Source organism: Campylobacter parajejuni, assembly GCF_046764905.1.
In the GTDB taxonomy this organism is placed as follows: domain Bacteria; phylum Campylobacterota; class Campylobacteria; order Campylobacterales; family Campylobacteraceae; genus Campylobacter_D.
The window spans coordinates 56407-112504 of record NZ_JBKORB010000003.1; the positions used below are offsets into that span (position 1 = coordinate 56407).

Annotated in this window: 60 protein-coding genes and 1 tRNA gene (2 of these 61 running past the window's edge); 39 read left to right on the forward strand and 22 right to left on the reverse strand. The window is 32.9% G+C overall.

Annotation, left to right across the window (positions count from 1 at the left end; translation table 11 throughout):
- From ACLL8X_RS03555 to ACLL8X_RS03575, 6 genes are all read left to right on the forward strand, one after another.
- Nucleotides 1-583, forward strand: partial view of a hypothetical protein gene (locus tag ACLL8X_RS03555; RefSeq protein WP_411989566.1) — the 3' portion only. 188 nt of this gene lie to the left of the window's left edge; only the last 583 of its 771 coding nucleotides appear in the window; its start codon lies beyond the left edge, outside the window; the stop codon is at nucleotides 581-583.
- 1 nt (nucleotide 584) lies between these two features.
- Entirely contained in the window at nucleotides 585-827 is a 243-nt protein-coding gene (locus ACLL8X_RS03560) for an XRE family transcriptional regulator (RefSeq protein ID WP_411989567.1), read from the forward strand.
- A gap of 197 nt (nucleotides 828-1024) precedes the next feature.
- A complete protein-coding gene (locus ACLL8X_RS09345) occupies nucleotides 1025-1201 on the forward strand; it encodes a DUF6722 family protein (RefSeq protein ID WP_489671747.1) in 177 nt (58 codons plus the stop codon).
- 161 nt (nucleotides 1202-1362) lie between these two features.
- The gene (locus ACLL8X_RS03565; RefSeq protein WP_411989568.1) at nucleotides 1363-2004 is read left to right on the forward strand and encodes a hypothetical protein; all 642 of its coding nucleotides are present in this window, start codon (nucleotides 1363-1365) and stop codon (nucleotides 2002-2004) included.
- A 1-nt stretch (nucleotide 2005) separates the two neighbouring features.
- Nucleotides 2006-2548, forward strand: coding sequence for a pentapeptide repeat-containing protein (locus ACLL8X_RS03570; RefSeq protein WP_411989569.1), 543 nt, complete (start codon nucleotides 2006-2008; stop codon nucleotides 2546-2548).
- The gene (locus tag ACLL8X_RS03575; protein WP_411989570.1) at nucleotides 2541-2756 is read left to right on the forward strand and encodes a helix-turn-helix domain-containing protein; all 216 of its coding nucleotides are present in this window, start codon (nucleotides 2541-2543) and stop codon (nucleotides 2754-2756) included. The genes ACLL8X_RS03570 and ACLL8X_RS03575 overlap by 8 nt, the downstream gene beginning before the upstream one ends.
- On the opposite strand, the gene ACLL8X_RS03580 is transcribed toward ACLL8X_RS03575, so the two are convergent.
- From ACLL8X_RS03580 to ACLL8X_RS03590, 3 genes are all read right to left on the reverse strand, one after another.
- Nucleotides 2707-3618, reverse strand: coding sequence for a tyrosine-type recombinase/integrase (locus ACLL8X_RS03580; RefSeq protein WP_411989571.1), 912 nt, complete (start codon nucleotides 3616-3618; stop codon nucleotides 2707-2709). The two genes, ACLL8X_RS03575 and ACLL8X_RS03580, sit on opposite strands and share 50 nt — an antisense overlap.
- A gap of 344 nt (nucleotides 3619-3962) precedes the next feature.
- Nucleotides 3963-4048 (reverse strand) — tRNA-Leu (locus ACLL8X_RS03585).
- Between the two features lie 40 nt (nucleotides 4049-4088).
- Nucleotides 4089-4427 carry a F0F1 ATP synthase subunit C gene (locus ACLL8X_RS03590; protein ID WP_411989572.1) on the reverse strand — a complete coding sequence of 113 codons (339 nt, stop codon included), beginning with the start codon at nucleotides 4425-4427 and terminating at the stop codon, nucleotides 4089-4091.
- 218 nt (nucleotides 4428-4645) lie between these two features.
- Between ACLL8X_RS03590 and ACLL8X_RS03595 the strand changes: the two genes are divergently transcribed.
- From ACLL8X_RS03595 to argH, 5 genes are read left to right on the forward strand one after another with little or no spacing between them, the layout of a single operon-like run.
- Nucleotides 4646-5980, forward strand: coding sequence for a sodium-dependent transporter (locus tag ACLL8X_RS03595; protein ID WP_411989573.1), 1335 nt, complete (start codon nucleotides 4646-4648; stop codon nucleotides 5978-5980).
- Nucleotides 5981-5992: 12 nt separating this feature from the next.
- Entirely contained in the window at nucleotides 5993-7333 is a 1341-nt protein-coding gene (locus ACLL8X_RS03600) for a sodium-dependent transporter (protein ID WP_411989574.1), read from the forward strand.
- A 31-nt stretch (nucleotides 7334-7364) separates the two neighbouring features.
- On the forward strand, nucleotides 7365-9149 hold the full coding sequence (locus tag ACLL8X_RS03605; RefSeq protein ID WP_411989575.1) for a biotin/lipoyl-containing protein: 1785 nt from the start codon (nucleotides 7365-7367) through the stop codon (nucleotides 9147-9149).
- 7 nt (nucleotides 9150-9156) lie between these two features.
- The gene (pckA, locus tag ACLL8X_RS03610) at nucleotides 9157-10731 is read left to right on the forward strand and encodes a phosphoenolpyruvate carboxykinase (ATP) (RefSeq protein ID WP_411989576.1); all 1575 of its coding nucleotides are present in this window, start codon (nucleotides 9157-9159) and stop codon (nucleotides 10729-10731) included.
- Between the two features lie 9 nt (nucleotides 10732-10740).
- Nucleotides 10741-12126, forward strand: a complete 1386-nt coding sequence (gene argH, locus ACLL8X_RS03615) for an argininosuccinate lyase (protein ID WP_411989577.1) — start codon at nucleotides 10741-10743, stop codon at nucleotides 12124-12126.
- Between the two features lie 11 nt (nucleotides 12127-12137).
- Here the strand turns inward: argH and ychF are convergent, their stop codons facing one another.
- The 6 genes from ychF to rpiB are packed head-to-tail and all read right to left on the reverse strand — an operon-like array spanning nucleotide 12138 to nucleotide 16613.
- Complete coding sequence (gene ychF / locus ACLL8X_RS03620; RefSeq protein WP_411989578.1) at nucleotides 12138-13241, reverse strand: redox-regulated ATPase YchF; 1104 nt, start codon at nucleotides 13239-13241, stop codon at nucleotides 12138-12140.
- Nucleotides 13238-14689: a leucyl aminopeptidase gene (locus ACLL8X_RS03625; protein ID WP_411989579.1), complete on the reverse strand. Its 1452-nt coding sequence runs from the start codon at nucleotides 14687-14689 to the stop codon at nucleotides 13238-13240. The genes ychF and ACLL8X_RS03625 overlap by 4 nt, the downstream gene beginning before the upstream one ends.
- A complete protein-coding gene (locus ACLL8X_RS03630; RefSeq protein ID WP_411989580.1) occupies nucleotides 14686-15282 on the reverse strand; it encodes a DedA family protein in 597 nt (198 codons plus the stop codon). The genes ACLL8X_RS03625 and ACLL8X_RS03630 overlap by 4 nt, the downstream gene beginning before the upstream one ends.
- 16 nt (nucleotides 15283-15298) lie before the next feature.
- Nucleotides 15299-15847, reverse strand: a complete 549-nt coding sequence (apt, locus tag ACLL8X_RS03635) for an adenine phosphoribosyltransferase (RefSeq protein WP_411989581.1) — start codon at nucleotides 15845-15847, stop codon at nucleotides 15299-15301.
- Nucleotides 15844-16176: an NADH dehydrogenase subunit 3 gene (locus ACLL8X_RS03640; protein ID WP_411989582.1), complete on the reverse strand. Its 333-nt coding sequence runs from the start codon at nucleotides 16174-16176 to the stop codon at nucleotides 15844-15846. The genes apt and ACLL8X_RS03640 overlap by 4 nt, the downstream gene beginning before the upstream one ends.
- Nucleotides 16176-16613 (reverse strand): ribose 5-phosphate isomerase B, encoded by a 438-nt coding sequence (gene rpiB, locus ACLL8X_RS03645; protein WP_411989583.1) that lies wholly within the window; start codon nucleotides 16611-16613, stop codon nucleotides 16176-16178. Before rpiB ends, ACLL8X_RS03640 begins: the two co-directional genes overlap by 1 nt.
- A 159-nt stretch (nucleotides 16614-16772) precedes the next feature.
- Here rpiB and ACLL8X_RS03650 point away from each other — a divergent pair, with 159 nt between their 5' ends.
- The 12 genes from ACLL8X_RS03650 to kcuS all read left to right on the forward strand — a co-directional run bounded on the left by ACLL8X_RS03650 (nucleotide 16773) and on the right by kcuS (nucleotide 28522).
- On the forward strand, nucleotides 16773-17327 hold the full coding sequence (locus ACLL8X_RS03650; protein ID WP_411989584.1) for a CheB methylesterase domain-containing protein: 555 nt from the start codon (nucleotides 16773-16775) through the stop codon (nucleotides 17325-17327).
- A 4-nt stretch (nucleotides 17328-17331) separates the two neighbouring features.
- On the forward strand, nucleotides 17332-18120 hold the full coding sequence (locus ACLL8X_RS03655; protein WP_411989585.1) for a CheR family methyltransferase: 789 nt from the start codon (nucleotides 17332-17334) through the stop codon (nucleotides 18118-18120).
- Nucleotides 18121-18253: 133 nt separating this feature from the next.
- Nucleotides 18254-18982: an amino acid ABC transporter ATP-binding protein gene (locus ACLL8X_RS03660; RefSeq protein ID WP_411989586.1), complete on the forward strand. Its 729-nt coding sequence runs from the start codon at nucleotides 18254-18256 to the stop codon at nucleotides 18980-18982.
- 21 nt (nucleotides 18983-19003) lie between these two features.
- Nucleotides 19004-19777, forward strand: a complete 774-nt coding sequence (locus ACLL8X_RS03665; RefSeq protein WP_411989587.1) for a transporter substrate-binding domain-containing protein — start codon at nucleotides 19004-19006, stop codon at nucleotides 19775-19777.
- 1 nt (nucleotide 19778) lies between these two features.
- Nucleotides 19779-20531 carry an amino acid ABC transporter permease gene (locus tag ACLL8X_RS03670; RefSeq protein WP_411989588.1) on the forward strand — a complete coding sequence of 251 codons (753 nt, stop codon included), beginning with the start codon at nucleotides 19779-19781 and terminating at the stop codon, nucleotides 20529-20531.
- A 9-nt stretch (nucleotides 20532-20540) separates the two neighbouring features.
- Nucleotides 20541-21197, forward strand: coding sequence for an amino acid ABC transporter permease (locus ACLL8X_RS03675; RefSeq protein WP_411989589.1), 657 nt, complete (start codon nucleotides 20541-20543; stop codon nucleotides 21195-21197).
- Nucleotides 21198-21228: 31 nt separating this feature from the next.
- Nucleotides 21229-22797, forward strand: a complete 1569-nt coding sequence (locus ACLL8X_RS03680) for a glycerol-3-phosphate dehydrogenase/oxidase (protein ID WP_411989590.1) — start codon at nucleotides 21229-21231, stop codon at nucleotides 22795-22797.
- A 12-nt stretch (nucleotides 22798-22809) separates the two neighbouring features.
- Complete coding sequence (glpK, locus tag ACLL8X_RS03685; RefSeq protein ID WP_411989591.1) at nucleotides 22810-24297, forward strand: glycerol kinase GlpK; 1488 nt, start codon at nucleotides 22810-22812, stop codon at nucleotides 24295-24297.
- Nucleotides 24298-24315: 18 nt separating this feature from the next.
- Entirely contained in the window at nucleotides 24316-25050 is a 735-nt protein-coding gene (locus ACLL8X_RS03690) for an MIP/aquaporin family protein (protein ID WP_411989592.1), read from the forward strand.
- A gap of 99 nt (nucleotides 25051-25149) precedes the next feature.
- Nucleotides 25150-26079, forward strand: coding sequence for a ribose-phosphate pyrophosphokinase (locus tag ACLL8X_RS03695; protein WP_411989593.1), 930 nt, complete (start codon nucleotides 25150-25152; stop codon nucleotides 26077-26079).
- Between the two features lie 144 nt (nucleotides 26080-26223).
- Nucleotides 26224-28335 (forward strand): carbon starvation CstA family protein, encoded by a 2112-nt coding sequence (locus ACLL8X_RS03700; RefSeq protein ID WP_411989594.1) that lies wholly within the window; start codon nucleotides 26224-26226, stop codon nucleotides 28333-28335.
- The gene (gene kcuS, locus ACLL8X_RS03705) at nucleotides 28313-28522 is read left to right on the forward strand and encodes a KCU-star family selenoprotein (RefSeq protein WP_411989595.1); all 210 of its coding nucleotides are present in this window, start codon (nucleotides 28313-28315) and stop codon (nucleotides 28520-28522) included. The genes ACLL8X_RS03700 and kcuS overlap by 23 nt, the downstream gene beginning before the upstream one ends.
- A 50-nt stretch (nucleotides 28523-28572) precedes the next feature.
- Here the strand turns inward: kcuS and ACLL8X_RS03710 are convergent, their stop codons facing one another.
- A complete protein-coding gene (locus ACLL8X_RS03710) occupies nucleotides 28573-28977 on the reverse strand; it encodes an acyl-CoA thioesterase (RefSeq protein WP_411989596.1) in 405 nt (134 codons plus the stop codon).
- Nucleotides 28978-29040: 63 nt separating this feature from the next.
- On the opposite strand from ACLL8X_RS03710, the gene ciaB reads away from it, so the two are divergent.
- Entirely contained in the window at nucleotides 29041-30894 is a 1854-nt protein-coding gene (ciaB, locus tag ACLL8X_RS03715) for an invasion protein CiaB (protein ID WP_411989597.1), read from the forward strand.
- A 76-nt stretch (nucleotides 30895-30970) separates the two neighbouring features.
- Nucleotides 30971-31267: an HU family DNA-binding protein gene (locus ACLL8X_RS03720; protein ID WP_411989598.1), complete on the forward strand. Its 297-nt coding sequence runs from the start codon at nucleotides 30971-30973 to the stop codon at nucleotides 31265-31267.
- A 138-nt stretch (nucleotides 31268-31405) separates the two neighbouring features.
- Here ACLL8X_RS03720 and ACLL8X_RS03725 read toward each other — a convergent pair whose 3' ends face one another.
- The 4 genes from ACLL8X_RS03725 to ACLL8X_RS03740 all read right to left on the reverse strand — a co-directional run bounded on the left by ACLL8X_RS03725 (nucleotide 31406) and on the right by ACLL8X_RS03740 (nucleotide 33395).
- Nucleotides 31406-31969, reverse strand: coding sequence for an SCO family protein (locus ACLL8X_RS03725; RefSeq protein ID WP_411989599.1), 564 nt, complete (start codon nucleotides 31967-31969; stop codon nucleotides 31406-31408).
- Complete coding sequence (locus tag ACLL8X_RS03730) at nucleotides 31966-32418, reverse strand: hypothetical protein (protein WP_411989600.1); 453 nt, start codon at nucleotides 32416-32418, stop codon at nucleotides 31966-31968. The genes ACLL8X_RS03725 and ACLL8X_RS03730 overlap by 4 nt, the downstream gene beginning before the upstream one ends.
- 3 nt (nucleotides 32419-32421) lie before the next feature.
- The gene (locus ACLL8X_RS03735; protein ID WP_411989601.1) at nucleotides 32422-32838 is read right to left on the reverse strand and encodes a copper chaperone PCu(A)C; all 417 of its coding nucleotides are present in this window, start codon (nucleotides 32836-32838) and stop codon (nucleotides 32422-32424) included.
- Nucleotides 32839-32924: 86 nt separating this feature from the next.
- The gene (locus tag ACLL8X_RS03740) at nucleotides 32925-33395 is read right to left on the reverse strand and encodes a hypothetical protein (RefSeq protein ID WP_411989602.1); all 471 of its coding nucleotides are present in this window, start codon (nucleotides 33393-33395) and stop codon (nucleotides 32925-32927) included.
- 146 nt (nucleotides 33396-33541) lie between these two features.
- Between ACLL8X_RS03740 and pgp2 the strand changes: the two genes are divergently transcribed.
- From pgp2 to ACLL8X_RS03760, 4 genes are all read left to right on the forward strand, one after another.
- Nucleotides 33542-34519, forward strand: coding sequence for a cell shape-determining L,D-carboxypeptidase Pgp2 (gene pgp2, locus ACLL8X_RS03745; protein WP_411989603.1), 978 nt, complete (start codon nucleotides 33542-33544; stop codon nucleotides 34517-34519).
- Nucleotides 34519-35505 (forward strand): alanine racemase, encoded by a 987-nt coding sequence (locus tag ACLL8X_RS03750; RefSeq protein WP_411989604.1) that lies wholly within the window; start codon nucleotides 34519-34521, stop codon nucleotides 35503-35505. Before pgp2 ends, ACLL8X_RS03750 begins: the two co-directional genes overlap by 1 nt.
- Nucleotides 35506-35518: 13 nt before the next feature.
- A complete protein-coding gene (locus ACLL8X_RS03755; RefSeq protein WP_411989605.1) occupies nucleotides 35519-35986 on the forward strand; it encodes a tRNA (cytidine(34)-2'-O)-methyltransferase in 468 nt (155 codons plus the stop codon).
- Between the two features lie 105 nt (nucleotides 35987-36091).
- On the forward strand, nucleotides 36092-37558 hold the full coding sequence (locus tag ACLL8X_RS03760; RefSeq protein ID WP_411989606.1) for an alanine/glycine:cation symporter family protein: 1467 nt from the start codon (nucleotides 36092-36094) through the stop codon (nucleotides 37556-37558).
- A 28-nt stretch (nucleotides 37559-37586) separates the two neighbouring features.
- Here ACLL8X_RS03760 and ACLL8X_RS03765 read toward each other — a convergent pair whose 3' ends face one another.
- Together ACLL8X_RS03765 and ACLL8X_RS03770 are read right to left on the reverse strand one after the other, a co-directional pair.
- Nucleotides 37587-38315 carry an amino acid ABC transporter ATP-binding protein gene (locus tag ACLL8X_RS03765; RefSeq protein ID WP_411989607.1) on the reverse strand — a complete coding sequence of 243 codons (729 nt, stop codon included), beginning with the start codon at nucleotides 38313-38315 and terminating at the stop codon, nucleotides 37587-37589.
- On the reverse strand, nucleotides 38308-39051 hold the full coding sequence (locus tag ACLL8X_RS03770) for an amino acid ABC transporter permease (protein ID WP_411989608.1): 744 nt from the start codon (nucleotides 39049-39051) through the stop codon (nucleotides 38308-38310). The genes ACLL8X_RS03765 and ACLL8X_RS03770 overlap by 8 nt, the downstream gene beginning before the upstream one ends.
- A gap of 82 nt (nucleotides 39052-39133) precedes the next feature.
- On the opposite strand from ACLL8X_RS03770, the gene ACLL8X_RS03775 reads away from it, so the two are divergent.
- The 3 genes from ACLL8X_RS03775 (at nucleotide 39134) to ACLL8X_RS03785 (ending at nucleotide 41494) form a co-directional block, all read left to right on the forward strand.
- The gene (locus ACLL8X_RS03775) at nucleotides 39134-39310 is read left to right on the forward strand and encodes a hypothetical protein (RefSeq protein ID WP_411989609.1); all 177 of its coding nucleotides are present in this window, start codon (nucleotides 39134-39136) and stop codon (nucleotides 39308-39310) included.
- Nucleotides 39303-39872, forward strand: coding sequence for a DJ-1 family glyoxalase III (locus tag ACLL8X_RS03780; protein WP_411989610.1), 570 nt, complete (start codon nucleotides 39303-39305; stop codon nucleotides 39870-39872). Before ACLL8X_RS03775 ends, ACLL8X_RS03780 begins: the two co-directional genes overlap by 8 nt.
- Nucleotides 39873-40165: 293 nt before the next feature.
- Nucleotides 40166-41494 carry a Cj0814 family flagellar-dependent secreted protein gene (locus ACLL8X_RS03785; RefSeq protein ID WP_411989611.1) on the forward strand — a complete coding sequence of 443 codons (1329 nt, stop codon included), beginning with the start codon at nucleotides 40166-40168 and terminating at the stop codon, nucleotides 41492-41494.
- Nucleotides 41495-41749: 255 nt separating this feature from the next.
- Here the strand turns inward: ACLL8X_RS03785 and ACLL8X_RS03790 are convergent, their stop codons facing one another.
- From ACLL8X_RS03790 to ACLL8X_RS03815, 6 genes are read right to left on the reverse strand one after another with little or no spacing between them, the layout of a single operon-like run.
- On the reverse strand, nucleotides 41750-43177 hold the full coding sequence (locus ACLL8X_RS03790) for a Mur ligase family protein (protein WP_411989612.1): 1428 nt from the start codon (nucleotides 43175-43177) through the stop codon (nucleotides 41750-41752).
- On the reverse strand, nucleotides 43178-43897 hold the full coding sequence (estV, locus tag ACLL8X_RS03795; protein WP_411989613.1) for an EstV family lipase: 720 nt from the start codon (nucleotides 43895-43897) through the stop codon (nucleotides 43178-43180).
- 1 nt (nucleotide 43898) lies between these two features.
- Nucleotides 43899-44114: a type II toxin-antitoxin system Phd/YefM family antitoxin gene (locus ACLL8X_RS03800; protein ID WP_002934936.1), complete on the reverse strand. Its 216-nt coding sequence runs from the start codon at nucleotides 44112-44114 to the stop codon at nucleotides 43899-43901.
- 60 nt (nucleotides 44115-44174) lie between these two features.
- Entirely contained in the window at nucleotides 44175-45215 is a 1041-nt protein-coding gene (locus tag ACLL8X_RS03805; protein WP_411989614.1) for a D-alanine--D-alanine ligase, read from the reverse strand.
- A gap of 9 nt (nucleotides 45216-45224) precedes the next feature.
- Nucleotides 45225-45776, reverse strand: coding sequence for a Holliday junction branch migration protein RuvA (ruvA, locus tag ACLL8X_RS03810; protein ID WP_411989615.1), 552 nt, complete (start codon nucleotides 45774-45776; stop codon nucleotides 45225-45227).
- A complete protein-coding gene (locus ACLL8X_RS03815; protein WP_411989616.1) occupies nucleotides 45752-47611 on the reverse strand; it encodes a flagellar assembly protein A in 1860 nt (619 codons plus the stop codon). Before ACLL8X_RS03815 ends, ruvA begins: the two co-directional genes overlap by 25 nt.
- 101 nt (nucleotides 47612-47712) lie before the next feature.
- On the opposite strand from ACLL8X_RS03815, the gene murJ reads away from it, so the two are divergent.
- The 7 genes in view from murJ to ACLL8X_RS03850 are tightly spaced (at most 30 nt apart) and all read left to right on the forward strand, a layout consistent with a single transcriptional unit that may run on beyond the window.
- A complete protein-coding gene (gene murJ / locus ACLL8X_RS03820) occupies nucleotides 47713-49164 on the forward strand; it encodes a murein biosynthesis integral membrane protein MurJ (RefSeq protein WP_411989617.1) in 1452 nt (483 codons plus the stop codon).
- The gene (gene cysS, locus ACLL8X_RS03825; protein ID WP_411989618.1) at nucleotides 49164-50552 is read left to right on the forward strand and encodes a cysteine--tRNA ligase; all 1389 of its coding nucleotides are present in this window, start codon (nucleotides 49164-49166) and stop codon (nucleotides 50550-50552) included. Before murJ ends, cysS begins: the two co-directional genes overlap by 1 nt.
- Nucleotides 50545-52287 (forward strand): ABC transporter ATP-binding protein, encoded by a 1743-nt coding sequence (locus ACLL8X_RS03830; RefSeq protein WP_411989619.1) that lies wholly within the window; start codon nucleotides 50545-50547, stop codon nucleotides 52285-52287. The genes cysS and ACLL8X_RS03830 overlap by 8 nt, the downstream gene beginning before the upstream one ends.
- 30 nt (nucleotides 52288-52317) lie before the next feature.
- The gene (locus ACLL8X_RS03835; RefSeq protein ID WP_411989620.1) at nucleotides 52318-53376 is read left to right on the forward strand and encodes a quinone-dependent dihydroorotate dehydrogenase; all 1059 of its coding nucleotides are present in this window, start codon (nucleotides 52318-52320) and stop codon (nucleotides 53374-53376) included.
- Nucleotides 53373-54623, forward strand: coding sequence for a M16 family metallopeptidase (locus ACLL8X_RS03840; protein WP_411989621.1), 1251 nt, complete (start codon nucleotides 53373-53375; stop codon nucleotides 54621-54623). The genes ACLL8X_RS03835 and ACLL8X_RS03840 overlap by 4 nt, the downstream gene beginning before the upstream one ends.
- Complete coding sequence (gene dapA / locus ACLL8X_RS03845) at nucleotides 54616-55512, forward strand: 4-hydroxy-tetrahydrodipicolinate synthase (RefSeq protein WP_411989622.1); 897 nt, start codon at nucleotides 54616-54618, stop codon at nucleotides 55510-55512. Before ACLL8X_RS03840 ends, dapA begins: the two co-directional genes overlap by 8 nt.
- Nucleotides 55512-56098, forward strand: the 5' portion of a protein-coding gene (locus ACLL8X_RS03850) for an enoyl-ACP reductase (RefSeq protein ID WP_411989623.1). Its footprint extends 193 nt past the window's final position; only the first 587 of its 780 coding nucleotides appear in the window; its start codon is at nucleotides 55512-55514; its stop codon lies beyond the right edge, outside the window. The genes dapA and ACLL8X_RS03850 overlap by 1 nt, the downstream gene beginning before the upstream one ends.

Here is a 56098-nt window from a genome sequence, read left to right on the forward strand (position 1 = left end):
TAATCTTGTTATATGTGGTGCTCTTATGTTTGGAGAATTATTGCCAAATATAAATGCTTATTTTGAATTTTTTAACAATATTAAAAATATAGGCAAAAAAAGTGTAGATGAGATTAAAGAAGATAAAACATTAACTAAGAGTAATCTTGACAACTTAGAAAGCATTTTAGCCTTAGCAGAGCAAAAAGATTTAAATCTTAGTATTACTTATAATGATTATAAAGATTGTGTTATTGTTAATCAGGAGAACAAAGACGCTTATAAACAAGGTATAGCCACAGCAAAACAAATTAAAAATTATGAAGATAAGGAGCAAAAACACTTCCAAAATGTTTTAATAAGAATGAAAGAAGTTAAAGATAGCGAACGCATAGTAAAAGATAAGGCTATATGCGATGATATTATTCCCAATAAAGCAATAAGCACGGAAATAGTAGATAAAGAAGCAAAAGAGCTTATCAATAAAAATCCATTTGATAATTACTACTTAGTAGATTTATCAGTACATAAAATAGACGGCTTAGTTAAGCTTTATCGTATTAGTGCATTACATAGCATTATACCAAAAGATATAAAGGAGTAATATGGCAGAAGAGAAAGAAAACATCGTTAAAGAAGTTTGCAAAGAATTAAACATAACGCAAAAGGAGTTAAGTAGTGTTTTAGGGGTTGCACCAAACACGGCTACCCAATGGGCGACCCAAATTGAGCCACCGCAAATAGCAGTTAATTTTATGAAGCTTTTGATTGAGAATAAAAAGCAAAAAGAGCAATTGGAAAAATTTAAAAAAGCTTTTGATTTGATAGATGAAGCAAGAAAAGATTAGAAAGGAAAAATATTCCTTTCTATAAAACAAATTTATTTCAAGTATATTTTTTATAAAAATAATTTATTTTATAAATAAAATCACTTGACAAACATTTATAAAATGTATATAATTACTTCATAAAAATTCATAAAAAGAATTTTTTGTTCTTTAAAAGATGATTGTTGAATTAGTTTATTTATGCTATACTTCTAACTATGAAAGATTTGTTAAAAGAATTAGGCAAACTTTCCTTTGATTTCGCAAAAATTGTTTTTGCGTTGGGGATTATAACTCCTTTATTCAAAGATGGAAGTTACAATATTTTAAGTTTGGTATCAACGATAGCTCTTGTTGTGTTTGGTGCATACTTAACTTACAAAGGAGGCAAATAATGGAAAGCTTAGATTTAATGTATAAAATCATTATCGGTATTTGCGTTATAGGTTGTATAGCTTTGTATTTTTACAACCCAAAAAACACGAAAGAAAAACATAGTTAAATAAACTTATAATCAATCATCTTTTAAAATTTTTGAATTTTAGGAGATGATTATATGTTACAAAGTTTAAAAACTGCAGAAGTTGCAGTGTCTTACAAAGTTACGAGTGATACAATACGAAAGCACTTTGAAAATCACAAAGATGAGCTTATAGAAAACACTCATTTTTATTATGAAATCAATCCACAATTTAATACAAGAGTAATCAAATGGACTTTAGAAGGTGTTTATATGCTTGGCTTTTTTATCAAAAGCCCTAAAGCTAAAGAATACCGCAAAAAAGTAGCTAAGCTTTTAAGAGAACAAACACAAGCTAGATTTAAAACCCTAAGCGATGAAAATCTAAGGCTTAATTCTTTAAATCATCATCAAAAGATAGGTTACAAATCTCAACTTATTCAACAAAAGGAGCATTATGAGAACAAAATCAAAGCACTTAAATACGACTTAGAGCATAAAAAGGAATTAAGTTTTAAAAGAAAACTTAGCGAAAAAGAACTTTTAGAGCTTAGAAAATTTCTAGCAAAAGATTATCAAATTCTTTGCATAAAGGAATGGGAAATGAGTTTATTTGCTGAAAAAGTAGGAAAAGAAGCAGTCTTTGAAGCTGTTTTAAATAAGCTAGAAAAAAATCTACATTATTGGCAAAATTACGAAAAAAACGAAGAAAAATGGAAAAAGACATTAAGGAGATGAAATGGGAATTTTAAAAAGACTTGATGAAACTATCATTATCGAAGATGATAGAAAAAGCAAAAAAGAATTAGTCGAACACTGCATTTTAGAAGGTATTTCTTTAAATAATGCGAACCTAGAAAATCTAAATTTAAGCGGTTTGGATTTTGATAATGTGTTTATAAATGGTGCGAGTTTTAAAAATGCAAAGCTAGATGACATTTCAAGCAAGAATGCGTCTTTTATAGCTTGTGATTTTAGCGGAGCAAGTTTTAGTTTTTGCAATTTTTTAAGAACGGAATTTGAAGATTGTATTTTTGAAGGAGCAAATCTCAGGGACTGCATAGGGGATATGAAAAATATTTTTAGCGTAGCCATAGATAGCTACGTTATGAGCTTTACAAAGTCTATGATGAATTTTGGCTGTGAGAGTAAAACAATCAAAGAATGGCGTAATGTAAGCATTGATGATATAGAAGATGAAGAGCAAAAATGGCTTTGGGATTATTACAAGGATACTATTTTTGAAATTATAGATAAAAGATTAGGAGTTGAAAATGATTAGATTGGATATTGGAGATTATTACACAAGAAAAGAAGTTGCAAATCTTTTAAAGGTAAAAGAGCCTATAGTTCATAAATATGCTAAACAAGGTAAGTTTAAAGAGTTTAAGCAACATAGAAATTGCTCGGGATTGTATCCTAGACAAGATGTTGAAAATTTTATAAAAAAATATTTCGGACTTGTTGATTTAAATCAGCAATCTCATTAAGATAATCTCCCCACCACTGCATAAGGATAGCTTTTTCCTTTAAATTTAAAGCATGATTATATGCGGATTTAATCTTATTTTTTTCTACATGTGCTAAACACAATTCTATAATATCGCTACTCATTTGGTGTTTGTTTCTATTTTCATGGGCTAAGGTGCTAAACATAGCACGAAAACCATGCGGAGTAAAATCATCATTAGAGTAGCCCATTCTTCTAAACATAGATCTAATTGTGTTGTCGCTTATGATTTCACTTTTACTTCTTAAGCTGTAAAATAAATAACCAGTATTAATACCTATCTCTTTATATTTTTTAAGCATATATACACATTGAGAATTTAAAGGTATGGTGTGTGCTCTTTTCATCTTCATATCTTCTTGTGGTATATACCAAATACCATTATCTAAATCAATATCTTCCCATTTTGCACTTCTTATATTAAAGCTTCTTTGTGCGGTCAATAAAGAAAACATTGCTGCAATTTTTACACCAATATATCCCTTATAATCAATTATATTATCTACCAATGCTTTAATTTCTTTAGTTTCCAACAAAGTGGCATGATTTTTACTTGCTTTGTTTATAAGCAAGTCTTTTCTATTTAGATTTGACATGGGGTTGTTTTTAATATATTCTTTAATAACACCATGTCTAAAAATCTCATTTAAAAGAGTAAAGAACTTATCGGCACCTTCTCTTATGTTTTCTTTTCTAAATTTTTCAAAACTTTTTAAAATATCTTTGATTTGCAATTTATCTAATATAATTTCTCCATAAATTCCAAAGGCAAATCTTTGCAAATAACTCATATAGCTTTTATAGGTTTTATAGCTTAATTTAAGTTTTTTAAGTTTTTTCATATCAGCTTTTTAATATTGTTTCAAACATTATCATTTTCTGTTGAGTTGATTTTTAAGTTGTCTCTTTTTTCTTAGCATTAGCAAGGTCGAGAATGGGATGCACTCTTAAGTTATTGTTTTATATTTCGAGGTTTTGGGACATTTATATATTTATTGCTTGGATAAATATAAATAAGTAAATTGTTAAAATCAGCAATATTGTATTTATTTCTTTGGGTCAATAAAGATATTTTTAAGTATAATAAATTAAAAATAATCTAAAATAATTAAATAACTAAGAAGAACCTATTTTATAGATGATTAAAAAGAAGTAAAAAAACTAAAAAAGCGAAAATAAGAATAAATGGTGCGGTTAGCGAGATTTGAACTCGCACACGCGAAGCGCACCACCCCCTCAAGATGGCGTGTCTACCAATTCCACCATAACCGCATAAGAAAAAGCCCAAAAAAGGGCTTAAAATTTTAAGATTTTATTGAAAAACTATAAAAGGATTTGCATAAAGCGCAATTAAAGCAATAACAAGAGCATAAATAACTTGTGCTTCAATCATCGCTAAAGCGATAAACATAGTTGTCATTAGTTTTGGTCCAAGACCCGGGTTTCTAGCTGTTCCTGCTATGGTTGCTGCCGCAGTATTACCCATACCGATAGCACCACCAAGAGCTGCAACACCAAGACCTAAGCCTGCTGCAAGAACTGAAAATGCTTTAATCCATACATTAATAGCTTCTTGTTCAACTGGAGCATTCGTTTCTGCTGCAAAAACTGCCGCCACACACGCGAATAATAAAAAAAGAATCTTTTTCATCCTTTTGCCTTTCTTAAGAAAAATTTATTTTTTAAATCCGTTCGGCTTGCGTATCCCTACTAGAGATTTGAAAATTAGGATTATAATTAAAAGTATCTTTAATTTTATTGAAATTTACAAAAATTCACATTTTTGATATAAATTTTATTGTTTTCAATAAAGCTTAAAACTTTTTTTGCTTTAATAATACTTTAAAATAATTTTTAAAGGTTGTAAAATTGAGTTCTAAATTTTCAAAAATAGGTTTTATTTTGGCAGTAGCGGGTTCAGCGGTAGGTTTGGGTAATGCTTGGAAATTCCCGACTCTTGTAGGACAAAGTGGAGGGTCTGCTTTCATCTTGCTTTATATCATTCTTACCTTAGGAGTGGGATTTGTGATATTTTTAGCAGAGCTTAGTATAGGAAAAATCAGCGAAAAAGACCCTGTTAATGCTTATGGGAAATTAGCCCCATCAAATAAAAAAGCTTGGTCTTGTGTGGGCTTTACTATGATAGGTGCGATTTTGATTGTTTCTTTTTATACCTTAGTTATTGGCTGGATAGTTAAATATGTATTTTTAAGCGTTACAGGAAATTTGCCTGTGGATTTACAAACTAGTCAGTCGCAGTTTGAAATTTTTACCAGTGAAGATTTTTTAAGTCAATTTGTTTGCTTTACTTTGATTTTTTTATGTGTTTTTTATATCGTTTCTAAGGGTGTTAAAAATGGTATTGAAAGATTAAATGTTTGGATGATGCCAACTTTGTTTATTTTGCTTATTTTAATGCTTGTTTATGCCACAAGCAAAGATGGCTTTGTTTTGGCTGCTAAATTTCTTTTTGTGCCGGATTTTTCTAAAATCAGCACTTCTAATGTCCTTGAAGCCTTAGGACTTGCCTTTTTTAGTCTTTCTTTGGGTGTTGGGACCATTATTACTTATTCTGCTAGTTTGCCTGATAGAACTAATTTTATCACTAGCACTTTAAATATTATTTTTATAAATATTTTAATTGGTTTATTAATGGGACTAATTGTTTTTACTTTTATCTTTGAATTTGGTTATGACCCTAATCAACAAGGACCCGGTCTTGTTTTTATTTCCTTAGCAACTTTGTTTGAAAAACTTGGACTCATTGGCTCAGTGCTTGGGGCTGCCTTTTTTATTTCTTTGATTTTTGCGGGTATTACTTCAGCTGTTTCGATGATAGAGCCTTTTACTTTTTATTTGATTAACACCTTTGGTATGAGTCGCAAGAAAGCTTTGATTTTGATAGGGGTTGTTGTTTATATTTTGGGTATGCTTTGTATTTTATCTTCTTTAAAAAGCACACAATTTGAAATTTTTGGGATGAGTTTTTTTGATTTACTTGATAGTATTTCAAGCAAAGTTATTATGCCTTTAGGTGGAATTTTAGCGGCTATTTTTGTAGGTTTTATTATGAAAAAAGAAGCTTTGAAAATTTTATTTGGGCCTTATATGAAAGGTGTGTTTTTTGAACTTTGGTATGTATTTTTAAGATTTATTTCCCCTTTAGCTGTTGTTATAGTTATGGTAGCTGCTTTTTTAAAGTGAGTTTGAAAAATAATGAGAACATATTTTTCAAAAATCGGCTTTGTATTGGCTGTTGCTGGTGGAGCTGTAGGTTTGGGTAATGCTTGGAAATTTCCAACTTTAAGCGCAGAAAATGGTGGTTTTGTTTTTGTGCTTTTATATTTGTTTTTTACCTTAACTATAGGATTTAGTATTTTTTTGGCTGAAGTGGCTATGGGGCGTTTGAGTAAAAGCGACCTTGCTAATGCTTACTTTACTCTTGCTATGAAACACGGCAACAGATGGCGATATGGTGGGATTTTTATGCTGGGTGGCATTTTTGTTCTTTCTTTTTATTTGGTTATTATGGGATGGGTTTTAAAATACACCCTAACTAGCCTTTATTATCTTCCTAAAACTTTAGATGAAGCAGCGAGTAATTTTCAAAATTTAATTACTACAAATTTGACAAGTTCTATTTTTTTCTTCGCTTTATCTTTTTTTCTTACTTTATTGATAGTATCTAAAGGTTTAATTAGAGGGATTGAAAAATTAAATGTTGTTATAATGCCTAGTTTATTTTTAATGCTTATTTTTATGTTACTTTATTGCGTGAGTTTTCAACAGGGTTTCATACAAGCTTTTGTTTATCTTTTTTATCCCGATTTTTCTCATTTTAAACTCAGTTCTATTGCCGAAGCTTTAGGTCTTGCATTTTTTACTTTGTGTTTGGGGATAGGCTGTATAGTTACTTATTCGGCGGCTTTAGATAAGAAAACGAATTTTATTAGAAGTTCTATATACATTGTTTTAATCAATCTATTAATTTCTTTCATTATGGGGCTTATCGTTTTTACTTTTATTTTCGAATTTGGAGCCGATCCGCATACTCAAGGAGCCGGGATTGTTTTTGTTTCTTTGATGAGTTTGTTTAATCAACTTGGGGCTTTAGGCTATATTTTTGCATTTTGTTTTTTCTTGGCACTTTTTTTTGCGGGTATCACTTCAGCGGTTTCAATGATAGAGCCTTTAACTTTTTATATGATTAATCACTATAAAATTTCTCGTGTTAAGGCTTTGTTTTTTATAGGTTTGTTTGTGTTTGTTTTTGGGATTTGTTGTATTTTATCTTTAAATTCTGATTTTTTTTCTATGTTTAGTTTTTTTGGTAAAGATTTTTTTACTTTATTGGATAAATTAACTTCAAATTTCTTACTTCCACTAGGTGCTATAGTAAGCTCTGTATTTGTAGGTTTTTTTATAAATAAGAAAAGAATTTATAAAATTTTTTCTAAATTTATAAATCGAAAAATTTTTTTAGTCTGGTTATTTTTTATTCGTTTTGTATCGCCTATGGCGATAATTTTGGTTATGTGTTATCAAATTTTTGTATAATATTAAAAAAATATTTTTTTAAGGAAAATAAATGGCTAAAAAATTCATCGATGTAATGGATACAAGCTTTAGAGATGGCTTTCAGTCTGTTTATGGAGCTAGGGTTTTGATGGATGACTTTTTTCCTGCTGTTAAAGTGGCAAAAGAGGCAGGCATTAGGCATTTTGAATTTGGCGGTGGTGCTAGGTTTCAAAGCTTGTATTTTTATCTTAATGAAGATGCCTTTACTATGATGGATAGATTTAGGGCTATTGTAGGAAAAGATGCTAATCTTCAAACTTTGGCAAGAGGGGTAAATACCGTTACTTTGGATACTGGAAGTAGGGGACTTATTGATTTGCATGCAAAACTTTTTGCAAAACACGGCACTACAACGATAAGAAATTTTGACGCTCTTAATGATGTTGATAATCTAAAATTTAGCGGCGAATGTATAGCAAAATATGGGTTAAAACATGAAATTACTATTACTCTAATGGATTTACCAGCCAATTGCAAAGGTGCCCACGATGTGCCTTTTTATGAAAAAATTCTAAAAGAAATTTTAGCAGCACAAATTCCTTTTCATAGCCTTTGTTTTAAGGATGCAAGTGGAACTTCAAATCCAAATAAAATTTATGAAACCATTAAAATGGCTAGGAAAATTTTACCACAAGATACACATATAAGACTTCATACGCACGAGAGTGCTGGTGTTAGTATAGCTTGTTATCTTGCAGCACTTGAAGCAGGAGTTGATGGTATCGATTTGGCTGCAGCTCCTGTAAGTGGCGGAACTTCTCAGCCTGATATTTTAACAATGATGCATGCCTTAAAAGGCAAAGATTATGATTTAGGCGGACTTGAAGAAGAAAAAATTTTAAGATATGAAGAAGCTTTGAAAGATTGTTTAAAAGAATATTTTTTGCCCCCTGAAGCCACTATGGTTAATCCACTCATCCCTTTTTCTCCTATGCCCGGAGGAGCCTTAACTGCAAATACGCAAATGATGAGGGATAATAATATCTTAGATAAATTTCCGCAGGTTATTTACGCTATGCGTGAAGTTGTGGAAAAAGGTGGATTTGGCACTTCTGTAACTCCTGTTTCGCAGTTTTATTTCCAACAAGCCTTTAATAATGTTATGTTTGGTCCTTGGAAAAAAATCGCAGATGGTTATGGAAAAATGGTGCTTGGATATTTTGGGAAAACTCCAGTTGCTCCTGATGCAAATATTGTAGAGCTTGCAGCAAAACAGCTTGATTTAGAACCCACTAAGGAACTTGCCATTAACATAGCCGACAAAGATGAAACAAAAAGCATAGCCTACACCAAAGCTCTACTTGAAAAAGAAGGCATAGAAACAAGCGAAGAAAATATTTTCATAGCAGCTGCTTGCAAGGAAAAAGGTATAGCGTTTTTAAAAGGAGAGGCAAAGGTAAATGTGCGTAAATTAGCCACTATGCCAAAACCTACTGCCATAGATGAAAACAAATTTACCATTGCAGTCAATGGCAATAAATATCATGTTGAAGTGAGTTATGGTTTTGATAAAGATGTTAATATCAAAAGCGTAAAAAAAGCAGAACAAAGCACTGCTTTAGCAAATTCAAGCGATGCTGAGAATGAAATTTTAGCGGGTATTTCAGGAAATGTTTTTAAAATTTACATCAATGAAGGCGAAGAAGTAAAATCAGGGCAGGTTATCATGGTCTTAGAAGCTATGAAAATGGAGATTGAGATAAATGCTCCAAAAGATGGGGTTATTTTAGAGCTTTGCGTTAAAACAGGCGATATGATTAACGAAGGCGAAGTTTTAGCTATTTATAAAAAGTGAGGAAAAGATGAAGAAATTTGATGATTTGGGTTTGGATAATATAAAAGAAGTTTTTCATAATTTAAGTTATGACGAGTTAAATGCCCATGAAAAAGCAAATAATGAAGGTCTAAGCACGGCTAATGATACTTTTTGTGTAGATACGGGGATTTTTACTGGAAGAAGTCCTAAGGATAAATATTTTGTAAAACAAGACCCGTCTAATAAGTATATAGCTTGGGGCAAGATAAATCAAGCTATCACAAAAGAGCTATTTGACAAGCTTTTAAACAAAGCAAAAAAAGAATTAAGTGGGAAGAAAATTTATATCCAAGATGCTTTTTGTGGTGCTTCTTTGCAAAGTCGTAAGGCGGTAAGATTTGTTAGCGAAATTGCATGGCAAGCGCATTTTGTTAAAAATATGTTTATCCGTCCAAGTGAAAAAGAGCTTGAAAATTTCAAAGCTGATTTCGTGGTTTATAATGCTTGTAAATGCGTTAATGAAGATTATCAAAAAGAGAGTTTAAATTCGGAAGTTTTCGTGATTTTCAATATAGAAGAAAATATAGCGGTCATTGGCGGAACTTGGTATGGCGGAGAAATGAAAAAGGGTATTTTTTCTATGATGAATTATTGGTTGCCGCTTGAGAATAAGCTTTCTATGCATTGTAGTGCTAATGTAGGAGAAAAAGGGGATGTGGCACTTTTCTTTGGCTTAAGTGGCACAGGAAAAACTACCCTATCAACTGACCCCAAAAGAAAGCTTATAGGCGATGATGAGCATGGTTGGGATGATGAAGGCGTGTTTAATTTTGAAGGGGGTTGTTATGCAAAAACAATTAATCTTGACCCTAAAAACGAGCCTGAAATTTACGGAGCGATTAAAAAAAATGCACTTTTAGAAAATGTGGTTTTAAGGGCGGATAAAAGTGTTGATTTTGATGATGCTTCAAAAACAGAAAACACAAGAGTTTCTTATCCCATAGAACACATTGTAAATCACGAACCTAGTCTCAAAGCAGGTCATCCAAAAAATATCATTTTTTTAAGTGCTGATGCTTTTGGGGTTTTGCCCCCTGTAAGCAAACTTAGCAAAGAACAAGCGATGTATTATTTTTTAAGCGGTTATACAGCTAAAGTTGCTGGAACTGAGCGTGGTATCACAGAACCTCAAGCGACTTTTTCAGCTTGTTTTGGAGAGCCTTTTATGCCTTTACATCCAACTATTTATGCAAGATTGCTTGGCGAAAAAATTGATAAGCATAGGGTAAATGTTTATCTTGTCAATACAGGTTGGAGCGGTGGAAGCTACGGAGTGGGTAAAAGAATGAGTATTAAGGCTACTAGAGCTTGTATTAATGCTATTTTAGATGGAAGTATTGTAGCAAGTGAATTTGAGAATTTTGATGTGTTTAATCTTGCTATTCCAAAAGCTTTAGCAGGTGTAGAAACTACGCTTTTAAATCCTATCAACACTTGGGCGGATAAAAACGCTTATATAGCAACAAGAGACAAACTAGCCCATATGTTTGTCCAAAATTTCAAACGCTATGAAGATGTGAAAGAGGGTGTTGAATTTAGTCAATTTGGACCTAAAATTTAAGGTATTTTAATGAAAAATAAAATGTGGTCAGGACGCTTTAGCGGTGTAAGTGATGAGCTTTTAAAAGAATTTAATGCGAGTTTAAATGTTGATAAGGCTTTATTTAATGAAGATATACAAGGCTCTATGGCTCACGCTAGAATGCTTGAGAGTTGCGGTATTTTAAAAAAAGAAGAATTAAAAGCTATTTTAGAAGGTTTAGAACAAGTTAGAAATGAAATAGAGCGTAATGAGTTTATTTTTGACATCCAAGATGAAGATATTCATATGGCGGTGGAAAAACGCCTTAGTGAAATTATAGGTAATGAAGTTGGGGGAAGACTTCATACTGCAAGAAGCAGGAATGACCAAGTCGCAAGTGATTTTAAGCTTTTTGTAAAAAAATCTCATATCGAGCTTATAAAACTTTTAAAAGAACTCATACAAACTATGCTTTATCACGCCAAAGAGCATAAAAGAACTCTTATGCCAAGTTTTACGCATTTGCAACACGCCCAGATTGTGAGTTTTTCTTTTTATATTTTAGCTTATGCTTTTATGTTTATGCGTGATATTAGGCGTTTGCAAAATAGCTTAGAGCTTGCAGACTCTTCTCCGCTTGGTTCTTGTGCTTGTGCGGGAACTAGTTATGCAACTAATCGCAAGTTGAGTGCTGAAATTTTAGGATTTAAAGATATTATGCCAAATGCTATGGATGGAGTGAGTGATAGGGATTTTGCTCTTGATTTGCTTTATGATATAGCGATAATTTTTACCCATACTTCAAGACTTTGCGAAGAAATGATTTTATTTTCAAGCTCAGAATTTGGCTTTTTAAGTATCAGTGATAGTTTTTCAACGGGAAGTTCTATTATGCCACAGAAAAAAAATCCTGATGTTTGTGAGCTTATACGCGGTAAAACAGGGCGTGTTTATGGGAATTTAATCTCTCTTTTAACTACGATGAAAGCCTTGCCTTTAGCGTATAATAAAGATATGCAAGAAGATAAAGAAGGGCTTTTTGATAGCGTAAAAACTGCAAAAGATAGTTTAATTATCTTAAATGCGATGTTAAAAGAAGTGCAGATTGATAAAGAAAATATGCTTAATGCTTGTAAAAAAGGGCATTTATTGGCTACTGATTTGGCAGATTATTTGGTGCGTGAAAAAAATATTCCTTTTAGGAAAGCACATTTTATAGTAGGCAATATAGTCGCCCAAGCTGAAAAACAAGGCATTGATATAAGTGAAATTAAAGACCTTTCAAAAATAGATTCTGTTTTTGATGAAAAGGCGATGGAGCTTTTAAATTTTGATTATTCTTTAAATTCCAAGCAAAGCGAAGGTTCAAGCTCCATAGCGAGTGTAGAAAAGCAAATTCAAATTCTAGAAAAATTTATAGAGAAAATTGTTTAGGCTATTTCCGCCTAAACATTGAATCTAAAATGTATTACATCGCCATCTAAAACAATGTAGTCTTTTCCTTCAAGACGGAGTTTTCCTGCTTCTTTGGCACCATTTTCGCCCTTGTAATTGACATAATCTTCATAAGAGATGACTTCAGCCTTGATAAAACCTTTTTCAAAATCATTATGAATCACACTTGCTGCTTTTGGGGCTTTCCAACCTTTTTTGATAGTCCAAGAACGCACTTCAAGCACTCCAGCAGTAAAATAGCTAATCAGTCCAAGCTTCGCAAAAGCGGTGCGTATGATTTGATTAAGTCCGCTTTCGCTCACTCCTAAAGAACTTAAAAATTCATGACTTTCTTCATCATTTAAACCCACTAATTCTTCTTCGATTTTTGCACAAAGTTTAACGACTTCGTGCTCATTTTTTTTAGCATATTCTTTTAAAGCTTTTACATAATCGTTATCTTCGCTAATACCTTTTTCATCGACATTTGCTCCATAAATTACTTCTTTAGCAGAGAGCAGTCTTAATTCTTTAATTAAAGCTTGATAGCTTTGGCTTTCTTTTTCAGGGTAAGAACTTACACTCAAGCCTTTATTTAAATGAGCAAGTAAGGAATTTGCAAGCTCAAGATTTTCTTTAGCACCTTTTTGATTGGCTTTTGCTTCCTTGCTCAGTTTTTCTATTTTTTTATTGAGTTGTTCAATATCAGCTAAAATAAGCTCAGTATTGATAATCTCAACATCCCTTAAGGGATTAATCCCGCCTTCAACATGGGTTATATTTTCTTCATCAAAACAACGCACTATATGTAAAATAACTTCAGTTTCGCGTATATTTGAAAGAAATTTATTCCCCAAGCCTTCGCCCTTGCTTGCTCCCTTAACAAGTCCAGCAATATCTACAAATTCTATCAAAGAATGCATAATCCTTTCAGGTTTTACGATTTTAGCAAGCTCAGTCAGTCTTAAATCAGGAACTTCAACCATAGCACGATTGGGTTCTATGGTGCAAAAAGGATAGTTGGCACTTTGGGCATTTTGTGCTTTGGTTAAAGCGTTAAAAGTTGTTGATTTGCCAACATTTGGAAGTCCTACTATACCTACGCTTAAACTCATTTAGCTTTCCTTAAAATTTCGATTAAATAATTCACGCACATTCTAACTCCAGCACCACCCGCACCAAAACTAGAATATCCCCAAGATTTTTCTGTATAAGCAGGTCCAGCTATATCAAGATGCAACCATTTATCTTTATATTCTTTGCGTATAAATTTATCTAAAAACAATCCCGCTGTAATAGCTCCGCCATAACGACTAGAAGCAGTGTTGCTAACATCGGCGATATTTGATTTTATAAGTTCTCTTAAGTGAGGATTAAAATGCAAGATTGTGGTATATTCCCCACTTTTTTTAGAGCTTTGATAAAAATCATTTTGAAGCTCTTCATTATTTCCCATAATGGCACTGGTAAATTCTCCAAGTCCTACAACGCAAGCTCCAGTAAGGGTTGCCATATCTATGAGTAAATCAGGCTTTAAATCTTGAGCAAAAGAAAGACAGTCAGCTAAAACTAAGCGACCTTCAGCATCTGTATTTCTTACCTCTATACTCACACCTTCACGGCTAATTAAAACATCATCAGGTTTATAAGCATTGCCCCCTATCATATTTTCAGTCGCCCCTAAAATACAATGCACTTCAAGCTCTAAATTTAGCTCGGCTACGGCTTTTATAATTCCCATAGCTGCGGCTGCACCGCTTTTGTCTGCTTTCATAGTCAGCATATAATCAGCCGGTTTTAAACTAAGCCCACCGCTATCGTAAGTTAAACCCTTGCCAACAAAAACTATGCGTTTTTTTGAATTTTTAGCCTTATAGCTTAGATGAATGAGGCGTGGAGGGTGTGCTGAGGCACGATTTACCGCTAAAAAGGCGTTCATTTTTTCTTTGGCTAAAAATTTTTCATCGTAAATTTTACAAGTGATGTTTTTATTTTCCTTAGCTAAATTTTGCGCATCTTCTGCCATTTTTAAAGGGGTATAAATTTCAGGAATTTCATTGACTATATTTTTGGTGAAATTTGTAGCATTAGCTAAAATTTCTCCACGTTCTAAACCTATCTTAGCTTCATTTTTATTAAATTTCTTGTCATTTAATTCTTCGCTTGAAATAATGAATTTTTCCAAAGTGCTTGTTTTTTTCTCGCTTTTATATTTATCAAATTTATAAGCTCCAAAAAGCACACCTTCAACCAAAGACGCAAAGCTTCTAACTACACAATCGCCCACTATGCTAGGTAGTTTTACACTTTTAATATTAAGTTTTTCAAGGGTTTTATATGCTGTGCAAAGGGTTAATCTTATATCTTCATAAGTAAGACTTTTAAGCTTCAAATAAAGCTTTTTATTACTTAAATCCAATAAAACACCTTCGCCTTTGTAATTATTAAGCTTAAAAAAATCCTTCTCTTTGCTGAATTTTTTTAAATTTTTATCTTGTATAAAAACAAGTTCAAAGTCCGCTTTTATAGTCTCTAGTTTTTTATCGCTAAATTCAATTTTCATATTTTTTTCCTTTTGTCTTTAAGTATGGCTCTTTCCATTTGTTTAAATCCAAACAATAAAAGAGATAAAAAAGTTACAATAATAATGGCTGCATAATACCAATGTTCTTCAGCCCAAGCTACCATTTTCCAAATTTGCTCCCCAAAATACCAAGCTAAAAGTATGGTGATTGAGGCCCAAACCCAAGCACTGATGAGATTGATAATGGCAAATTTTTTGGAACTATAACGGGTAATACCTATACTCATAGGGATGATGGTTCTAAAGCCATACATATAGCGTTGTATAAAGATAATCGGCCATCCAAAGCGTTGCAAAAGCAGGTGTGCAACCGCAAATTTACGCCTTTGCGTTTTTAATTTTTTTTGTATATAGCGTTTGTTGTATCTTCCTATGTAAAAATAAATTTGATCACCCACAAAACCACCAAGTCCCGCTATAAATATAACAAAACCTAAATTCACATGCCCTTGATGAGCAAAAATACCTGCTAGAATTAAAGCAAGTTCGCCTTCTAAAATACACCATAAAAAAATGATGATATAAGCTAAATCTTTGTATTGATAAAGTAAATTTTTTAAAAATTCTTCCATTTACGCCTTTCTATAATTAAATTTCTAAAACACTATAAACTGAAGTAAGCTTTTTAAGTTTATTTACTCCATTTAAATCCTTAAGGTTCATTAAAAAGCATGCTTCAACGCAATTTGCTCCGACTTTTTGTATAAGCTCGTATGAAGCTATGGCCGTCCCACCTGTTGCTATTAAATCATCTACAAGTAAAACTCTTGCATTTTGGATATTTTTGAATGCGTCCTTGTGAATTTCCACTTTATCGCTGCCATACTCAAGGTCATATTCACAACTAAAGGTTTCAAAAGGAAGTTTCCCGGGCTTTCTAATAGGCACAAAAGGAAGGTTGAGTTTGGCACAAATCATAGAAGCAAAGATAAATCCTCTACTTTCTGTTCCCACTATGAAATCTAAATTATAATCCTCGTAACGCTTTTTTAAATGCTCAAGTAGAAAATTTAGAGCTTCTTTGTTGTTTAGCAAAGTAGTAATATCTCTAAAAACAATCCCTTTTTTTGGAAAATCAGGGACAACGCGAATGCTTTCAAGCAGGTATTTTTGCTCTTCTTGTGTTAATTTTATCATAGTAATGCCTCGATTTTTGCTTCTAATTCTTTGATTCTTTGTCTTAACTTATCATTTTCTAAGCGGTATTGAGAATTTCTCGTCCTTAGCGAAGTTAAGTCCGCTTTGATTTTATTAAGTTCTTCGGTGAGTATGTCTATATTTCCTAAGCTTCTTTGGAGTTGGATTTGTAATTTTCTAATCACGATTTCTGTGTCATCTAGATTATTTTTGATAAAGTCTTTTGATGTTTTTTCTTTATTCAGTAGAGTTTTATAGTAAAACAACATTACAATCAGATAGATAGTTGCACAAACTAATATAGTTAAAATAAGCCAGTTCATAAACATTATATTTTTACCTCAATTTTTTGAATTCTTTGCATATGTCTTCCTTCTTCAAAAGGAGTTTGGATGAATTTTTCTATAATATTTATAGCTAACTCAATCCCAATCAATCTTCCACCCAATGCTAGAACATTAGCATCATTATGTCTTCTTGCAAGTTCTGCACTTAGACTTTCGCTGCATAAGGCACAACGAATATTTTTATGACGATTTGCTGCAATAGAAATTCCAATTCCGCTTCCACAAATAAGAATGCCAAAGCTTTGTTCGTCTATTTTAGAAGCTAGTAAATGCGCATAATCAGGATAATCACAGCTTATACAAGTATTCGTTCCTAAATCGTTAAAAATTATATTTTTTTCTTTGAAAAATACGCAAATTTTCTCTTTTAATTCAAAGCCAGCGTGGTCGCTAGCAATATAAATTTTTTCCCTAAGCATTGGTTTCCCATATTATATAAAATAAGATAAAAACCTAATTTTATCATATTAAATCATAAAAACAGCTTTTCTTTTCAAAAAATAAGCTTTATTTTTCTTTATATGTGTTAGAATGTGCGTTTATAAATTTGCGATTAAAAATATTCAAGGGAGAAGAAAATGAAGCTCATACTTATAGGCTCTTCCACAGGTGGTCCTAATCAGCTTAAATTTCTTTTAAAAGATATCCATATAAAAAATGCTTGTGTGGTTATAGCCCAGCATATGAGCGCTAGTTTTATCCCGTCTTTTGTAGGGCAGTTTAATAAAGAAGCTTCGAGTGAAGTGTGTTTGTTAAATGATAAAGAGGTGTTGGGTAATAAAATTTATGTTTGTCGTAAAAATACTATTTTATCAGGAAATTTAAATATCATAGCGACTTGGCAGGATGTAGAATCAAATTTTAAGCCTAGTGTGGATTTGCTTTTTCATTCTGCTGTTTCTTTAGCAAAGACAAACAAAGTGCTTGCTGTTATTTTAACAGGTATGGGAGATGATGGGGCTAAGGGTTTGTTTGAACTTTATAAGGCAGGAGTAAGATGTCTTTGTGAGAATGAAGCAGATAGCGTTGTTTATGGAATGCCAAAAAAGGCAAAAGATATGAATCCACACTTAAAACCTATGAGTTTAAAAGAAATCAAAAAAGAAATTATAAATTTTATCAATCAGGATTAATAACATGGAAAAAAAACTGACTCCTAGTGAATTAGAACTTAATGAATTTATAAAAATTATCAACGAAGTAAGTGGTCTTGATTTAACAGATAAAAAAAACATACTAGCTTTGAAATTAAATAAATTTCTCGAAGAGCTTAATATTAAAAATTTTTCAGATTTTTTAATTAGTTTAAAAACCAATAGAAAACTCAAACAAGAAACTTTGGATTTTGTAACGATAGGGGAAACTTATTTTTTAAGAGAACTGCCTCAGTTGAAAGAAATAGTTTATTATGCTAAAAGTTTAGAAAAGAGAGTAAATATTTTAAGCGCTCCTTGTTCAAGCGGAGAAGAGGTGTATTCTCTTGCGTTATTGGCTGCTCAAAATTTTGTTAAAGATATGTATATTTTAGGCATTGATATTAACTCAAGTGTAATTGAAAAGGCAAAACTTGGCAAATATCAGGGAAGAACTTTACAGCGATTAAGCGAAAGTGAAAAGAGAAGATTTTTCTCAGAAAACGAAGATAAGTTTTATACTATTAATAAAAATGAACTTTGCACCTGTAAATTTGAACTTTGTAATGTATTTGAAGAAAAATTTTTAAGATTAGGGAAATTTGATATTATAGTTTCAAGAAATATGATTATTTACTTTGACCACGAATCAAAACTAAAACTCATGGAGAGATTTCATAAAATTTTAAATGACAAGGGACGACTTTATGTTGGGAATGCTGATTTGATTCCTGAGACCTTCTATTTTAAGAAAGTTTTTTCTCCAAGGGGTGTTTATTATGAAAAAGTATAAGCTTTAAAATATTACCAAAAGTTACACTTTTGAAATTTATCAGTAAAATAAGTTACATTTTAAAGCAATTTCTCTCATTTAATGATAGAATGATTTTGATTAATTTTATATTTAGTTAAACAAAGGAAAAAATTTGATTGAATTAAAAAATGTAAATAAATACTACGGAACCCATCACGTTTTAAAGAATATTAACCTTTCCGTTAAGGAAGGCGAGAAACTTGTTATTATAGGTCCAAGTGGAAGTGGAAAAAGCACAACTATCCGTTGTATGAATGGGCTTGAAGAAGTTAGTTCAGGTGAGGTCGTAGTCAATAATCTTGTTTTAAATCATAAAAATAAAATTGAAATTTGTCGAAAATACTGCGCAATGGTTTTTCAGCATTTTAATTTATATCCACATATGACGGTTTTACAAAATTTAACTTTAGCCCCAATGAAACTTCAGGGAAAATCCCGAAAAGAAGCTGAAGAGACAGCCTATGAATACCTTAAAGTCGTGGGTCTTGTAGAAAAGGCTAATGTCTATCCTGCTACTCTTTCAGGCGGACAACAACAGCGTGTTGCTATAGCTAGGTCTCTTTGCACTAAGAAACCTTATATTTTATTTGACGAGCCTACTTCGGCCTTAGACCCTGAGACCATACAAGAAGTTTTAGATGTGATGAAAGAAATTTCACATCAAAGCAATACCACTATGGTTGTGGTTACTCACGAAATGGGCTTTGCAAAAGAAGTAGCAGATAGGATTATTTTTATGGAAGATGGTGCTATCGTAGAAGAAAATGTCCCAAGTGAGTTTTTTTCAAATCCAAAAACCGAAAGAGCTAGATTTTTTCTAGGAAAAATTCTAAAAAATTAACCAAATTTGAAAGGAGAAAATATGGTTTTTAAAAAATCTTTGTTAAAGTTGGCAACACTTGCACTAGGTGTTAGTGTGGCTTTAAGTTCAGCACAAGCTGGGAAATTAGAAGATATTAAGGCTAAGGGTCAATTTATCGTTGGAGTTAAGAACGATGTGCCTCATTATGCTTTACTTGACCAATCCACAGGAGAGATTAAAGGCTTTGAAGTGGATGTGGCTAAATTGCTTGCTAAAAGCATTTTAGGTGATGATAAAAAAATAAAATTAGTTGCAGTTAATGCTAAAACAAGAGGACCTTTGCTTGATAATGGTAGTATAGATGCGGTTATAGCAACTTTTACCATTACACCAGAGAGAAAAAGAATTTATAACTTCTCAGAGCCTTATTACCAAGATGCTATAGGACTTTTGGTTTTAAAAGAAAAAAATTATAAGTCTTTAGCTGATATGAAAGGTGCAAATATCGGTGTAGCTCAAGCTGCAACAACTAAAAAAGCTGTAGGGGAAGCTGCTAAGGAAATTGGTGTTGATGTTAAATTTAGCGAATTTCCTGACTATCCTAGCATAAAAGCTGCTTTAGATGCTAAAAGAGTGGATGCTTTTTCAGTAGATAAGTCAATCTTGCTTGGTTATGTAGATGAAAAAAGCGAAATTTTACCAGATAGTTTTGAGCCGCAAAGTTATGGTATTGTAACCAAAAAAGATGATTCAGCTTTTGCAGAATATGTTGATAATTTTGTAAAAGAAAATAAAAATGAAATCGATGCTTTAGCGAAAAAATGGGGCTTATAATATGAATGAAGGTGTAGGTTTTGTAGAGCATTTAAGGCAAATTCTCACTTCTTGGGGCTTATATGATGAAAATAGCATAAGCCCTTTTGCGGTGTGGAAATTTTTAGATGCTTTAGACAATAAAGATGTCTTTATCAATGGTTTTATTTATACTTTAGAAGTGAGCGTTTTAGCCTTGCTTATAGCGACTATTTTTGGCACTATTGGCGGGGTTATGGCTACAAGTAGATTTAAAATTATCAGAGCCTACACTAGAATTTATGTAGAGCTTTTTCAAAATGTTCCTTTGGTGATACAAATTTTTTTCTTGTTTTATGCTTTACCTGTTTTAGGCATACGACTTGATATATTTACTATTGGCGTGTTGGGCGTTGGAGCCTATCACGGAGCTTATGTAAGTGAAGTTGTTAGAAGTGGAATTTTATCCGTGCCAAAAGGGCAGTTTGAAGCTTCTACTTCTCAAGGATTTACTTATATTCAGCAGATGCGTTATATTATAGTGCCTCAAACCATTAAAATCATTTTGCCACCCATGACAAATCAAATGGTAAATTTGATTAAAAATACCTCTGTGTTATTGATTGTGGGTGGGGCAGAACTTATGCACTCTGCTGATAGTTATGCGGCTGATTATGGAAATTATGCACCTTCTTATATATTTGCAGCAATTTTGTATTTTATAATTTGTTATCCTTTGGCTTATTTTGCAAAAGCTTATGAGAATAAATTGAAAAAAGCACATTTAACGAGATAAAGGGTTGTAATGGAAAATGTTTTTAATACGCAAAATATTGAATTTTTAATGCAGGGTTTGTTTCTTACATTAAAAATAGCCTTAGCAACTTGTATTATTTCTATTGTTTTTGGAACTTTTTTAGCAATAACTAAAAATTATGGCGATAGGTTAAGTCGCTTTTTAGCAGCTTGTTATATTGATATTTTTAGAAATACTCCTTTGCTTTTATGGATGCTTGCGGCTTGTTTTGTTTTGCCTGTATTTTTTGGGCAATTTCCACAAGCTTTTTGGGGAACCATAGGCTTTTCTCTTTATACAAGCTCGGTTATGGCTGAGATTATTAGAGGGGGATTAAATTCCATTCCAAAGGGGCAGTTTGAAGCAGCTTATTCTCAAGGTTTTAGTAAATTTTTTACTCTTTTTTATATCATTTTACCTCAAACTTTTAGAAATATTGTTCCTGCTTTGCTTTCTCAAATCGTTACCACGGTTAAGGATACAGCCTATCTTGCAGGGCTTGGCATAGCAGAACTTACTTATAATTCTAAAACTATATTAGCAAGATTAACTAGCTTTGAAGAAATTTTAGCGATGATAGCCTTTATAGCGGCGATTTATTTTGTGATTTGTTTTTCTTTATCAATGTTAGTGAGATATTACGCTAAAAGAAACACGCAGTTTTAAGCTAAATTTTGCTTAAATTTAGGAGCATAGAATGAGAAAAGAATTAGAGAATTTAGACTCTCATTATGATTGTATTATCATAGGTGGGGGTGCAAGTGGTCTTGGTATAGCCTTTGATTGTGCCACTAGGGGCTATAAAACCCTTTTAGTGGAGGCAAAGGATTTTGCTAAAGGCACTTCTTCTCGCTCTACTAAGCTTTTGCACGGGGGAGTGCGTTATCTTGCACAAGGGGATTTTGCCCTTGTGTATGAAGCCTTACACGAAAGACAGCTTCTCATTCAAAATGCTCCGCATTTGTGTAAAAAACAAGCCTTCATTATACCTAGTGAGAATTTTTTCAGCACACTTTACTATACACTTGGATTAAAAATTTACGCTCTTATGGCAGGTAAAATGAGTCTTGGTAAAACCACAATGCTAAATAAAATTTGCCTTAGCCAAAGACTTCAGGGTATAAAAGAAAAGTTTTTACACTCAGGCGTGGTGTATTTTGATGGGCAATTTGATGATGCAAGACTTGCTTTAAGTCTTGCTAGAAGTGCTGAATTTCACGGAGCTTGCGTGTTAAATTATATGAAGGTCTCATCCTTGCTTAAGAATGAAAAAGGCGAATTAAGTGGAGTTGCTTTAGAAGATAAACACCCTAATGCAAGTTTAAGAGCAAAAAAGAGCTTTGAAGTGAGAGCAAAATGTATTTTTAATGCTACGGGTGTTTTTACTAATGAGCTTAACAAAATGAACGATAACACAGACAGTTCCCTTGACATCGTTCCTTCTCAGGGCATTCATCTTGTGCTTGATAGGTCTTTTTTACCCACAGATGATGCTTTAATGATTCCAAAAACAGCGGATAAACGCGTACTTTTTGCCATTCCTTGGCATAATAAATTACTCGTAGGCACCACAGATACGCTCATTGAAAAGGTCTCTTATGAACCAAAAGCCTTAGATGAAGAAATAGATTTTGTTTTAAATACTTTCGCTAATTACGCTATTAAAAAGCCTAGTAGAAAGGATGTTTTATCTGTTTTTGCTGGACTGCGTCCTTTGGCTGCCTTTAAAGATAAAAATCAAGCTACAAAAAGCATTTCACGCACTCACAAAATCAGCGTTTCAAAAAGCAAACTTATTTCGCTTAATGGAGGCAAATGGACTACTTTTAGGGCTATGGCTGAAGAATGTATCGATGAAGCCATTAAACACCAGCTTTTAGAGCCTAAGCCTTGTCGCACTAAAGATACACGCCTTTTTGGCTATGCGGAAGGCTTGGATTTTAATGAAAGATTAAGCGTTTATGGCTCTGAACTTAAAGAACTTAAAGAACTTGAAAAAAACCCTGAATTTGCCAAAACCATCCATCCGCATTATGCTTATACTCTAGCTCAGGTTAAATGGGCTATAAGTTATGAAAAAGCACTCTGTCTTGAAGATGTTTTAGCAAGGCGGATGAGACTGCTTTTTTTAGACGCAAAAGCCGCCTTGCAAGCAGCGCCTAGTGTGGCTTCGTTTATGGCAAAAGAGCTAGGATGGTCGCAGGATTTTTTAGAGCAGGAACTTGCGAATTTTACGGAGCTTGCGAAGAGCTACCAACTTCACTAAAAAGGAGAAATTATGAGTAAATACATTATGGCATTAGACCAAGGCACAACTTCGTCAAGAACTATCATCTTTGACGCATTGGGCAATATCAAAGCCCTAGCACAGCACCCTTTTACCCAATATTTCCCCCAATCAGGCTGGGTAGAACACGATGCAAAAGAAATTTGGGCTTCGCAGATTGCTACACTCACAGAAGCCTTAGCTAAGTCAAATCTTAATGCCACAGACATTGCAGCCATAGGCATTACCAATCAAAGAGAAACCACGGTGGTATGGGATAGGCAAAGCGGAGAACCCATAGCAAGAGCCATAGTCTGGCAAGATAGACGCACGGCTGATTATTGCGATAAACTTAAAGAAGATAAGGCTGAGTTTATTAGAGCTAAAACAGGACTTGTTGTGGATGCGTATTTTTCAGCTACTAAAATAAAGTGGATTTTAGATAATGTAGCAGGAGCTAGACAAAAGGCTAAGGAAGGCAAACTTTGTTTTGGCACCGTGGATACTTGGCTTATTTATAATCTTACAAAGGGCAAGGTCTTTGTAACTGACCCTTCTAATGCAAGTCGCACTATGCTTTATAATATCCATACGCTAAAATGGGACGATGAGCTTTTAGAGCTTTTTGACATTCCTGCTTCAATGTTGCCTGAAGTGAAAAGTTCTAGTGAAATTTATGGATATAGTGCTACGCGTTGGGTGGATCACGAAATTCCCATAGCAGGTATAGCAGGAGACCAACAAGCCGCACTTTTTGGACAAATGTGCATAGAAAAGGGAATGATTAAAAACACCTACGGCACGGGTTGTTTTTTGCTGATGAATACAGGCGAACAAGCCATAGAGAGCAAGAATAATCTTTTAACCACCATAGCGTGGCAGCTTAAGGGCAAAACAAGCTATGCTTTAGAAGGTGGGGTTTTTGTAGGGGGTGCTGCGGTGCAATGGCTAAGAGATGGTGCTAGGATGATACGCACAGCAGCGGATATTAATACCCTAGCTGCGACGGTTGAAGATAATGGCGGGGTATATTTTGTTCCAGCACTTACCGGACTTGGAGCGCCTTATTGGGACCAGTATGCAAGGGGAGCTTTTTATGGTATAAGTCGTGGCACAACTGATGGACATATAGCACGCTCTGTGCTAGAAGGCATAGCCTTTCAGGTTTATGATATTGTTAAGGAAATGGAAAAGGATTTAGGCGAGGCTTGCAAAGAAATTCGTGTCGATGGGGGAGCGAGTGCGAGTGATTATTTAATGCAAATACAATCTGACATCTTTCATTTTAACATAGTGCGTCCTAAGGTTATAGAGACCACAGCTTTAGGAGCGGCTTATTTGGCAGCTTTAGCTGTGGGGTATTATGAAAGCGTGGATACTATTAAATCTCAATGGCAAGTCGATAGACTTTTTAGTCCTAAGCTTGAGCAAGAGAAAGTAAAAGAAATGCTTCATTTTTGGCACAAGGCTGTGCAAAGTTCGCTAAATTGGTTACATTAAAATTTAAGGAGGCTTGTAATGAGTATTTTTACTGCTGAAATTATTGGAACAGCTTTGATGATTTTGCTGGGTAATGGAGTGGTGGCAACTTGTGTTTTAAAAGGCACAAAATGTGGAGATGGAGGACATTGGCTCATTATCACAACAGCGTGGGCTTTTGCTGTTTTTGTGGGTGTAACCGTAGCAGGTCCAGTAAGCGGGGCGCATTTAAATCCTGTTGTAACTTTAGGACTAGCCTTAGCGGGCAAATTAGAGTGGAATTTAGTGCCTATGTATGTAGCAGGGGAGCTTTTAGGTGCTATGCTAGGAGCTTTTGTGGTGTGGCTTGTATATAAAGACCATTTTGCTCTTACTAGCGATGAAGGTGCTAAGGCAGCTTGTTTTTGCACAGCTCCTGCCATACGCAATTATTCTTCAAATTTTTTAAGTGAAATGGTGGGTGCTTTCGTGCTTATTTTCGTGATTTTACACATCACAGGAGCTAGTATTTCCTTAGGAGAGCAAAGTAGCGCACAAATTGGATTAGGTAGCATAGGGGCTTTGCCCGTGGCGATTTTAGTATGGGTCATAGGACTTTCTTTAGGCTCAACCACAGGTTATGCTATCAATCCCGTGCGTGATTTTGGACCGCGTTTAGTGCTAAGTATGCTACCGCTTAAGGTAAAAAGCGACTGGGCTTATGCTTGGGTGCCTGTGCTAGGTCCTATTGTGGGCGGAGGCTTGGCGGCTCTTATTTATAATTTTTTACTTTAAAATTTATCCTCGCAAGGCGGGGATAAATTTAAAATTACAAGCAGTTTTTAATCTTTATTTCAATAGAATTAGTCCTTTAAATTAAATCTAAGGTTTTTTATGCGAGGTTATAAGATTTTTTCAGGTTCGGCTAATGTGGAATTTGCAAAGCAAATTTCTAAGTATCTCTCCTTGCCTTTAAGTGATGCAGGGGTGAAGAGATTTAGCGATGGAGAAATTAGTGTTCAAATCGATGAAAGTGTGCGTGGCAAGGATGTTTTTATCATACAAAGCACCTGTGTGCCTACGAATGATAATTTAATGGAGCTTTTAATTCTCACAGATGCTCTTAGGCGTTCAAGTGCGAATTCCATCACGGCTATTATTCCTTATTTTGGCTATGCAAGACAGGATAGAAAGGCAAATCCTAGAGTGCCTATTACGGCTAAACTTGTGGCGAATTTGATTCAAGCAGCGGGGATTGACCGCGTAGCTACAATTGATTTGCACGCAGGACAAATTCAAGGCTTTTTTGATATTCCTGTGGATAATCTTTATGGAAGTATAGTTTTCAATGATTATATTAAGTCTAAGCATTTTAAAAATGCTATTATAGGAAGCCCTGATATAGGGGGTGTGGCTAGGGCTAGGAGTGTTGCAAAGCATTTGGGGCTTGATATTGTGATTGTAGATAAACGTCGCGAAAAAGCTAATGAAAGTGAAGTGATGAATATCATAGGCGATGTAAAAGATAAAGAAGTGATTTTAGTCGATGATATTATCGATACAGCTGGGACTATAGTTAAAGCTGCGGAAGCTTTAAAAGAAAAAGGTGCAAAATCAGTTATGGCTTGTTGCACTCACGCTGTTTTAAGCGGAAAAGCTTATGAAAGAATAGCCAGTGGGGCATTAGATGAGCTTGTGGTAACGGATACCATACCTTTAAAAGAGCATTTATCAAATATCAAAGTTTTAAGTGTTACTCCTGTTTTTGCCGAAGTTATACGCCGTGTTTATCATAATGAAAGTGTGAATTCTTTATTTATTTAGCCTAAAATATTTTTAGGCTTTTCTTATATTTATGCTACTTAAAGAAACAAAATAATATATTTTTACAAAAATATCTAAAAAATAAACAGATTTTTATCATAAATCTGGTATTTTTAAATATATCTTAAATTTTCTAGGAGAAGTATGACTCAGTTAAGTACTAAAATTTTATGGCTGTTTGTTGCAGCCTTAGGCGCTATTTGTTTTGGTTATTTGGCTTTACAAAATGGCGAAAGTGTCTCAGCGATTTATTTAGTAGTTGCTGCGGTGTGTATCTATATGATAGGTTATAGGTTTTATGGGCGTTTTGTGGCGTATAAGGTCTTAGAGCTTGATAAAAACCGTGCAACACCAGCAGTCGTAGAAAATGATGGGCATGATTTTGTGCCTACAAACAAGACCGTATTATTTGGGCATCATTTTGCCGCCATTGCAGGAGCAGGTCCTTTAGTAGGTCCTATTTTAGCCGCTCAAATGGGGTATTTACCTTCTATGCTTTGGATTTTAGTTGGCGGTGTTTTAGCCGGTGCTGTGCATGATTTTGTCGTGCTTTTTATATCCACTCGCAGAAGAGGTAGGAGTCTTGGTGAAATCATCAAAGATGAGATGGGAAATTTCACAGGTGGCGTGGCTATGGTGGCTATTTTTGGTATTATGCTTATCATCATTGCTATTTTGGCTATGGTAGTGGTAAAGGCTTTAGCTGAATCACCTTGGGGCTTATTTACTATTGCGATGACCATTCCTATTGCTATTTTTATGGGAATTTATATGAGATTTTTGCGTCCGGGCAAGGTAGGTGAGGCTTCTATCATAGGCTTTGTGCTTTTGATTTTGGCTATTCATTATGGAAGTGAAATTGCGGCTAATCCTTATTGGGCTAAGGTTTTTACTTTAGATGCTCCAACTCTATCGCTTATTATGATGGCTTATGGTTTTATAGCTGCTGTTTTGCCTGTGTGGTTTTTGCTTGCTCCAAGGGATTATCTTTCTACCTTTTTAAAAATCGGTGTGATTGTGGTAATGGCAGTAGCTATTGTGGTGGTTGCTCCTGATTTACAAATGCCAAAGGCAAATACCCAGTATTTTGATGGCACGGGACCTGTTTTTGCTGGGGCAATTTTCCCTTTTTTGTTTATTACTATTGCTTGTGGTGCGATTAGTGGTTTTCACGCTCTAATCTCAAGTGGAACTACTCCAAAAATGCTTGAGAATGAAACTCACGCTTTAGCAGTAGGATATGGCTCTATGCTTATGGAAAGTGCTGTGGCGATTATGGCTTTAATTTGTGCTTGTATTTTACATCCGGGTCTTTATTTTGCTATAAATTCAAGTTCTGCTTTAATAGGAACAGATGTAGCAGGTGTGGCTGCGACTATTTCAAACTGGGGCTTTAGTATCACTCCTGAAGAAATCACGGCTTTAACTGCAAATATAGGAGAGCATACTATACTTTCAAGAACAGGCGGGGCGCCTACCTTTGCTATCGGTGTGGCTTTGATTTTGCATGAGCTTTTTGGTGGTGTGGATTTGATGGCTTTTTGGTATCATTTTGCAATCTTATTTGAAGCCTTGTTTATTTTAACTGCTGTAGATGCAGGAACTAGGGCTTGTCGTTTTATGGTGCAGGACATTTTGGGTAATGTTTATAAGCCTTTGGGTAATATTCATAGCATTCCAGCTGGACTTTTGGCAACTGCTTTGAGTGTTGCGGGTTGGGGGTATTTTCTTTATCAGGGTGCCATTGACCCTAAGGGTGGAATTTACACACTTTGGCCTTTATTTGGTGTAAGCAATCAAATGTTAGCAGGTATGGCTTTGCTTCTTGTTACAGCTATACTTGTAAAAATGGGTAAGGCAAAATATACTTGGGTTACCCTAGTGCCTGCGGGTTTTGTTTTGGCAGCAACTTTATATGGTGGAATTCAAAAAATTATGCCCTATGAAGAAGGCAATAAAGTAGCAAATGCTGTAAGCCATGTAGCTATAGCAAAAATTCAAAATGACAAAATCATCGCTTTGGAAGAAAAACTAGCCACTCTAACAGATTTAGCAGAAAAAGAAAAAATACAAAAAGAAATTTCTGTGGCAACTCAGGCTAAATTTGCCAATATTTTAAATTCAATACTCTGTGTGTTCTTTATGATAACAACTCTACTTGTTATAATTTCTTGTGCGGGAATTTGTCTGGGTAAGATAAAAATTCCACTCAAAGAAAGTCCCTATGTGAAATTTGATAGCAAACAAATTGTTTAAAAAAGTTAAATTTTACTATGAAAAAGCCGAAAGGTTTTTTCATCCCTTGGTGGGACTTTCAAGTTATGATAAGTATTTAGAACATATGAGAGAAAAGCATCCTGAAAAAACCCCAAAAACTAGGGGAGAATTTTTCAAAGAATGTTTAGAGAAAAAATACAATAGCGGTGGTTTAAACAAATGCTGATAAGCCTATAAGGATAAAGTTTTATCACACAAGCTAAAGCTTTAAGCATTTTAAAAGCCGTGAATTCTTTTTAATTCTTCGCTAATAGCTTTTTTCTTCCCTTCTTTTGTAACGCTTACATAGGTAACTAAAGCCGAAGTTACATTGATGCAAGAAGTGCAACCCTTAGAATCTACTCTTTGAGCACTAACTTCGACTTCAACGCTAATGGAAGTGTTTCCTACGCTGATAATTTTCGCGTAGCAAGAGATTATATCTCCTATGAAAACAGGCTCTTTGAAAACCACTTTATCCATAGAAATAGTTACAACACGCTCAGGGGAAAGTTCTCTTGCCGCAATAGCTCCTGCTAAATCAATTTGTGAAAGTATCCATCCACCAAAAATATTTCCCGCTGGATTTGTGTCGCTTGGCATAGCTACAATTTTTAATTTGGGTTCGCCCATATCTCTCATTTTTACTCCTTATTTTAAAAAATGAATTATAATTTAACAAAGTAAAAAAAGGAGAATAAAAGTATGAATAATTTTAAAGAAATAGCTAACTTACTTAGAAAATATAAGGAAAAAAATAATGCTCTTTATGAGCTTTTAGATAAAAAAGATTGGGGTGAATATTTTGAATCTTTACTTTCCTTAAGTGAATTGAAAAAGGATAAAGCAAGTTTTTTAGCCATACTTAGACGCTTAATTGATTTAAAAGAAGAAAATTTAATCCAAGAGTGGAAAAAAAATAATTTTAAAGAAGATAAAATCACAGAGTTAAAGCATAAATTTTACCAAGAGATTAGAAAATTTTATGAGAAAGAACACCAAGAATTGATTAATGAAATAAAAGAAAAAAGACTTTTAAATGAATTTTATCAGTCTTTGGTGCAAGGAGTGCATAATATAGGTTTGATTATGAATATTTTTGAAGTTTCTTGGACCAAAGAGATTATAGAAAAAAATAATAAAATTCTAGCTATGCAATTTTCAAATTTAGACGATGCTATGGAATTTTTACGCAAAAATCAGCTTTATCAAAAAACTCCACAAAACGAAATTTGCGAACGAAGTTATGGAGTTTTGGTTAGGATAGGGAATTTATGGAAATTTGTTTCTTATGCAAGATTTTTTGAAAATGAAATTTTAAAATTGAAATTTGCTTTTGAAGATATGATTAATGAGCTTGAAAAATTGGCTGACAATGAGGAAGAAAAGGCTTATATAGAGTATTTTGAGAAATTAAAATGGGCTTTTTGCGAAAAGGATGAAGATAAGATTATAGGGGCTTGGCAAGAAGCTGAATTAGCTTGGATGAAGGTAAAATCACCTTTGCAAGTAGGACACCCTTTAGAGTATTATGAAGATAATTACACTCACGCAGTAGCTTTAGAATGGGATATAAGAATAGAAGATGAGAGCGATTTTGACGCTTTAAAATTTGGCAAAGAAATTAAAGAAAGTTTTGAACGCGTTTATAGTGATTTGGCACTTGAAGATTTAAGCTTAAAAAAAGAAGTTCTGTCCAACATAGAAAAAACTCAACTTTATATTTGCACTCCTATGATTTTTTATGGAGCCCAGCTTAAGGGTTTATTTTCAGCCCAAGTAGTGCCAAACGATGAATTTGTAAGCTCTATGGCGGGTAAAAAAATCTTTGCTTTTGTAAATTTTGTGTATGAAAATGCTAAAACAAAACCTTTTATGAAAATTTCTAGTGAAGTATTTGATAAAGATTTTTTAAACTACGGAAGAGAAATTTTGTTTCATCAGGAAAAAATTTGGAAAAAAGTTTATGAAATTTCGACCATAGGACACGAATTTGGTCATATCTTTTTTATTGCTAATGATAGTGAAAAATCAATGAATAAAAGTGGATTTTTTAAAAATATAGAAGAATACAAAGCCACCACAGGCGGACTTGTCAATTTCTTTTATCACGAGCAAGATGATTTAAAAATGCCTGTTTTTCACGAGCTTATAAAAAGAGCTGTTTCTCTTATTGCGTGGCAAAGGCTTGATGAAGTTAAGCCTTATTATACAGAAGGACTTATTCATCTTAGTTTGCTTTTTGAGAGTAAAGTTTTGTTTTTTAAAAACGATAAGTTAAAAGTAAATTTCGATTTAGAGCATTATGAAAAATTTAAAGAGCTAACCCTAAAAAATTATTACAATTTAGCAAAACACTATGCTTTAAGATTTGACGCAAAAGAATTTTTAAATCAATTTTGCGAATTAAAAGACAATATTTTTCTTCCCCTTATGCCTGAGTGTAGAGAATTTGTCCAATTTTATTACAAGCTCTATGAAAAAATAGGCAATGAAATTGATGAGAGCGGGGAATTTGAAAAATATAGAACAAGGCATAGTTTTACTAAAAAATCTTAAAAAAGCTGTTTTTTACTTGCTATTGTTTTTTAAATATGCTAGAATTAGGCGTTTCAATTAAAACAAAGGAGCTTTTATGACTAAAGCAGATTTCATTTCATTAGTTGCTCAAACAGCTGGGCTAACAAAAAAAGACGCTACTACTGCTACTGATGCGGTTATTTCTACTATTACTGATGTTTTGGCTAAGGGCGATAGCATTAGTTTTATCGGTTTTGGTACTTTTTCAACTCAAGAAAGAGCTGCTAGAGAAGCTAGAGTGCCAAGCACAGGAAAAACGATTAAAGTTCCTGCTACAAGAGTTGCAAAATTTAAAGTAGGCAAAAATCTCAAAGATGCTGTTGCAAAAGCAAGTGGCAAAAAGAAAAAATAAAACTTTGTGGCTAGATTTTTCTAGCCTTTCTTATAACTTTACCTATCTATAATTTTCATATTTTATTTATATTTTTTGAAATTTTAAAACCATATCTTTTAGTATAGAGTATTTTAGCAATGTCGTTTTTTGGTTAAGTTATTGAGAATTTAGAAAAGCTTTAAGTTCTTTAAAAACTTCACTAGGGTTTAAATCACTCAATTCTTTGTAGAAATGACCCTTTTCATCAATAAGGTAAAGCATGTTGCTATGAGCGATAGAATAACCCATAAAAGAATCATTTAGTTCTATTTTTTGATATTGAACATTATATTGTTTTGTTATCTTTTGAAGAGTCTTTTCGTCTTTTGCGATTAAAGCATCGGCTTTGGGATAGAAGTATCGTAGCCATTCGTTTGTATTGTTTAGGTTGTTATCTCTATTTGGATCCAACGAAATGAAAAGAATATGGGCATTAGGATTGTTGATTTGCTTTAGAATTTTGCCCACCAAACTAAGGGTTGCTGGGCAAATATCAGGGCAATAGGTATATCCAAAATAAATAATAAGCTTATCTCCTTTAAAATCCTTAAGAGTGGTTTGTTCTTTGAAACTTGATTTTAGAGAAAAATCATAAGGATTTTGCCCAATTTTCAAAAAAAGCCCAAGAGCTAAAATAAAAGCTAAAACAAGCAAGACAGATATAAAAATATTTTTTCTCATTTTTTTAGCTCAAAATCAAAATAAAAACCTATAGGTTTATCATTATCCATAAATTCAACTCTAAAACGCATAGTATCCAAAACACAAGCTGCAAGAACTATCTTGCTTTCATAATCTGTTGAATTTAAGGGGTGTATCTTAGGCTTAATTTCGCCCATATACATATTTAGTCCATAAATTTTAATGCCTAAATTTTTATAATCTCCCAAATTTACAACCTTTAAATTTGTAACATCTAAGGATTGTAAGGGTTTGGGATTTAAAGAGATTAAAACTTCTCTACCCTTAAAATTATACTTGCAATCTTGAATATTAAGGTCGCAAAGTAACGGGATGGATAAATCCGTTTTTATCGCTTTTTGAGAGTCTTTTAATGTGTAAAAATCAAAGATAAGATAAGATAAGATAATAACAACAGCAAAAGCTAAAATAAAAGCGATTTTTTTCATTTTTTAAAATTCTTTGGAAGTAATATTTTTTAATTCTATGGTTTTGTGATTGTCAAATTCTAAATTCAAATTTACCTTTGTATCCTTATCAATAGGTTTTTTTAGTTTTAAAAGCATAATATGATAGCTTCCTGATTTAAGCTCCGTGCTTGAATGAGCTTTTATGATGATTTTAGAAACCTTTTCCATCATCATTTTTCCATCTTTGTGTGTGTGGGTATGCAGTTCGCTTATATCGCTTATATCGCTTTTGGCATTTAGCAAAGCAATGTTTTTATCTGTGTTGTTGTAGATGGTAAGAAAAATAGCACTATTTTGCGCGTGTGGTGGAGTCTGTTTGACAAAAGCATTTTTTATTTCTATATCATTAGCCCAAAGACCTAGAGTAAAAAGAGTGCTTAAAACTAGAATTTTTTTCATATTTGCATCCTTATTTTAATAGTATTAAATATTTGTTTATTATATCAAAAAATATTTCCATTTTGATACAAATTTTTATGAATTTTTCAAGGCGTGTTGTTTGCTGTATGGAAATTCTTTTGCATAGTAATATCAAAATCAAAGAAAAAACCAGTAGGGGTATTATTGTTTAGAAATTCAACTCTAAACCTAGAATCATCTGTAATGCTTTTGCCTGTAAAATTGATAATAATATCATCATTAACCATATCAAATTCAGGAATAATATCGCCTATATAGGAATTTAAACTATAAATTTTGATTTTTAAATTGGAATAGTGTGGAAAATTTTTAACTTTAATGGCAGTTTTATTAAAAATTTCAATAGGCTTTGGATAGGCTGAAACCTCAATGTTTTTATTATTAAAAGAAAAAACGCAATCTTTTAAATTTAAATCACAGCTTAAAGGCTGACACGTGCTTAAACTAAATATATTTTCTTTCTTTTTATCGTATAACGCATAAAAAGCTAAGAATAAAACACCTAAAAAACATATTCCTGAGAAAAATTTTATCATTATAGACAACCTTTTAAAACAAGCCTTTTATAGTTTGTTAAAATTATATCATAAATAAACTCGCTAATTAATATTTTTTAAGAAAAAAAATATTATAATCACGAACATTTTTTACTTAAAAAACTTTAAAATTCTAAGGAAAAACATTGTTAAAACGACTTGCTTTATTCATTGCATTCTCTTCAATAATGCTTCACGCTTCAGACCTAGTTAAAATTTATCTCAATCAAGGTTTAGATGCTGTTGGTATAGCGATTGAAAAAGAATTGACAAATAAGGATTTTTGGCTTGGCGAAATAGGAGATAAAAACATTTCGCTTGGATACTATGATGATAATGTTGCTATCGTGCTTACAAATAAAACGGATAAAATTCTTCGCGTTTATTCTTATGAAGATGGGAAAATAAAAAAGGATTTTGAGCAAAAAGAAGTCATCACAGGCCTTATGGGTGATAAAAAAATAGAAGGGGATTTAAAAACTCCTGTGGGTTTTTATGAGTTAGGACGTAAATTTAATCCGGGCGATCCTTATTATGGGCCTTTTGCCTTTGCTACGACTTATCCCAATTTGCTTGATAAGGTGCAAGGAAGAACAGGTGGAGGCATTTGGATACACGGCTATCCTTTAGATGGCTCTAGACTTGATGAGTTTAAAACTAGGGGTTGTATAGCCTTATTTAATAAAAATTTAGAAGTATTCGCACAAGTTGTCAAAGATAAAAAAGTTTTTGTAATGACAGAAGAAAAGGAAAAAGTCAGGGCTACAAAAGAACAAATAGCAGGTTTATTGGCTGACCTTTTTGCTTGGAAACTCGCTTGGACAAATAATGATGTCAATGCTTATTTAAATTTTTATGATGAGCAAGAATTTAGACGCTTTGATAAAACGAAATTTGAGCAATTTGCCTCAATGAAAAAAACTATTTTTTCTCGCAAAGAAGATAAGAAAATCAAATTTTCAGACATTAATATCAGTCCTTATCCTAATTTAGAAAATGAAACTATGTATAGAATTTCATTTTTTGAGGATTATTACACTAAAAATTATCAGTTTAGAGGCGATAAAATATTATATGTGAAATTAGACAGCAAAGGCAAAATGAAAATTCTAGCAGAGCAGTAATGGCTATAATTAAAATCAATCAAAAAGCTTATGAGTATAATTTAAGGCAAATTGCTAAGAAAGTAGGAGGCTTTAAGAGAGTTATTTGCGTATTTAAAGATAATGCCTATGGACACGGAGCTAAGCTTTTAGCCCCCTTGGCTAGAAATTTGGGCATCTCTTTTGTTGCTGTAAAAAGCGAAGAAGAAGCAAGGGAGCTTAAAGATTTTTTTGAAAATATCTTAATCCTTTCGCACCGCCCACACGGCAAGGAAAATCCTAATTTCATTTATGCTCTAAATGATATTTCTCAAATTAAAACTTACAAGCAAAACACAAAAATACACCTTAAAATAGACACAGGTATGCACCGTAATGGAATTTGCGTTGAAGATTTAGAGTGTGCTTTAGGACTTATTGAGTATTATAAATTAAAACTCACGGGATTGCTTACTCATTTTGCTAGTGCTGATGAGATGAGTGCTAGCTTTTTTATCCAAAGAGAAAATTTTCAAAAGGCTAAAGAGTTGGCAAAAAAATACCATTCTAATCTATTATTCCACTCCTACAATTCCGCTGCTTTATTTAGAGCTAAATTGCCTGATGATGAGTATTGTAGGGTTGGGCTTATTCAGTTTGGTTACGGGGCTTTAAATTTAAAAAAAGTTTTAAGTTTATATGCGTATAAATTAAGTCAAAGAACGCTAAAAAAAGGGCAGAGTATAGGTTATGGCGGAGTTTTTACTGCTAAGAAGGATTTAGAAGTAGCAAGTTATGATTTAGGTTATAGTGATGGTCTTTTTCGTTATAATGGCAAAGGAAAACTCAGGCTTGGAAATGGAAAAACAATGCTTGGAAAAATGTCAATGGATAGTTTTTCTTGTGAAAATTCAGGCGAAGAGCTTTGCGTTTTTGATGATGCCAATATTTGGGCTGATTTTTTCAACACCATTCCTTATGAAATTTTAGTCAAACTCCATCCTAGCATACAAAGAGTGCTGGTATAGACAAAGAACATAGATGTTTAACATAGTTTTAGTCCATCCTAGAATTCCACAAAATACAGGTAGCATAGGCAGAATGTGTTTCAACGCTGGTTTTAAGCTTCATATCATTAAACCCCTAGTTTTTGATATTTCACAAAAGGCTGTTAGAAGAGCAGGGCTTGATTATTGGGATAAACTGGATATTGTGATTTGGGAAAGCCTTGAAGATTTTTTAAAGGCAAATATCCTTCATAAGAAGCGTTTTTTCTTTGCTACAACGAAAAGTCAAAAAGCCTATTTTGATGTAAAATTTCAAAAGGAAGATTTTTTGTTTTTTGGAAGTGAGAGCTATGGTTTGCCTACAAATTTAATGCACTTAAATCCTGAAAATGCCATAACCATACCCATGAAATCTTGCGGAAGAAGCTTAAATTTGGCTACCAGTGTGGGTATAATCTCCTATGAGGCTTTAAGGCAGAATTTTAACCACTTTACTCCTTAAGAGTTTTAAGCAAATACAATGACACAAAACAAATGCGACTATAAAGTCCTTTTTTATGAAATTTATGCTAAAGTAAAAGCTTACATTATTTTTTGAGGAGTTTAGATGAATTTAGATATTGTGCTAAATTTTGCTAATAAAGCATCTGATATTATAGCCAATAAAATTGTCCCAAATACAGACATTATAATGGTGGTTTTACTTATTATTTGTGGATTTTATTGTAGCTTTTTAACTCGCTTTGTTCAGTTTCGCATGCTAAGTTCTGTATTTAAAATACTTACAGAAAAAAATGAAGCCCATACTAAAGAGCATATTTCACCTTTTCAAGCATTGATGATTTCGACTGCTTCTAGGGTTGGCATAGGAAATATTGCTGGAATTTCCTTGGCTTTAGCCACAGGTGGAGCAGGTGCTTTGTTTTGGATGTGGGTTATGGCGTTTTTTGGAGGAGCTTCAGCATTTGCTGAAAGCACTTTGGCTCAGGTTTATAAATCAAAGGACGATACAGGCGGATTTAAGGGTGGACCGGCTTATTACATAAAAAAAGCTTTAGGTTCGCATTTTTTTGGAGCTTTTTTCGCTTTTATACTTATTATTACTTATGCTTATGGTTTTAATGGACTTCAAAGTCAAACTATGACTTCGTCTTTTAAAATTTATTATGATATGTTAAATCCAAACGCTAGCGTTGATTTTGCGTCTAGTTCTTGGCCTGTGGTTATTGGAGTTGTTTTGACTATTTTTGGTGCTTGGATGTTCTTTTCTCATCATATTAAAATAGGCAAAGTCAGCTCTTTGATTGTTCCTTTTATGGCTTTAGCTTATGTTTTACTCTCTGTGATTGCCGTTTTAATTAATTTTGACAGAATTCCTTCTGTGGTTCATATGATTTTACAAAATGCTTTTGATTTTGAAGCTATTTTTGGTGGTTTTGCTGGTTCTGCCTTGGTTATAGGGATTAAAAGAGGGCTTTTTTCAAATGAAGCAGGAATGGGTTCGGCACCTAATGCAGCTGCAGCCGCATTAACAAGTCATCCGGCTAAACAAGGTATTATTCAGGCTTTTTCAGTTTTGATTGATGTTATAGTTTGCACAAGTTCGGGATTTTTGGTTCTTTTTTCTATGGCGTATTTAGGACTTGGCGAAAGCAAAATTAGCGGTGGAATGCCTTTGATTCAAGAAGCTATGCGTGAATATTATGGCAGTCTTGGAATTCATTTTATTACCATAGCTATTGTTCTTTTTGCTATAACTTCTTTGATAGGAAATTACTATTACGCTCAGGCCAATGTCAAGTATTTGACTAATTCTAAATTTGCTATGAATTTATTTAGAGTTACAGCAGTAGCTATGATTTTCGCAGGCTCACAAATGGATTTAAAACTTGCTTGGAATTTAGCCGACTTAACTATGGCTTTTATGGCAACAACAAATATTATATCTTTACTACTTCTAGGCGGTATAGTCAATAAAGTTCTAAAAGATTTTAATGCACAACAAAAAGCTGGAATTAATCCTAAATTTAATGCTAGCAAACTTGGAATCAAAAACGCCGAGTGCTGGGATTAAAATTCATAAGCCTTTTTTGGCTTATGAATTAATGATTTAAAACCTTATTTAAAAATTCTTTTAATCTTTCATTGCTAGGATTTTCAAACACTTCTTTAGGATGGGCATCAACAACAATTTGACCCTTATCCATAAAAAATACACGATTAGCCACATTTCTCGCAAAGCCCATTTCGTGAGTTACTACAAGCATAGTTAAACCTTCTTTTGCAAGTTCTTTCATTATGCTTAAAACCTCGCCTATCATTTCAGGGTCTAGGGCTGAAGTAGGTTCGTCAAACAAGATAACATCAGGATTCATCATCAAACTTCTTGCGATAGCAATGCGTTGTTTTTGACCACCAGAAAGCTTATGCGGCATTACTTCTTCTTTATCGCCTAGACCCACTTTAGCAAGGAGCATTTTGGCTTTTTTTATAGCTTCTTCCTCGTTTAAAATTCCTGTTTTAATAGGAACTAGGCATAAATTTTCCATCACATTTTTATTAGTAAAAAGATTAAAGTGCTGAAAAACCATACTGACTTTTTGGCGGATAGCATTGATATTGGTTTCTTTATCTAGTATATTTTGTCCTTTGATTAAAATTTCTCCACTATCTGGTAATTCTAAAAGGTTAATACAGCGTAAAAATGTGCTTTTCCCGCCCCCACTTGGACCTATGATGGCTACAATATCACCCTTTGAAATAGTAGTATTGATATCTTTTAGAACCTCTAAGGCTCCGTATTTTTTTTGTAAATTTTTAATTTTAATCATTTTTATTCATCCTAAGTTCAAGTTTCTTTGCAAGAAAGCTAAAAATTTTTACACTAACATAATAAACCAGTCCAGTAAAAATAATGGGCTTAGGATTGTAAAGCACGGCTTGCAAACTTTGACTTTGCATAGTAATATCAATGACGCTAATAAATCCCACAACCGAAGTTTCTTTAAACAAAGAAATAAATTCATTGGATAATGCAGGTAAGATATTTTTAGTAGCTTGAGGAAGTATGATTTCTTTCATTGAGGTTTTATAATCAAGTCCCATAGCTCTTGCAGCTTCCATCTGTCCCTTATCTACGCTATTAATCCCGCTTCTTACAATTTCGGCTATATAGGCAGAACTATTAAGCCCTAGGGCAAGGATGGCTGCATAAAGATTATCAATAAAAGTAAAAATCACAAAGGCAAAAATCATAAGTTGTAAAATCACAGGTGTTCCGCGTATAATGTCTATATACTCATCTATGATGAAATTAAGCGTCTTAAATTTACCAAAGCGTAAAATAGCCAAACTAAAACCAACAATCACACCGATAATCACAGCACAAATGGTTAGTATAAGCGTGATAAGATAGCTTTTTAAATAAGCTTTCGCATTTTCTGTGTAGCCATAGCTTACGGCTCCACTAGGGTCTTGAATTTTTAATATTTCTATGGGAAAAGAAAAATATCCCCACAGAATAATAATCACAAAGAAAACAAAAATTCTTATATTTTTTTGATTCAATTTTAAACCTTTTAAAGAAGTTATTTAAAAAACTAGATTTTATAGAATTATCTTTGAATTTTCTCTAAAGATTTATAAAAATGTGTTAGAATTTCCTAAAACAAGGTTATTTATGGAAATTTTAGATTTTATTTTAACGAGTATTTTTGTATTTTTAATGCTTTTTTTGGTAATAGGTTTTAACCGTCAAATGACACAGAAAAATAAAGAAAAAGAAGAAAGATTTAAAAAATTTAAAAAAGGAGATAAGAATGAGTAAAAAGGTATTGGTTCCTTTAGCGTTTGGTTTTGAAGAGGCTGAATTTATAGGTATTGTAGATGTTTTAAAGCGTGCAGGCGAATCGGACGGAAATTTGGAAGTTATCATAGCTTCGTTAAATGATGAATTACTCGTAAAAGGTGCTAATGGTATTAGTATAAAAGCGGATTGTTCTTTGCAAGATGTTGATATACAAACCCTAGATGGTATTGCCTTGGCAGGGGGTTTTGAAGGTATGATGAATCTTAAAAACTCAGATGCTATTTTAAGTATAATCAAAAAACTTCACAGCGAAGAAAAAATTGTCGCTGCAATTTGTGCTTCTCCCATAGTTTTAAATGCGGCAGGTGTTTTAGAAGGCGAATTTGCTTGCTATCCCGGTTGTGAAGTCGGGCTTAATGCAAATCGCGTAAATAAAGCAGTTGTTGTAAATAAAAATGTCATCACTTCAGCAGGTCCAGCTACGGCAATTCTTTTTGGCTTGGAATTGGCTAAAAAGCTATGCGGCGATGCAATTTATCAAAAATTATACGATGGAATGTTAGTGCCTTTAACCCGGTGATGGGCTATATTGATAATACAAAACACCACTTTGCTACAAATGCTTTTTTAAATGCCTTGCAATAGGCTCTAGCTTCATTTGTCTTTGTCGCTAAAAGTTGATGCTTTAAGTAGCAAAGTATCTTGGATAGTGCTTGGCTTTGCTCTACTCAAAGCAGATACTAAACTCTACTTTTTCCTTCTTCATTTCACTTCAAAATGGAACAGAATTTGCTTATTAATTTATTGTCAGAGATAATATTTTCTCTCGTCATTACGAGTGAAACGAAGCAATCTAATATTAAAGGAAAAAATATGAGTATCTTTAGTATCAATGATAATTCAAACTATACTTCCATACTTTCACAAAGTAAAGCTAATAAAGAAAGTAAAGAAAATTCTAAAATAAGTTTTGCTAATGCTTTTTTAAAACAAAATGCTAGTAAATTAAGCGATATAGAAAGTAAAAATTCACAAACTCTAGCAAGAAGTGAAGCATTAAATTCTACTAATACAACAAATACTAGCAATAACACTAATTTTAGTACAAGTAGTAAAACAAATTCTCCTAATTATGATATATCCAGTGAATTTAAAAACTCTATTTATACTCTAAAATACAAACAAGCTGATTTAAGCACTACCACTAATACAGCCTATGGTTATAGTGTAAATAAAGATGGCTATATGGGAAGTGATTTTAACAAAGCTGCAGGATTGCCTGAAGATTTTAAGATACATAAATCTACTTTAGATGAGATTAAAAAGACTGCTGAAAATAGACCTGATGTTTTATATGATAAACAATACTTTGGTGTAAGTGAATACTATACAAACATAGATATGGCTGAAACCATAAAACAATACTATAATCTTTTTTCTAATGCTTTAAATCAAAGCTTTCCAAGTGATAAAAGTAGTTTCACTGAAGCAGATATAAACTCTATGCCTAAGGGTTATGGTGTAAGTGGAACGCAATGGATGGACTTTAATAATCCAAGCAATAGAATGAATATTACAGGTTTAAAAGATTTTTCAAATTCTTTAATTTCAAATGTTTATCAAACCCCTGAACAAGCAAAAGAAGCCGATGACCTTTGGGTTGATTCAGGATATATGATTGATGGATTATTGCCTAAAACTTTAGGCTTGTCCCTAGAAGAAATTAAAAATGTTTCTAAGGGTGAAGATTGGCAGTTTAATCCTGATATGTCATTTTATCCAAAAAATGAAGATGGAAGTTATTCTAAAGAAGCTTTATTTATGAGTTTTTTAAAATCTCAAAATGGACAACCTGTTGAGAGTCCAAAAACCACACTTAATCCAACCATAGAAGCTTATAATAAAGCTATGGCTAAGGAAAGTTTTTCAACTACTAGCGTAGATATAAGTGATATTATGACAAGTAAGATTGATTTTAAAAATTTATTTAAAAATTTGCTTAGCAAAGGTAAATTAGAAGGAGAACTTTATATGTATGATAAAGGCATAACTCCTAGACAAGCTTTAGGTAACTGGGCTTTAGATGCTGAGATTAAACAAGCTCTTGCTAATGGCTGGAAAGCAAAACCTAGCACTATAGATTCTTATGCTGATTCCATAATGGATAGATTAAACAACCTTTTAAGTCAGACTAGGGTTTAAATTAGAAATTGTTTTAGCTTGACTTGTTATTACAAGAGTATCCGTCATTACGAGCTTTACGCCCTAAAGCGTGGTAATCTTCGTCATTGCGAGACGACTTGTCGCCAAAAGCAATCTATACTAAAAAATTTAAGCAGATTGCTTCAATTTGATTAAATCAAATTTCGCAATGACAAACACAGAGTTTGCCACGAAGTCGGGTAACTTCTTGCAATAACGGGCAGGGTTAGACCCTTCACAATGACGGACTTAAAATCACATAAAACTAGGTGCATCATTTGAAAAAAGTATCAAATCCCCGTTTTTAGTCTCTTTGGCTAGGGTTTGTATAAGTTCGCTTTTTTCCTTTAAAATAATAGTTGGAATTTTTAATTCTCTTTTAAAAATTTCAGCATTGACCCCAGCACTAATGATGGCAAAATCAAAGCATTCGTTGATGATTTTAGCAAGTTTTATGTTTTCTTCTTTGCTTACTTCTATTATGCCCGGACTTACTAAAACCTTGCGTCCTTTATAATTTTTACAAAGCCTATAACTTGCACTCATACCCTTAAAATTTCCATTAAATCCATCATCTATGATGAATTTAGGTTCTTTTGAAAGCACTTGTAAGCGATGTTCTACGGAAGTTATTTGCGAAACTTGCTTTTGAATTTTTTCTATTTTTACACCCAAAAAAGCCGCACAAAGTATGCAAACGCAAAGATTTTGAGCGTTAAATTCCCCTAAAATTTGACTTTTAAAGCCATATATTTGCCCATCGATTTGCATTTTAAATTCCAAACCTTCAAGACTTGAATGAATAAAGCTTAATTTATTATCATAAAGGCTTAGCATATCATTTTCTTCCTTTTGAGTGCTAGTATGCAAAAAAGCTTTTTTGAGTCTTTTAGAATTTAAGGCTTCAAGTTTGCTTAAGCGAATATTTTCAACACTTTTAAAATACTCTAAATGTGCATTGCCTATTTCTCCTACTATGCTAATATGGGGTTCTAAAAAACGCGTGATTTCATCTATATCGCCCCTAAGCCTTGCTCCTGCTTCAGCTAGGTAAATTTGCGTTTCATTGCTTAAATTCGCATTAATATCAGCGACTATGCCTAGTAGGGTATTTACAGAACGCGGTGTTTTGTAGGTCTTAAAATCATCTTTTAAGAGTTCGTAGAGAAAATTTTTTATGCTCGTTTTGCCAAAACTGGCTGTAATGAGTATGATTTTTAAATTTTGATTGGCTTTTAATTTCTCTTTGGCTTGTTTTTTATAATATAAATTTGTAAAAAATTCATAAATTTTAAGGCTAAATAAAGCAAAGGGCAGGGTGAGAAGATTAAAAAGAAAAGAAAAACGCAAGGCAAGAATGGCAAAAATAGCATTATAAACAAAAACAAAAACAAAAAACCATTTGATTTTACTTGTAAAAACAAGCTTTTTATCTATGCCTTTATTCCAAAAATACAAAATCACTCCATGTATAAACGCAAAATACACTAAAGAGTATAAAGGAAAAGTTAAGAAGAAAAAATAAGGAATAAACAAAAAATACAAATGCCACAAGGGTTTGTGATAGTGAAAAAATACGCGTTTAAATTTGTAAGAATACCATTGCAAAGCACTCATAAGATAAAAGGCTATGCAAAAATTAAAAAATAAAGAATTGATAAAATAAAAAGCATTGATAAGCATTTAACTTTCCTTGATTTTTTCAGCTATGAAAGCTGAGTGTTTTAAAAAGAAAAAATGGTCCCCTTCTAGAGGGTAAAACTGACTATTTGCAATGAGAGTATGAATCATTTTTCCGCTTTTTAAAGGAGTGGCACTATCGCTAATTCCCCAAAAAATAAGGCTTTTTGCCTTTTGCTTGGCAAAAATTTCACTAAAATCTTCATCCACAACTCTTTTAAAGCTTTCATACATAATAGGGCTAAGATTTGCCCCATCTTTACTAGCAAAATAGCGATAAAATTTTCCCAAACCCAAAAGCTTTAAAAATTTAAAAATGCGGATTTTAAAACGCACTTTTAGGGATTTTTTAGCCAAAATTCCCGCACTCGAAAGCAAGATGAGCGTATCTTTTTCCTTTGCGAGCAAAGTAGCAACCTTGCCCCCAAAAGAATGTCCCATAAAAAAGCGAATATTAAAATTTTTTTGTTTTAAAAAAAGCTCTGTAATCTTTGCATAATCTTGAGTGTTTAAAATTTCTTCCACGCTTGAATTTCCAAAACCTGCTAAATCCATATAAATTTGACAAAATTCTTTTAAATGAGAGCAAAAGCTTTGCTTCATCAGCTCTTTATTTGCACCCCAGCCGTGTAAAATAAGTATTTGTGGCAAGGAAAAATCGCCTAAAATTTCATAAGAAATTTGGTAAGTTTTATGCTTGTAATCAAGCTCTGTTTGTGCCATTTTAAGCCTTTTGGTTTTTGTAGATATTTTCTAAAAGCTGCATAGCATTTTGTAAGCGTTCAAATTCTTTCATATTTAACATCACAGCTTCAAATTTGTTATTTTTTAAAATAACGATTTTTCCACTTTCACTTTTTTTAAGTTTTTCCATAATGGGACTAAAATTTCTTACCACTTCGGTGGCGGTGTAAATTTCATCTTGTTTAAAAGAGAGCATTAATCTTTCCTAAAATACGCTAAATTTTATGTATAATTTAGCGTATTTTGACTTAAAAGCTTATAATTTTCCTTTTTGTCCGTTAATGGAATGAAGGAAGTTATAATTGATTTTTATCATTTTTTCAAGCGAAATTTGCTTGGCTAAAGCGTCTAAGGTGGCGTTAAAATCTTTAAAAAGATAGTGGGCTAGGGAGCCGGGATTTGGGTTGATTTCATTAAGATAAACCTCATTATCCAGCACAAAAAAATCACAACGAATCAAAGCTCCCTTAAACAAAGGATTGTAAATTTTTTTAAAGCTACTTTTAAGCTTTTCTTTTAATTCTTCGCTTAACTTTGCCTCTATAAGTTCAGTATTTCCTGAAAAGCTAAGATATTTTTGGTTAAAATCTAAAAATTCCTTTTTTTTCGGCTCTTCTATGATGGAAAAAACAAACTCATCTTCTATCATGCATCCTGCAAGATTGTATTCTTTAATATCGCTTTTAAATTCTTCTACTAGTATATCGCTATCTAGTTCAAAGCCCACATCTTTGGCGTATTCTAAATCCTTTTCATCTTTTACTATGCTAATGCCTATACTACTGCCTAATCTTGCAGGTTTTATAATGCAAGGAAAAATAAGCTTTTCTTTAGAGTCTTGCTCCTTTCTTAACATAGTATAATCAAGTGTTTTTACTCCAGCATTTTTCGCATAAAGTTTGGTAAGTTCCTTGTTAAAAGACAATACACTAGCTTCGAGTCTAGGACCTATGAATTTCACTCCAAAAAACTCAAGCAAGGCGGCAATTTTTCCATCTTCGCCGTCCTTGCCATGAATGAGATTGATGATACATTCGCATTCTAATTTTTCTTCTTTTAAAAAAGCCTTGCTAAAAAAGCCCCCTTGCTTTATAAAAAGTTCTTTTTCTTTTTTATAAGCTTTGGTACTAAAGGTTTTAGAATTCATTTTTTCACTCAAAATATGATAAAATCTTCTTTCTTCATCACAAAAAATAAATTTTAAATTTTCCTTGATGACTTTTTTAAGCACCACGGCACTGACTATGCTGATTTCATGTTCATAAGAATTTCCACCAAAAAGTATTGCAAAATTCATTTTTTTCCTTTATCCTAGTTTTTTAAGAGCTTCTTTGATGAGTTCGCTTGTGCTTGTTGCTTGACAGCTAGCTAAGACGCTTAAAATTTTATCCTGTTTAAAGCCCAAGCTTATTAAGGCTGCTAAAGCCTCGCTTTTATCATCGCTTACATTTTCAAGCTTATTTTTTGCATCTGCAAGTTCAAGTATAATGCGTTTTGCACTTTTAGCACCGATTCCGGGCACTTTTTTTAACGCACTCTCATCATTTAAACTTAAAGCCTTGTAAAAAGAATTCACATCAAGGCTAGAGCATACTGCCATAGCAGTATTAGCACCCACTCCATTGACCTTTAAAAGCATTTCAAACATTTTTTGCTCATCCTTATCTAAGAAACCATAAAATTTATTAGAATCTTCTTTGATGATTTGAGTGATAAAAAGCTCGTATTTTTCTTGGGAATGAATTTTAGCAGAACAAAAAAGAGAGATAAATACCCCATAGCTTAAACCGCTAGCACATTTGATGATAATAAAAGTAGGTTCTTTTTTTGTGATTATTCCTTCGATGGCGACAACCATTGTATATCCTTTTCTTCGTAATTGAGTTTTTTGTATATTTGCACGCTTTCTTTATTGTTTTGCATGATTTTTTCTATGCCTATAACCCTAGCATTTTCGCTTTGTAAAGAAGAGAAAAAAAGCTCTTCTTTAGGCTCTAAGAGTGAGAATCTAAGCTCATTCATATCCGTCCATTTGCCACTTTTGTTGATAAAATTGGCTTTAAAAAGCAGTTCTTGCAAATGGCTTAATTCTAATTGCAAAGCTTTTTTTCGCTCAAGAATTTGTTTTTCTTCGTTTTGCAATTTAGCAAGTTCTTGATTTTGCAAAGAAAAATTTTTAAGTGCTTTTTCATACCCTGCGGGAATTTTTTGTCCGCTATTTTTAAGCTCTGTCATTGTTTTTTCAAGACTTGAAATTGTATTTTTACTCGCTTTTATGAAGGCTTTGATTTTATCTAGTTTGCGGCTTAATTTGGCACTTTGCTCTTCTAAGGTTTTAAATTCTTCATCATAGTTTTTATCCTTCATTTTTACTTTGGCATTAAATTTATTATTCCTTCCTTTCATGCGTTCTATGGTAGAGTTTTCAAAAAATATACAAGTATTATTACTCTCTAAATCTTCTATATAAATTTTATCCGCTTGTATGTTTCCACCTAAGCTTTTTTTGATTTTTACTTCTTTGGCTTTAACCGTTCCACCTTCAAGCAAGTCTATGTTTAGAATTTCAGCTTCTACAAAGCCCCTGTGGGTTTTTATATAGGCTTCTTTAGCACTCATTTTAGCCTTAGAATGCGTAGTGCCTTCGATTTTCATTTTTGTAGCCTTAAGCTGGGTATTGCTTCCTACACTTCCGTTTATATTTAATTCCTCGCATTCTATTTCTACGCCCGAATTTACGGCGTCTTTTAATTCTGAAACGAAGTTGATATTAATCTTCACATTCTTATCAAGTCCAGCTTTAATCACTCCTACCTTTTTAAATTCCACTTCCTGAAAATCAAGCTCATTGGCAATGTCAAAACTGGCTGCATTTTCCACCACAAAACCTTTTTTTAAGGCTAAATATTCGGTGTATTCTTCTTGTTCGACTTGTTTAAAGGCTGAAGAACAAGAAAATGTAACTTTTTTTTCATTGGCTACTAAAACCTTTAAAGTATGCAAATTTAAGTCCTTGCCTTCTCTACCTTGCTTGGCTTTGGTGTGCCTTAAAACCACTTCATTTTCATCAACCACAATGATACCTGAACGCTTTTCGTCCATAGTGTAATTTTTCGTTTTTTCTTTATAAACTAAGATTAAAGACTCATCTTGACTTTCCACAGGTTCAATACCCTGTGCTACAACGATTTGGATGGTTTTGTTTAAGGCTTGGTTTTTGTGCTGATTGCAAAAAGAAATCAAAATTTTCTTAAAATCAAAAATGCGAATGCCGATTAGGAATTTAAGCTTTAACATTTTTTTATAGATATTTTGCAAAAGTTCTAGGGGGAGCTTTTCATAAAAATTTAAATCCATAAAATCAATCTGTGCGACTATTTTGGTTAAATTTTTATTGGCTATTAATTTAACAGCTTGAGAAATTTGACCGGGTTCTTTACTATGAAAAATTTCTATTTTGTATTCTTGTTTGATTTGTAAATCATTTTTTAAAAAAATTTCATCCTTATCAAAAAGCGTTAAATCCTTTTCGGAAATTTTTTTCCATTCTCCATCCCCAAAACGATACTGAGTGGAAAAGGCTAATAAATTAAAATCAAGCTCATTTAAGTTAAGATGAGTTCTTGAAGCTGTGCTTAAAAGCTCACGAGCGGGATTTTCTGTATAGACAATAATTTTTTCATCCAAAACCAAAACTTTCCCCTTGTAAAAAATTAAGAAAGTAATTATAGTCAATTTTTAATCAATTTTAGTTAAAATGTTGCCTTTGTATTTTAAAACTATGAAAAATTTAAATGAAGAGTTTAGTATTTAAAAATTTTATTATTAATGCTTTGGGGATTTTATTTTCAAGGATTTTAGGACTTGCTAGAGATGTTTTAATAGCCCTTTTTTTAGGAGCAGGGCTTTATAGTGATATTTTTTTTGTAGCCTTAAAAATGCCTGCTTTTTTTAGAAGGATTTTTGCAGAAGGTGCCTTTGGGCAAAGTTTTTTACCTAATTTCGTAAAAGCGAAAAAAAAGGGAGCTTTTTGCCTTAGTGTAATGACGCAATTTAGCCTTATAGTATTTTTATTTTGCCTTTTAGTCAGTTTTTTTTCTTCTTTTTTTACCAAGCTTTTTGCCTTTGGTTTTAATGCCCATACCATAGCCTTAGCAGCACCTTTAGTGGCGATTAATTTTTGGTATTTATTTTTTATTTTTTTGGTTACTTTTTTAGGAGCGATTTTAAATTATAGGCAGAAATTTTTTATCACTTCTTTTTCTGCGGCTTTATTTAATTTAAGCATAGTCATAGCTGCTTTTTTTGTGGATAAAAATGCTCCCCAAAATACACTTTATTATTTTTCTTATGCCACGGTTTTAAGCGGGGTAGCACAGCTTATTTTGCATTTGCTTGTTTTAAGAAATAATCCTGTCATTCGTGCTATGGTTTTAAGCGTGAAATTTAAAAGAGCCAAGGCGAAATTACAAGGCTTTTATAGTAATTTTTTTCACGGAGTGCTAGGCTCTTCTGCGACTCAGTTTAGCTCACTTTTAGATACCACCATAGCTAGTTTTTTAATGAGTGGGAGTATTTCTTATCTTTATTATGCTAACCGCGTTTTTCAGCTTCCTCTGGCACTTTTTGCCATTGCCTTAACTCAGGTTTCTTTTCCAAAAATTTTAAAACATCTAAAAAGCGAACAAGAAAATTTAGCCTTGAAATTTATGCAAAGAGCCTTGGCGATTTTAAGCATTTTACTCATAGTTTCTAGTGTTATAGGTTCTGTGTTTGCTTTAGAAATTTCTAAGCTTTTATTTGAAAGGGGGAATTTTACCCACGAAGATAGCGTGATTACGGCTTATGTTTTAATATCCTATCTCATAGGGCTTTTACCCTTTGGCTTGCAAAAGCTTTTTTCCTTATGGCTTTATGCGAAATTTAAGCAAAAAATAGCCGCTTTTATCGCCGTAAAATCCTTAATCCTTAGTGCTTTATGTTCGCTTATTTTTATACTTTTAATCAAAGATGAAAGCCTAAAGGTTATTGCAGTAGCACTTTCAAGCTCTATTAGTGCTTTTTATTTGCTTATAGCCAATATTAAAGAATTTGGTTTTAAGAAATTTTTTGCTTTAATATCCGTGAAATTTTCTTTGCTAATTATAGTTGCTTTGATTGTTTTTACCCTTTTGCTTATTTTGATTAAGCCTTATATTTTAAGTTTTTTTATGGGAATTTTTACAAGTTTTAAAGGAGTTTTTTGATGAGATTATTAGACAGCGTAACTAAAGAAAAAATAAAGCTTGATAAAAAGGATATTAATATTTATTTATGCGGACCCACAGTTTATGATGATGCGCATTTAGGACATGCAAGAAGCAGTGTTTGTTTTGATTTGTTGCGTAGGGTTTTGCTCGCAAGTGCTTTTCGGGTAAAATTCGCTAGAAATTACACAGACATTGATGATAAGATTTTAAAAAAAATGGCAAAAAACGGGCAAAGTTTAGAAGAAATTACGGAATTTTATATCAAAAGCTATGAAGAGGATATGAGGGCTTTAAATGTTTTAGAACCTGATTTTAAACCCCGTGCAACGCATTATATAGCCATTATGCTTGATTTGATTAAAAAACTAGATGAAAATGGTTTTGTTTATGCTTTAGAAGATGGGATTTATTTTGACACAAGCAAAGATGAAAAATATTTAAGTTTGTCAAATCGCAATTTAGAAGAAAATATTTCCAGACTTAGTTATGAAGTGCAAAAAAGAAATGAAAGTGATTTTGTGCTTTGGAAATTCGATGAAAATTTTTATGAAAGTGAATATGGCAAGGGGCGTCCGGGTTGGCATACTGAATGTGTTGCTATGATTGATTCTATCTTTGCTAAAACGCTTGATATACACGCTGGGGGCATAGATTTGCTTTTTCCTCACCACGAAAATGAAGCCGCTCAGTGTCGTTGTGGATGCAAAAGAGAATTGGCTAAAATTTGGCTACACAATGGCTTTGTAAAAATTGATGGTGAAAAAATGAGTAAAAGCTTAAACAATAGCTTTTTTATAAAAGATGCCCTAAAAGAATTTATGGGCGAAGCTTTGAGATTTTATCTTTTGAGTTCTCATTATAGGGCGCATTTTAATTATGCTTTAGGGGATTTAGAAAATTCTAAAAAGCGTTTGGATAAGTTTTACCGTCTTAAAAAAAGATTGGATTTAAGTGAAATTTCTGATTTTGATGTGTTAAATGATATTGAAATAAAGAGTGAGATTGCTAAAGAAATTTTAGGCGTATTAAGCGATGATTTGAATATTTCTAAGGCTTTAGCACTTTTAGATGATTTTATTAATAATGCCAATTTAGAGCTTGATAAAGAAAGCAAAAATAAAATTTTAAAACAAAATATCAAAGAGGCTTTAAATGAGCTCGCTAAAATTTTTGGCTTTGGTTTTATGGATACAACGCTATATTTTCAATGGGGAGTGAGCGAAAAAGAAAGAGTAGAAATTGAAAGCTTAATCCTAAAAAGAACTGAGGCTAAGAAAAATAAAGATTTTAACACAGCTGATGCCATAAGAGAACAATTAAACAACAAAAAAATCACTCTTTTAGATACTCCAAATGGGACAATTTGGGAGAAAATGAATGTATAAGCAAATGAATTTAAAAGAAGTTTTAATTCGCTTTAAACCCTTTTATAAAAGATACTTCAAGCAGTTTGCCATAGCTATTTTTGGTATGCTTTTAGCTAGTGCTGGAACTGCTGGGAGTTTTTATGCCTTAGAGCCTATTTTAAACTATATTTTCGTTGAAAAAAACGAAGCTTTGCTCTACACTGTGCCTTTTTTGCTGGTGCTTATGTATTTTTTTAAAAATCTTGGAACCTATTTGCAAAGTTTTTATGTTTCTTTTATAGGAACAGATATGCTAAAAGTATTACGCGCTAGGGTTTTAAAAAATATTTTGCGTTTGGATATGGATTTTTTTAAGCGTTATAGAAGTGGTGAGCTTGTAAGCCGCTGCACTAATGATATTAATGCACTTCAAAGCATAGTGGCTAATATCATTCCTGATTTTTTTAGAGAGCTTTTAACTGCCTTAGGACTGCTTGCTGTTGTGCTGTATCAAAGTCCCACTTTAGCCTTTTTTGCTTTGGTAATTTTACCTTTAGCCATTTTCCCCTTGCTGTGGTTTGCTAGAAAACTCAAAAAATACGCAAGAAATATACAAGAGACAAATTCGGATTTGCTTTCTTATTTGGGCGAAATTTTTTCAAATATTGAGCTGATTAAGGCTAATGATAATGAAAAAAAAGAAAGCGATAAATTTGCTAAACACAATGATATTTTATGCAAGTTAAATCTAAAATCCGCACGCATTGACGCACTTACAAGTCCTTTGATGGATATGATGGGCTCACTTGGGGTTGCGGTTGTGATTATAGTAGGTGGCACAGAGGTTATTAAGGGTTCTATGAGTGTGGGAAGTTTTATCAGTTTTATCTCAGCACTTTTTGCGATATACACTCCTTTAAAACGCCTTTCTTCTTTATATGGAAAGCTCCAAGGTGCGGTTGCGGCTAGTGAAAGGACCTTTTATTTGCTTGATTTAGAGCCTGAAATTAAAGGTGGAAGCAAAGAATTAAAAAGCATTGAAAAAATTAGTTTTGAAAATGTTGAATTTGCTTATGAAAATCCACATAAAAGCGTTTTAAAGGGTGTAAATTTTGATTTTAAAAAGGGTCAAATGCTAGCTCTTGTAGGAACAAGCGGGGGCGGAAAATCTTCTATTATTAATCTTTTGATGTATTTTTACGAAAAGCAAGGTGGCAAAATTTTGTTAAATGAAGAAGATATTAGTGCTTTTAGCCCTGCAAGTTTGCATAATAAAATAGGGCTTGTAACGCAAAATATTTATCTTTTTAATGATAGTTTTGCTGCAAATATTGCTTATAGTGAAGAATTAGAAGAAGAAAAAATCATTCAAGCTTTAAAATTAGCCAATGCTTATGAATTTGTTGAAGAAATGGGTGGAATTTGGACTGAGATTAAAGAACATGGTAAAAATTTAAGCGGGGGACAAAAGCAAAGAATAGCCATAGCTAGAGCCTTGTATAAGAACCCTGATGTGCTAATTTTTGATGAAGCCACTTCGGCTTTGGATAATGAAAGCGAAAAGGCTATTATTAACACAATAGAAAATTTAAAGCAAGACAGGCTGATTTTGGTGGTTGCTCACCGTCTAAGCACCATAGAAAATGCAGATAAAATAGTAGTATTGGATAAGGGTAGGGTATTGGCAATAGGCAAGGATGAAGAGCTTTTGCAAACTTGTTCTTTGTATCAAAAATTTAAAAGCAAAGAAAAAACAAAGCCTAGCTTTAGTTAATTTTAGTTAGAATTTCAAAAAGGATTAAAAATGGCTTATGAAATGATAAAACCTTTACTTTTTAAATTAAACCCTGAACACGCTCATTGTTTAACCGAGTATAGTTTAAGGGCTTTAAGTGCTGCTTTTCCCGGAGCTTTAAGTTTTTTAGCGCATCAATACATAGTTGATGATGAAAGCTTAAGACAAAATTTATTAGGACTTGAATTTTATAATCCAGTAGGTTTAGCAGGGGGTTTTGATAAAAATGCCACTATGATAAGAGCTTTAAGTGCTTTAGGATTTGGTTTTTTAGAGCTAGGAACTTTTACTCCAAAAGCCCAAGAAGGCAATGAAAAACCCCGTTTATTTAGACTGATAAAACAAGAAAGCCTACAAAATGCTATGGGTTTTAATAATGACGGAGCGGAAAAAATCGCCACAAGACTTGCAAAAAGCTATCCCTTTGTTTTGCCTTTGGGGGTCAATATAGGAAAAAATAAAATCACTCCAAACGATAAAGCCTTAGAAGATTATTGGACTTTATTTAGAGCTTTTAAAGATTTGTGTGATTATTTTGTTGTCAATATTTCATCTCCTAATACTAAAAATTTAAGAGAATTGCAAAATGATGATTTTTTAAACACCTTGCTTGAGGAGGCAAAAAAAATCACTCTTAAGCCTATTTTAATAAAAATTGCCCCTGATATGAAGATAGATGAAGCTTTGAATTTATGTGAAAATGCTATTAAAAAGGGAGTAGATGGCTTTATATTGGCTAATACCAGTGTTGATTATACTTTATTAGACAATAACCGCACTTTTGGGGGAATTAGCGGAAGGCTTATCACGGAAAAAAGTGGAATTTTCTTTAAAGAAGTGGCTAAGGTTCTTTTTGGCAAAACTTTGCTTATTGCAAGTGGAGGGATTGATAGTGCTGATATTGCTTATGAGCGTATTAAAAATGGGGCTAATTTGGTGCAAGTTTATACGGCTTTGATTTTTAAGGGTCCTTCTTTGGTAAAAAATATCAATCAAAATCTCATAGAGCTTTTAAGAAAAGATGGTTTTTTACATATGAGTGAAGCTGTTGGAGTGAATTTAAAATGATAAATTATGAAAAAATTGAGTTGAAAAACAAACTTGAAGTTTATGCTCTGCCTGTGAATAAAAATAGCGATGTGATTAGCGTTGATATTTTTTATAAAGTAGGCTCAAGAAATGAGATAATGGGAAAAAGTGGCATAGCCCATATGCTTGAACATCTTAATTTTAAAAGCACGAAAAATTTGCGTGCTGGGGAATTTGATGAGCTTGTCAAGGGCTTTGGTGGGGTTGATAATGCAAGCACGGGTTTTGACTATACGCATTATTATATCAAATGTGCGAAGAAGAATTTAGACAAGGCTTTGGAGCTTTTTGCTGAGCTTATGGCAAATTTAAATTTAAAAGATGAGGAATTTCAGCCTGAAAGGGCAGTGGTTTTAGAAGAGCGTAGATGGAGAACAGATAATAATCCTTTGGGTTATTTGTATTTTAGACTCTTTAATCATGCCTTTATGTATCATCCTTATCATTGGACGCCCATAGGTTTTTTTAAGGATATAGAAAATTGGAGTATTGAGGATATTAAAGAATTTCATAGTATTTATTATCAACCTAAAAATGCGATTTTACTTGTAAGTGGGGATATAGACAATAAAGAAGTTTTTGAGTTGGCAAAAAAGCATTTTGAGAAAATCAAAAACACAAAAGCCATACCCAAAATTCACACCCAAGAACCTAAACAAGATGGGATTAAAAGAATAGAGCTGAGTAAGAATTCAGATACCGAGCTTTTAGCTCTTGCTTATAAAATTCCCAATTTCAAACACAAAGACATACCCGCTTTAAACGCTTTAGCAGAACTTTTAGGGAGTGGCAAAAGCTCCTTGATGAGTGAAATTTTGATTGATAAATTAAATTTAATCAATGATTATTACGCTTTCGTTAATGATTGTATAGATGAAAATTTATTTATTTTTATTTGCATTTGTAACCCTAATGTTAAAGCACAGAAGGTAGAAAAAGAGCTTTTAAAAATACTTGATAAGCTTAAAAAGGGTAAAATTTCCCAAAAAGACTTGCAAAGAGTGAAAAACAATGTAAAAAGTGATTTTATTTTTTCGCTTAATAATGCCAGTGCAGTGGCAAATATTTATGGTTCATATCTAGCAAGAGGGGATATAAAACCTTTATTAAACTATGAAAAAGATATACAAAATTTAAAATTACAAGACTTAATTTCTTGTGCTGAAAAATATTTCACCCAAGAAAACGCCACCCTAGCAATTCTAAGAAAGGATACAAATGGATAAAAATATTATTATCGGGGCAATGACAGCACTCATTACGCCTTTTAAAAAGGGCAAACTTGATGAGCAAAGTTATGTAAGATTAATCAAAAGACAGATTGAAAATGGCATAGATGTAGTAGTTCCAGTGGGAACGACAGGAGAGAGTGCCACTTTAACTCACGGAGAACATAGGACTTGCATAGAGTTAGCCGTTGATACTTGTAAGGGAACTAAGGTTAAGGTTTTAGCAGGTGCAGGAAGCAATGCAACTCACGAGGCAGTGGATTTGGCTAACTTTGCTAAAGAGCAGGGTGCTGATGGGATTTTAAGTGTGGCACCCTATTATAACAAACCTACACAACAGGGACTTTACGAGCATTATAAGGCTATTGCACAAAGTGTGGATATACCTGTGCTTTTATATAATGTTCCAAATAGAACGGGCTGTGAGATTGCAACAGATACCATCATCAAGCTTTTTAGGGATTGTGAAAATATTTATGGAGTAAAAGAAGCCAGTGGAAATATCGATAAATGTGTGGATTTACTTGCACACGAGCCTAGAATGATGCTTATTTGTGGAGAAGATGCGATTAATTATCCCATACTTTCAAATGGTGGAAAGGGAGTGATTTCGGTAACTTCAAATTTATTGCCTGATATGATTAGTGCTTTGACGCATTATGCTCTTGATGAAAATTATAAAGAGGCTAAGAAAATTAACGATGAGCTTTATAATATCAATAAAATTTTATTTTGTGAAAGCAATCCCATACCTATTAAAACCGCTATGTATATAGCAGGACTTATAGAAAGTTTAGAATTTAGACTTCCTCTTTGTCCCCCAAGTAAAGAAAATTTTACCAAAATCGAAGAAGTGATGAAAAAATACAATATTAAAGGATTTTAATGAATACAGAATTTCAAGGAAAAACTTTAGTGATTAGCGGCGGAACGCGAGGCATAGGTAAGGCTATAGTTTATGAATTTGCCAAAGTTGGCGTTAATATCGCTTTTACTTATAATTCTAATGCACAAATAGCCGATGAAATCGTGCAGGATTTAGAGCAAAATTATAAAATCAAAGCTAAAGCTTATGAGTTTAATATCTTAGAGCCTGAAAACTATAAAGAACTTTTTGAAAAAATTGATGGAGATTTTGATAGGGTGGATTATTTCATTTCCAATGCCATTATTTCAGGTCGTGCGGTTGTAGGGGGTTATACTAAATTTATGAAATTAAAACCTAAGGGGATTAATAATATCTTTACAGCCACGGTCAATGCCTTTGTAGTAGGCTCACAAGAAGCGGCTAAAAGAATGGAAAAAGTAGGGGGCGGAAGCATTATATCCATCTCATCTACGGGGAATTTGGTGCATATTGAAAATTATGCAGGACACGGCACAGCAAAAGCAGCGGTGGAAGCTATGGCAAGATATGCGGCTACTGAGTTAGGAGATAAAAATATTCGCGTAAATGTAGTCAGTGGCGGACC

Excerpts from the sequence above, each read along its gene's own strand:
- ACLL8X_RS03560 (WP_411989567.1), top strand. The coding sequence starts at position 585 with ATGGCAGAAGAGAAAGAAAACATCGTTAAAGAAGTTTGCAAAGAATTA.
- ACLL8X_RS09345 (WP_489671747.1), top strand. The coding sequence starts at position 1,025 with ATGAAAGATTTGTTAAAAGAATTAGGCAAACTTTCCTTTGATTTCGCA.
- ACLL8X_RS03565 (WP_411989568.1), top strand. The coding sequence starts at position 1,363 with ATGTTACAAAGTTTAAAAACTGCAGAAGTTGCAGTGTCTTACAAAGTT.
- ACLL8X_RS03570 (WP_411989569.1), top strand. The coding sequence starts at position 2,006 with ATGGGAATTTTAAAAAGACTTGATGAAACTATCATTATCGAAGATGAT.
- ACLL8X_RS03575 (WP_411989570.1), top strand. The coding sequence starts at position 2,541 with ATGATTAGATTGGATATTGGAGATTATTACACAAGAAAAGAAGTTGCA.
- ACLL8X_RS03580 (WP_411989571.1), bottom strand. The coding sequence starts at position 3,618 with ATGAAAAAACTTAAAAAACTTAAATTAAGCTATAAAACCTATAAAAGC.
- ACLL8X_RS03590 (WP_411989572.1), bottom strand. The coding sequence starts at position 4,427 with ATGAAAAAGATTCTTTTTTTATTATTCGCGTGTGTGGCGGCAGTTTTT.
- ACLL8X_RS03600 (WP_411989574.1), top strand. The coding sequence starts at position 5,993 with ATGAGAACATATTTTTCAAAAATCGGCTTTGTATTGGCTGTTGCTGGT.
- ACLL8X_RS03605 (WP_411989575.1), top strand. The coding sequence starts at position 7,365 with ATGGCTAAAAAATTCATCGATGTAATGGATACAAGCTTTAGAGATGGC.
- pckA (WP_411989576.1), top strand. The coding sequence starts at position 9,157 with ATGAAGAAATTTGATGATTTGGGTTTGGATAATATAAAAGAAGTTTTT.
- argH (WP_411989577.1), top strand. The coding sequence starts at position 10,741 with ATGAAAAATAAAATGTGGTCAGGACGCTTTAGCGGTGTAAGTGATGAG.
- ychF (WP_411989578.1), bottom strand. The coding sequence starts at position 13,241 with ATGAGTTTAAGCGTAGGTATAGTAGGACTTCCAAATGTTGGCAAATCA.
- ACLL8X_RS03625 (WP_411989579.1), bottom strand. The coding sequence starts at position 14,689 with ATGAAAATTGAATTTAGCGATAAAAAACTAGAGACTATAAAAGCGGAC.
- ACLL8X_RS03630 (WP_411989580.1), bottom strand. The coding sequence starts at position 15,282 with ATGGAAGAATTTTTAAAAAATTTACTTTATCAATACAAAGATTTAGCT.
- apt (WP_411989581.1), bottom strand. The coding sequence starts at position 15,847 with ATGATAAAATTAACACAAGAAGAGCAAAAATACCTGCTTGAAAGCATT.
- ACLL8X_RS03640 (WP_411989582.1), bottom strand. The coding sequence starts at position 16,176 with ATGTTTATGAACTGGCTTATTTTAACTATATTAGTTTGTGCAACTATC.
- rpiB (WP_411989583.1), bottom strand. The coding sequence starts at position 16,613 with ATGCTTAGGGAAAAAATTTATATTGCTAGCGACCACGCTGGCTTTGAA.
- ACLL8X_RS03650 (WP_411989584.1), top strand. The coding sequence starts at position 16,773 with ATGAAGCTCATACTTATAGGCTCTTCCACAGGTGGTCCTAATCAGCTT.
- ACLL8X_RS03655 (WP_411989585.1), top strand. The coding sequence starts at position 17,332 with ATGGAAAAAAAACTGACTCCTAGTGAATTAGAACTTAATGAATTTATA.
- ACLL8X_RS03665 (WP_411989587.1), top strand. The coding sequence starts at position 19,004 with ATGGTTTTTAAAAAATCTTTGTTAAAGTTGGCAACACTTGCACTAGGT.
- ACLL8X_RS03670 (WP_411989588.1), top strand. The coding sequence starts at position 19,779 with ATGAATGAAGGTGTAGGTTTTGTAGAGCATTTAAGGCAAATTCTCACT.
- ACLL8X_RS03675 (WP_411989589.1), top strand. The coding sequence starts at position 20,541 with ATGGAAAATGTTTTTAATACGCAAAATATTGAATTTTTAATGCAGGGT.
- ACLL8X_RS03680 (WP_411989590.1), top strand. The coding sequence starts at position 21,229 with ATGAGAAAAGAATTAGAGAATTTAGACTCTCATTATGATTGTATTATC.
- glpK (WP_411989591.1), top strand. The coding sequence starts at position 22,810 with ATGAGTAAATACATTATGGCATTAGACCAAGGCACAACTTCGTCAAGA.
- ACLL8X_RS03690 (WP_411989592.1), top strand. The coding sequence starts at position 24,316 with ATGAGTATTTTTACTGCTGAAATTATTGGAACAGCTTTGATGATTTTG.
- ACLL8X_RS03695 (WP_411989593.1), top strand. The coding sequence starts at position 25,150 with ATGCGAGGTTATAAGATTTTTTCAGGTTCGGCTAATGTGGAATTTGCA.
- ACLL8X_RS03700 (WP_411989594.1), top strand. The coding sequence starts at position 26,224 with ATGACTCAGTTAAGTACTAAAATTTTATGGCTGTTTGTTGCAGCCTTA.
- ACLL8X_RS03710 (WP_411989596.1), bottom strand. The coding sequence starts at position 28,977 with ATGAGAGATATGGGCGAACCCAAATTAAAAATTGTAGCTATGCCAAGC.
- ciaB (WP_411989597.1), top strand. The coding sequence starts at position 29,041 with ATGAATAATTTTAAAGAAATAGCTAACTTACTTAGAAAATATAAGGAA.
- ACLL8X_RS03720 (WP_411989598.1), top strand. The coding sequence starts at position 30,971 with ATGACTAAAGCAGATTTCATTTCATTAGTTGCTCAAACAGCTGGGCTA.
- ACLL8X_RS03725 (WP_411989599.1), bottom strand. The coding sequence starts at position 31,969 with ATGAGAAAAAATATTTTTATATCTGTCTTGCTTGTTTTAGCTTTTATT.
- ACLL8X_RS03730 (WP_411989600.1), bottom strand. The coding sequence starts at position 32,418 with ATGAAAAAAATCGCTTTTATTTTAGCTTTTGCTGTTGTTATTATCTTA.
- ACLL8X_RS03735 (WP_411989601.1), bottom strand. The coding sequence starts at position 32,838 with ATGAAAAAAATTCTAGTTTTAAGCACTCTTTTTACTCTAGGTCTTTGG.
- ACLL8X_RS03740 (WP_411989602.1), bottom strand. The coding sequence starts at position 33,395 with ATGATAAAATTTTTCTCAGGAATATGTTTTTTAGGTGTTTTATTCTTA.
- ACLL8X_RS03750 (WP_411989604.1), top strand. The coding sequence starts at position 34,519 with ATGGCTATAATTAAAATCAATCAAAAAGCTTATGAGTATAATTTAAGG.
- ACLL8X_RS03755 (WP_411989605.1), top strand. The coding sequence starts at position 35,519 with ATGTTTAACATAGTTTTAGTCCATCCTAGAATTCCACAAAATACAGGT.
- ACLL8X_RS03760 (WP_411989606.1), top strand. The coding sequence starts at position 36,092 with ATGAATTTAGATATTGTGCTAAATTTTGCTAATAAAGCATCTGATATT.
- ACLL8X_RS03765 (WP_411989607.1), bottom strand. The coding sequence starts at position 38,315 with ATGATTAAAATTAAAAATTTACAAAAAAAATACGGAGCCTTAGAGGTT.
- ACLL8X_RS03780 (WP_411989610.1), top strand. The coding sequence starts at position 39,303 with ATGAGTAAAAAGGTATTGGTTCCTTTAGCGTTTGGTTTTGAAGAGGCT.
- ACLL8X_RS03785 (WP_411989611.1), top strand. The coding sequence starts at position 40,166 with ATGAGTATCTTTAGTATCAATGATAATTCAAACTATACTTCCATACTT.
- ACLL8X_RS03790 (WP_411989612.1), bottom strand. The coding sequence starts at position 43,177 with ATGCTTATCAATGCTTTTTATTTTATCAATTCTTTATTTTTTAATTTT.
- estV (WP_411989613.1), bottom strand. The coding sequence starts at position 43,897 with ATGGCACAAACAGAGCTTGATTACAAGCATAAAACTTACCAAATTTCT.
- ACLL8X_RS03800 (WP_002934936.1), bottom strand. The coding sequence starts at position 44,114 with ATGCTCTCTTTTAAACAAGATGAAATTTACACCGCCACCGAAGTGGTA.
- ACLL8X_RS03805 (WP_411989614.1), bottom strand. The coding sequence starts at position 45,215 with ATGAATTTTGCAATACTTTTTGGTGGAAATTCTTATGAACATGAAATC.
- ruvA (WP_411989615.1), bottom strand. The coding sequence starts at position 45,776 with ATGGTTGTCGCCATCGAAGGAATAATCACAAAAAAAGAACCTACTTTT.
- murJ (WP_411989617.1), top strand. The coding sequence starts at position 47,713 with ATGAAGAGTTTAGTATTTAAAAATTTTATTATTAATGCTTTGGGGATT.
- cysS (WP_411989618.1), top strand. The coding sequence starts at position 49,164 with ATGAGATTATTAGACAGCGTAACTAAAGAAAAAATAAAGCTTGATAAA.
- ACLL8X_RS03830 (WP_411989619.1), top strand. The coding sequence starts at position 50,545 with ATGTATAAGCAAATGAATTTAAAAGAAGTTTTAATTCGCTTTAAACCC.
- ACLL8X_RS03835 (WP_411989620.1), top strand. The coding sequence starts at position 52,318 with ATGGCTTATGAAATGATAAAACCTTTACTTTTTAAATTAAACCCTGAA.
- ACLL8X_RS03840 (WP_411989621.1), top strand. The coding sequence starts at position 53,373 with ATGATAAATTATGAAAAAATTGAGTTGAAAAACAAACTTGAAGTTTAT.
- dapA (WP_411989622.1), top strand. The coding sequence starts at position 54,616 with ATGGATAAAAATATTATTATCGGGGCAATGACAGCACTCATTACGCCT.